45 protein-coding genes and 2 tRNA genes are annotated in these 57,671 nt (G+C 60.7%); 18 read left to right on the top strand and 29 right to left on the bottom strand.

Annotated features, from left to right (window positions below):
* Nucleotides 1–356: 356 nt before the first annotated feature.
* The 3 genes from BCS36_RS14155 to BCS36_RS05400 form a co-directional block, all read right to left on the bottom strand.
* A complete protein-coding gene (locus tag BCS36_RS14155) occupies nt 357–1,013 on the bottom strand; it encodes a GNAT family N-acetyltransferase (protein WP_367209221.1) in 657 nt (218 codons plus the stop codon).
* Nucleotides 1,014–1,422: 409 nt separating this feature from the next.
* Entirely contained in the window at nt 1,423–6,720 is a 5,298-nt protein-coding gene (locus BCS36_RS05395) for a translocation/assembly module TamB domain-containing protein (RefSeq protein ID WP_291301889.1), read from the bottom strand.
* A complete protein-coding gene (locus tag BCS36_RS05400) occupies nt 6,720–8,777 on the bottom strand; it encodes an autotransporter assembly complex family protein (RefSeq protein WP_291301890.1) in 2,058 nt (685 codons plus the stop codon). The genes BCS36_RS05395 and BCS36_RS05400 overlap by 1 nt, the downstream gene beginning before the upstream one ends.
* A 209-nt stretch (nt 8,778–8,986) precedes the next feature.
* Between BCS36_RS05400 and BCS36_RS05405 the strand changes: the two genes are divergently transcribed.
* A complete protein-coding gene (locus tag BCS36_RS05405) occupies nt 8,987–9,334 on the top strand; it encodes a DsrE family protein (RefSeq protein WP_291301891.1) in 348 nt (115 codons plus the stop codon).
* A gap of 242 nt (nt 9,335–9,576) precedes the next feature.
* Nucleotides 9,577–10,410: a hydroxyethylthiazole kinase gene (thiM, locus tag BCS36_RS05410; RefSeq protein ID WP_291301892.1), complete on the top strand. Its 834-nt coding sequence runs from the start codon at nt 9,577–9,579 to the stop codon at nt 10,408–10,410.
* A 342-nt stretch (nt 10,411–10,752) separates the two neighbouring features.
* Here thiM and glgP read toward each other — a convergent pair whose 3' ends face one another.
* The 4 genes from glgP to BCS36_RS05430 all read right to left on the bottom strand — a co-directional run bounded on the left by glgP (nt 10,753) and on the right by BCS36_RS05430 (nt 20,823).
* On the bottom strand, nt 10,753–15,009 hold the full coding sequence (gene glgP, locus BCS36_RS05415; RefSeq protein WP_291301893.1) for an alpha-glucan family phosphorylase: 4,257 nt from the start codon (nt 15,007–15,009) through the stop codon (nt 10,753–10,755).
* Between the two features lie 256 nt (nt 15,010–15,265).
* Nucleotides 15,266–16,717, bottom strand: coding sequence for an alpha-amylase (locus tag BCS36_RS05420; RefSeq protein WP_291301894.1), 1,452 nt, complete (start codon nt 16,715–16,717; stop codon nt 15,266–15,268).
* Complete coding sequence (locus BCS36_RS05425) at nt 16,714–18,072, bottom strand: glycosyltransferase (RefSeq protein ID WP_291301895.1); 1,359 nt, start codon at nt 18,070–18,072, stop codon at nt 16,714–16,716. Before BCS36_RS05425 ends, BCS36_RS05420 begins: the two co-directional genes overlap by 4 nt.
* A gap of 408 nt (nt 18,073–18,480) precedes the next feature.
* Nucleotides 18,481–20,823, bottom strand: a complete 2,343-nt coding sequence (locus BCS36_RS05430) for an amylo-alpha-1,6-glucosidase (protein ID WP_291301896.1) — start codon at nt 20,821–20,823, stop codon at nt 18,481–18,483.
* Nucleotides 20,824–21,600: 777 nt separating this feature from the next.
* Here BCS36_RS05430 and BCS36_RS05435 point away from each other — a divergent pair.
* The 5 genes from BCS36_RS05435 (at nt 21,601) to BCS36_RS05455 (ending at nt 26,362) form a co-directional block, all read left to right on the top strand.
* On the top strand, nt 21,601–22,722 hold the full coding sequence (locus BCS36_RS05435; protein WP_291301897.1) for a branched-chain amino acid ABC transporter substrate-binding protein: 1,122 nt from the start codon (nt 21,601–21,603) through the stop codon (nt 22,720–22,722).
* A gap of 207 nt (nt 22,723–22,929) precedes the next feature.
* The gene (locus BCS36_RS05440) at nt 22,930–23,835 is read left to right on the top strand and encodes a branched-chain amino acid ABC transporter permease (RefSeq protein WP_291301898.1); all 906 of its coding nucleotides are present in this window, start codon (nt 22,930–22,932) and stop codon (nt 23,833–23,835) included.
* Nucleotides 23,832–24,881 carry a branched-chain amino acid ABC transporter permease gene (locus tag BCS36_RS05445; protein ID WP_291301899.1) on the top strand — a complete coding sequence of 350 codons (1,050 nt, stop codon included), beginning with the start codon at nt 23,832–23,834 and terminating at the stop codon, nt 24,879–24,881. Before BCS36_RS05440 ends, BCS36_RS05445 begins: the two co-directional genes overlap by 4 nt.
* Nucleotides 24,878–25,648 (top strand): ABC transporter ATP-binding protein, encoded by a 771-nt coding sequence (locus BCS36_RS05450; protein ID WP_291301900.1) that lies wholly within the window; start codon nt 24,878–24,880, stop codon nt 25,646–25,648. The genes BCS36_RS05445 and BCS36_RS05450 overlap by 4 nt, the downstream gene beginning before the upstream one ends.
* 3 nt (nt 25,649–25,651) lie before the next feature.
* Nucleotides 25,652–26,362, top strand: coding sequence for an ABC transporter ATP-binding protein (locus BCS36_RS05455; RefSeq protein WP_291301901.1), 711 nt, complete (start codon nt 25,652–25,654; stop codon nt 26,360–26,362).
* A 137-nt stretch (nt 26,363–26,499) separates the two neighbouring features.
* On the opposite strand, the gene BCS36_RS05460 is transcribed toward BCS36_RS05455, so the two are convergent.
* The 14 genes from BCS36_RS05460 to BCS36_RS05525 form a co-directional block, all read right to left on the bottom strand.
* Nucleotides 26,500–27,330 (bottom strand): MipA/OmpV family protein, encoded by an 831-nt coding sequence (locus BCS36_RS05460; protein ID WP_291301902.1) that lies wholly within the window; start codon nt 27,328–27,330, stop codon nt 26,500–26,502.
* A gap of 9 nt (nt 27,331–27,339) precedes the next feature.
* A complete protein-coding gene (locus tag BCS36_RS05465; RefSeq protein ID WP_291301903.1) occupies nt 27,340–28,509 on the bottom strand; it encodes a phosphoglycerate kinase in 1,170 nt (389 codons plus the stop codon).
* Between the two features lie 113 nt (nt 28,510–28,622).
* Nucleotides 28,623–30,623, bottom strand: a complete 2,001-nt coding sequence (gene tkt / locus BCS36_RS05470) for a transketolase (RefSeq protein WP_291301904.1) — start codon at nt 30,621–30,623, stop codon at nt 28,623–28,625.
* A 10-nt stretch (nt 30,624–30,633) separates the two neighbouring features.
* A complete protein-coding gene (gene rpe / locus BCS36_RS05475) occupies nt 30,634–31,362 on the bottom strand; it encodes a ribulose-phosphate 3-epimerase (protein WP_291301905.1) in 729 nt (242 codons plus the stop codon).
* Between the two features lie 191 nt (nt 31,363–31,553).
* Nucleotides 31,554–31,697 (bottom strand): hypothetical protein, encoded by a 144-nt coding sequence (locus tag BCS36_RS05480; RefSeq protein ID WP_291301906.1) that lies wholly within the window; start codon nt 31,695–31,697, stop codon nt 31,554–31,556.
* Between the two features lie 105 nt (nt 31,698–31,802).
* Entirely contained in the window at nt 31,803–32,156 is a 354-nt protein-coding gene (locus tag BCS36_RS05485; protein ID WP_291301907.1) for a MerR family transcriptional regulator, read from the bottom strand.
* 326 nt (nt 32,157–32,482) lie between these two features.
* The gene (gene pheT, locus BCS36_RS05490) at nt 32,483–34,888 is read right to left on the bottom strand and encodes a phenylalanine--tRNA ligase subunit beta (protein ID WP_291301908.1); all 2,406 of its coding nucleotides are present in this window, start codon (nt 34,886–34,888) and stop codon (nt 32,483–32,485) included.
* A 108-nt stretch (nt 34,889–34,996) separates the two neighbouring features.
* Complete coding sequence (locus tag BCS36_RS05495; protein WP_291301909.1) at nt 34,997–35,473, bottom strand: translation initiation factor IF-2; 477 nt, start codon at nt 35,471–35,473, stop codon at nt 34,997–34,999.
* 9 nt (nt 35,474–35,482) lie between these two features.
* Nucleotides 35,483–36,520 carry a phenylalanine--tRNA ligase subunit alpha gene (pheS, locus tag BCS36_RS05500; protein ID WP_291301910.1) on the bottom strand — a complete coding sequence of 346 codons (1,038 nt, stop codon included), beginning with the start codon at nt 36,518–36,520 and terminating at the stop codon, nt 35,483–35,485.
* A gap of 203 nt (nt 36,521–36,723) precedes the next feature.
* Nucleotides 36,724–37,080, bottom strand: a complete 357-nt coding sequence (gene rplT / locus BCS36_RS05505) for a 50S ribosomal protein L20 (RefSeq protein ID WP_291301911.1) — start codon at nt 37,078–37,080, stop codon at nt 36,724–36,726.
* A 299-nt stretch (nt 37,081–37,379) separates the two neighbouring features.
* Entirely contained in the window at nt 37,380–37,577 is a 198-nt protein-coding gene (rpmI, locus tag BCS36_RS05510) for a 50S ribosomal protein L35 (RefSeq protein WP_179980804.1), read from the bottom strand.
* A gap of 120 nt (nt 37,578–37,697) precedes the next feature.
* Entirely contained in the window at nt 37,698–38,228 is a 531-nt protein-coding gene (gene infC, locus BCS36_RS05515; RefSeq protein WP_291301912.1) for a translation initiation factor IF-3, read from the bottom strand.
* A 1-nt stretch (nt 38,229) separates the two neighbouring features.
* On the bottom strand, nt 38,230–40,173 hold the full coding sequence (gene thrS, locus BCS36_RS05520) for a threonine--tRNA ligase (RefSeq protein ID WP_291301913.1): 1,944 nt from the start codon (nt 40,171–40,173) through the stop codon (nt 38,230–38,232).
* A 179-nt stretch (nt 40,174–40,352) separates the two neighbouring features.
* Nucleotides 40,353–40,429 (bottom strand) — tRNA-Val (locus BCS36_RS05525).
* 376 nt (nt 40,430–40,805) lie between these two features.
* Here BCS36_RS05525 and BCS36_RS05530 point away from each other — a divergent pair.
* The 4 genes from BCS36_RS05530 (at nt 40,806) to BCS36_RS05545 (ending at nt 44,626) form a co-directional block, all read left to right on the top strand.
* Nucleotides 40,806–41,270, top strand: a complete 465-nt coding sequence (locus tag BCS36_RS05530) for an MOSC domain-containing protein (protein ID WP_291301914.1) — start codon at nt 40,806–40,808, stop codon at nt 41,268–41,270.
* 800 nt (nt 41,271–42,070) lie between these two features.
* A complete protein-coding gene (locus BCS36_RS05535) occupies nt 42,071–43,069 on the top strand; it encodes an ABC transporter substrate-binding protein (RefSeq protein ID WP_291301915.1) in 999 nt (332 codons plus the stop codon).
* The gene (locus BCS36_RS05540) at nt 43,062–43,838 is read left to right on the top strand and encodes an ABC transporter permease (protein ID WP_291301916.1); all 777 of its coding nucleotides are present in this window, start codon (nt 43,062–43,064) and stop codon (nt 43,836–43,838) included. Before BCS36_RS05535 ends, BCS36_RS05540 begins: the two co-directional genes overlap by 8 nt.
* Nucleotides 43,835–44,626, top strand: a complete 792-nt coding sequence (locus BCS36_RS05545; protein WP_291301917.1) for an ABC transporter ATP-binding protein — start codon at nt 43,835–43,837, stop codon at nt 44,624–44,626. Before BCS36_RS05540 ends, BCS36_RS05545 begins: the two co-directional genes overlap by 4 nt.
* Before the next feature lie 146 nt (nt 44,627–44,772).
* On the opposite strand, the gene BCS36_RS05550 is transcribed toward BCS36_RS05545, so the two are convergent.
* The 3 genes from BCS36_RS05550 to BCS36_RS05560 all read right to left on the bottom strand — a co-directional run bounded on the left by BCS36_RS05550 (nt 44,773) and on the right by BCS36_RS05560 (nt 46,288).
* The gene (locus BCS36_RS05550; protein WP_291301918.1) at nt 44,773–45,627 is read right to left on the bottom strand and encodes an FRG domain-containing protein; all 855 of its coding nucleotides are present in this window, start codon (nt 45,625–45,627) and stop codon (nt 44,773–44,775) included.
* 99 nt (nt 45,628–45,726) lie between these two features.
* Nucleotides 45,727–45,812, bottom strand: a tRNA-Leu gene (locus BCS36_RS05555).
* 74 nt (nt 45,813–45,886) lie between these two features.
* Entirely contained in the window at nt 45,887–46,288 is a 402-nt protein-coding gene (locus tag BCS36_RS05560) for a hypothetical protein (RefSeq protein WP_291301919.1), read from the bottom strand.
* Nucleotides 46,289–46,631: 343 nt separating this feature from the next.
* Here BCS36_RS05560 and BCS36_RS05565 point away from each other — a divergent pair, with 343 nt between their 5' ends.
* Nucleotides 46,632–47,102 (top strand): phosphatidylglycerophosphatase A, encoded by a 471-nt coding sequence (locus tag BCS36_RS05565; protein ID WP_291301920.1) that lies wholly within the window; start codon nt 46,632–46,634, stop codon nt 47,100–47,102.
* 98 nt (nt 47,103–47,200) lie between these two features.
* Here the strand turns inward: BCS36_RS05565 and infA are convergent, their stop codons facing one another.
* The 5 genes from infA to BCS36_RS05590 all read right to left on the bottom strand — a co-directional run bounded on the left by infA (nt 47,201) and on the right by BCS36_RS05590 (nt 50,794).
* Entirely contained in the window at nt 47,201–47,419 is a 219-nt protein-coding gene (gene infA / locus BCS36_RS05570; RefSeq protein WP_006008898.1) for a translation initiation factor IF-1, read from the bottom strand.
* Nucleotides 47,420–47,645: 226 nt separating this feature from the next.
* Nucleotides 47,646–48,539 (bottom strand): prolipoprotein diacylglyceryl transferase, encoded by an 894-nt coding sequence (gene lgt, locus BCS36_RS05575; protein WP_291301921.1) that lies wholly within the window; start codon nt 48,537–48,539, stop codon nt 47,646–47,648.
* The gene (gene moaC, locus BCS36_RS05580) at nt 48,539–49,027 is read right to left on the bottom strand and encodes a cyclic pyranopterin monophosphate synthase MoaC (RefSeq protein WP_291301922.1); all 489 of its coding nucleotides are present in this window, start codon (nt 49,025–49,027) and stop codon (nt 48,539–48,541) included. The genes lgt and moaC overlap by 1 nt, the downstream gene beginning before the upstream one ends.
* 102 nt (nt 49,028–49,129) lie before the next feature.
* Nucleotides 49,130–50,356 (bottom strand): metal-dependent hydrolase, encoded by a 1,227-nt coding sequence (locus BCS36_RS05585; RefSeq protein ID WP_291301923.1) that lies wholly within the window; start codon nt 50,354–50,356, stop codon nt 49,130–49,132.
* Nucleotides 50,357–50,365: 9 nt separating this feature from the next.
* Nucleotides 50,366–50,794: a chemotaxis protein gene (locus tag BCS36_RS05590; protein WP_291301924.1), complete on the bottom strand. Its 429-nt coding sequence runs from the start codon at nt 50,792–50,794 to the stop codon at nt 50,366–50,368.
* Nucleotides 50,795–50,871: 77 nt separating this feature from the next.
* Here BCS36_RS05590 and BCS36_RS05595 point away from each other — a divergent pair, with 77 nt between their 5' ends.
* The 6 genes from BCS36_RS05595 (at nt 50,872) to leuB (ending at nt 57,471) form a co-directional block, all read left to right on the top strand.
* Nucleotides 50,872–51,519: a phosphatidylserine decarboxylase family protein gene (locus BCS36_RS05595; protein WP_291301925.1), complete on the top strand. Its 648-nt coding sequence runs from the start codon at nt 50,872–50,874 to the stop codon at nt 51,517–51,519.
* A 49-nt stretch (nt 51,520–51,568) separates the two neighbouring features.
* Nucleotides 51,569–52,330, top strand: a complete 762-nt coding sequence (pssA, locus tag BCS36_RS05600; RefSeq protein WP_291301926.1) for a CDP-diacylglycerol--serine O-phosphatidyltransferase — start codon at nt 51,569–51,571, stop codon at nt 52,328–52,330.
* A 114-nt stretch (nt 52,331–52,444) separates the two neighbouring features.
* Nucleotides 52,445–53,992, top strand: a complete 1,548-nt coding sequence (locus BCS36_RS05605) for a 2-isopropylmalate synthase (RefSeq protein WP_291301927.1) — start codon at nt 52,445–52,447, stop codon at nt 53,990–53,992.
* Between the two features lie 327 nt (nt 53,993–54,319).
* Nucleotides 54,320–55,582, top strand: coding sequence for a 3-isopropylmalate dehydratase large subunit (locus BCS36_RS05610; RefSeq protein WP_291301928.1), 1,263 nt, complete (start codon nt 54,320–54,322; stop codon nt 55,580–55,582).
* A gap of 141 nt (nt 55,583–55,723) precedes the next feature.
* The gene (locus BCS36_RS05615; RefSeq protein ID WP_291301929.1) at nt 55,724–56,215 is read left to right on the top strand and encodes a 3-isopropylmalate dehydratase small subunit; all 492 of its coding nucleotides are present in this window, start codon (nt 55,724–55,726) and stop codon (nt 56,213–56,215) included.
* Between the two features lie 182 nt (nt 56,216–56,397).
* The gene (gene leuB / locus BCS36_RS05620) at nt 56,398–57,471 is read left to right on the top strand and encodes a 3-isopropylmalate dehydrogenase (RefSeq protein ID WP_291301930.1); all 1,074 of its coding nucleotides are present in this window, start codon (nt 56,398–56,400) and stop codon (nt 57,469–57,471) included.
* Nucleotides 57,472–57,671: the final 200 nt, after the last annotated feature.

Below are 57,671 nucleotides of genomic sequence, written 5' to 3' on the forward strand. Positions count from 1 at the left end.
ATGTGCGTCATTTCAAAGATTATCTGGTCTGAGTACCGGTAACTTTGAAAAAGTTACCGGGCTCTAACGCTGTACGAGAGTGCAGCGCGCCACAGCGTGGCGTGTATTCTGCCGGAAATCGCATTTTCGGCAGAATGACACTTTGAACTGTGCATCATTTCAAAGATTATCTGGTCTGAGTACCGGTAACTTTGAAAAAGTTACCGGGCTCTAACGCTGCACGAGAGTGCAGCGCGCCACAGCGTGGCGTGTATTCTGCCGGAAATCGCATTTTCGGCCGAATGAGACTTTGAACTGTGCATCATTTCAAAGATTATCTGGTCTGAGTACCGGTATACGTAAAAAGGGTACACGCTCTATGGCCGCCGCCATCGCATATGCAGCAGCGGGTACGGGCGACCCTGCCCGTCCACGGGAGAACGCCCCGTCACCACAAAACCCATGTGTTCATAAAAAGCCAGGGCGGCGGGGTTCTGCTCATTGACGTCAAGGGTCAGTGTCGCGCCTTCCGCCATGGCTCGCTGCCGCGCATGACCAAGAAGCCTCTTGCCGATGCCGAGGCCGAAATATTCCGGCTCCACAAACAGCATTTCTATCTGCGGCCAGTTGCAGCCCATAAATCCGACCGGACGGAACGCATCCGCGCGAGGCACATCTGGTCCAAGCACATCTGGACCAAGCACATATGGGCCGGGTGTATCCGGGGGAAAGGCATTGCGCCGGGGCTGGTTCACCGCGCCTTCAGGTTTTGCGCCCGTGTTGTCAGGGATACCGGCCTCTGGCGCTTTTGGGCTGGAATGGCCGTATTCCGCCACCCACAGTTCTTCCACGCCAGGCAGATATTCCTGCAAGATGGCAGCGTACAATTCGTCCACGGCCTGCGGCGTGAGAAAGTGGTGTGTTGCGACAACGCTGCGCTTCCAAAGGTCGGCCAGGGCGGCATGGTCAGCGGTCACGGCGCGGCGCAAGTGCGGCACTGCACCGGCAGTGGGCGTATGGGGGTGCTGTTGCATGTGTGTTGTCCTGAAGTCTTGAGAAAAAACAGCCTGCCGCCGCGTTGTGACCATTTTTGTTCTGATCATTCCCATTCCGGCCATGGCCTCACGGTTACTCATGAGGGCGCAGACTCTCGCCAGGTGCAAGGCCTACCGCAGCGCCGTATGAGGCGTCAAGCCGCGCTGTGGCAACAGCGCGCCGTAGCTGCGCGCGGCGTTACGCCGCCGCGTGTCAGGACTGTCAAGTTGGGCAGATACCCATTGCGGTGGTGTGCTGTGTGGAAGGCGCTGTATCCCTTCCCGCAGATCCGAAACCTCGCCCTGGTACACTAAAAAACAGTAAAAGTTTTGGGGGGAGGGGGTGTGGGGGAGGAGACCCTTTTACAAAAGGGTCCCTCCCCCACAAAGCCTTTCAATTCTACCAGCTCTAATAATTGTACTTCCAGCGTATGCCGCCCCAGGTGCTCTGCTGTTCGGAGCGCAGTTCCAGGCTGGTGCGAGGCGTGATTTCAAGCTGTATGATAAAGGCCGTGCTGCCCTGCTTCATGCCCTGCTGTACGCCTACGTAGATGATGTCAGTGATGTATTTGCCCATTTCCACCGACGTGCCGGCGCCCATGCCCTCATCTTCGGACTGGCCGCCAGAGGCAGTGCCTGGGGTGGAGTTCAGCCGCAGCACATCTACGCCCAGCGCCTTGCGGGTCAGGTCAAAGATGCCGCCGCCACCGGAGCCAAAGCCCGCGAGCTGGGCCACCGCTCCGGCAAGCCGCAGGTTTTCCAACCGCCCAAGTTCGTTGGTGCTTTTGCCAAAAAGAATCTGGGCCAGGATTTCGTCTCTGGGCATTTCCGGTTCACTGCTCAAGGTCAGTTTCATCTTGCGCACTGTGCCAGATATGGTCACATAGGACGTAAGGTTGGGCGTTTCGTTGGAAAGCTTGATGTCCAGCAGGGGGTTGCTCAGGGCTCCCCCGGCAAAGGTGATGGTGCCGCGCGAGAGCTTGAAAACCTTGGTCAGGAAATCAAAGGTCCCTTTGACCGCCGTGATTTGCCCCGTGATCTGCGGGTCTTCAGGGGTGCCGGTTACCAGCAGGTCGGCTTTCCATTCACTGGTAAGCCCGTGCCCTTCCACAAAGAAGCGGCCCGGAATCACAATATTCAGGTTCAGGCTGCCCTGGGCGGCGGGTTTTTCAGCGGCGGCTTGCTGCGCAACCTGTGAAGGGTCGGGCGCTTCCGTGATGGGCAGGGTGGTGACGCTGCCGCCCACGGCCAGCTTGTTAAGCAGTATAAGCCCCTGGTTGACGATGATCTTGCCAGCCACCTGCGGGGCGGCGGCACTGCCGGTCACGCCCGCTTCGCCTGAAAGTTCGATGCGTATGTCGCGGCGGCTCAGGGGTCGCAGATGGTCGATTGTGGTCTTGATGTCCAGCCTGCTGCCGTCAAGGCTGGCGAATCCGGCCACGCGCAATTTGCCGCCAAGACCGCCGGAGGCGTCGAGTTCCAGTCGGGCCACGCCGGGCAAGCCACCCTGTTTTTTGCCGGAACCGCCGCCGCGCCCTTCCTCAAGGTTGAGGCGCAGGTTGATATTGGTCAGCAGCACGCCCTGGAGCAGGTTTTCATACTTGCCCTTATCCACCAGAACGGCTCCCTTGGCGGAAGGGGCAGCCAGGGTGCCGTCCAGATCAACGTTTACGGCCACGTTGCCAGCAAAGCGCTGATCCGCGATGGGCAGCAGGGACCAGAGCGGCCCGGCGGCTCCTTTCCAGCGAACCTGCCCGCGCAGGGGGCCCTGCATGTTGGGCTGGGGCAGGCCGTCCTTGCCGAAAAGCAGGGGCAGGCGCACTTCAAGCCGGGCTTCACTGCCGCCCAACGCCTGAACGCTTTCCTTGTCCATATCCAGTCGGGCCACAAGGCTGCCGCTGGAGCCGCCGCTTGCCTCAATGCGGCCAGTGAGCCCCACATTGAGGGGCTTCAACGGGCTACTGGGGATGCGCAACTGCCGGACGCCAAGGCGGAAATTGCCGCCGGGCTGCGAGGGGCTGCCCGTAAGGCGGGCCTGCGCTTCTACCGTGCCTTCGGGCAGGGCGGGCACAAATTTTTTCCACGGGGTGAGGGCGAGCCCTTCAAGGTCAAGACGCACGTCCATCTTGTTCTGCCCAAGAAATGCCTGGGCGCGCAGCCTGCCGCCGGGAACAAGGCGGATGTCCAGTCCTTTCAGGTCAAGCCCGGCATCGCCGTAGCGCAGGGCAGCTCCCGGCGCTGCGCGGAAGCCGAGGTCGCGTCCGCTCACATGGGCCTCAAGCCTTTGCACCTGCACAAGGCCCGGCTGCCAGCGCGCGTTGACGTTGGCGGCCACTGAGCCGCTCGTTTCAACACTGGCGTCCAGAGGGCCGCTGAGAGCACCATTGGCACGCACCTTGACGCCGAGGGACAGATCACCCTGACGAACATTGCCTAGGTCTATGCGCGCGGCCAGACTGCCCGGCCCGAAAACGTCCTTGAGCGCAAGCTCGCCAGCAAGATTGCGCAGGGTAAGGGGGGCGCTGGCCCCGGCGCTGTAGCTCAGGCGGGGCACGTTGAAGCGCAGTTCGGCCTTCTGGCTGTAGCGCTGCGCCGGTTCCGCCGTGGCGGACGCGGGCGCGGCAGGGCTGCCGGAAACAGCAGGCGTTGCGGGCGGGTTTTCGCTGGCAGACTGCGAGGGCTTGGCGGCCTGGACGGCGCTGTGCCCGTTCTGGTCATTGGGGGCGGCGGTGTTGCTGGCTGCAGTGGTCACGGCTACTCGGTCGGCCCGCAGTTCAAGGCTCAGGGCAGCTTCGCCGTCAAGGCGCGCGCCCGGCACAAGAGTGGAAAGCGCCGCCCAGTCGGCCACGCGCACATCTATCTTGCCGTCGCAGGCGGGCATGGAGCCTGGGGGCAGACTGGCCGTCACCTGACCGGCGGCTGCAAGCCCAAGGGCGTTGAGGCGTAGATTGCGCAGGCCAGCCTGCAACATGTCTTCCTCACCCCGGCCCGCAAAAATCTGGCTTTCCAGGCTCAGGGGCTGACCGTCCCATCGGCCGCTCACGTCCAGTTGCACCGTGAGTTCTGGTCTTTTGGCCGAGGCGGCTTTTGGGGGCGCATCTTCGGCCTGTGTGGCAGTTTTATTGGGCGCGGCGTCTGCACGCTGTGCGGTACTTTCACCCGGCGCGGCGTCGGGGGCTTTGGTGGGCGCGGCTGCCGGGGCGGTCGGAGCGGCATTTGGGGCGGCAATGTCCTGTTTGTGGTCCTGAACCACCATGAGAGCTTCCTGCCAGTTCAGCGGGGCCGCGCCAAGGTGCACAACTGCCTGTTCAAGCTTGTGCGTGCCCATGCGCAGGTCGGCGCATTCCACACGCAGGGTAAGGTCAGGGGCGGCCAAGGGCCCGGCGGCGGTGAGGCGCACTGTGGCAGGGGCGGCCAGCATGTCCAGCGGATCAGCGCTTTCTTTGGTAGTGGCGGCCTGGGCAGCGGTCTGAGCGGGAGGCTGGACGGCAGCCTGCGCAGCGGTTGCGGGCGTGCTTTTGGAGGGAGCAATGCTGATCTGCAAGTCCACATCCAGAGGGCCTGAAAGCCACGATGATCCCTGCGGGGAAGTTTTTTGCGACGGTGCGGTTTGCAATGGCGCAGCGTGTGAAGGCACGGCCTGCGTGGGTGCGGACTGTAGGGCTGCGGTCTGTGAAGGCGCATCTTGCGGTGATGCGGCCTGTTGTGCTGTTGCGGCCTGCGGGGGCGTACTCTGCTGTGTTGTTGCGGCCTGTGAAGATGGCGCTTGCGGGGTAGCGGTTTGCGCAGGGGCAGTCGACGGAGTTCCGGCCTGAGCAGGCTTCGCCAATGGTGACGCGGCCCGTGAAACTGCGCCGTGCTGTACAGCGCCCCCGGCAGGCGCGGCGGGCGTGCTTTGCCAAAAGGCATGCCCTGCCGTGGACAGCGGGCCAGCCTGAATGGAGAATTTGTTCAGGCCCACACGGGCGACGGTGGCCATGGCCTCCGGCGAACCCGGAGCGCCGGGTTTTTCGGGGGCTTCCACCTCCGCACCCAAAGCCAGCGAAATTCTGGCTCCACCGCCGAGCAACGTTGCCAGAGGGCCGGAGGCGGCATTTGCAGAGGTGTTGTCCACGCCCTGCGCGGGGGCTGCGGTGGTCACGGCAGTGGCGGGCGTGGGGGGCGTAGCGGCTGTGCCAGAAGCGGTGTTGGCCGTCGCGGGTGTGCTGCTGGCGGTTGCGCTTGTGGCGGCAGGGGTGGGTACAGTGGCTGTGGAGGCCGACGTAGCCTGACCAGCCTGTGCGTCCGCTCCGGCGGACGGGGCTGTGCGGGCGGCGTCCCCGGCATGTCCGGCAGGCAGTACCGTGGCTTCAAGCGTGCTGTCCACGGTCAGCGCCAGAGTTGAGGGCGAAACTGTTCCCGATCGGCGCGGGGTGAAATTCATTTCAAGGCGCGCTTCAAGGCCACCGCTGGGTACGCCGGTCAGGGGCAGAGGGGCGTCGTTTACGCCGTGGGCTGTCAGCAGGACTGTGAGATTGCCCCCCGTGCTTCCGGCCTTGAGGCTGGCTGCAACATTGGCCAGAAAATAACTGTCTGTGCGGAGGCTGGCATCGGGCAAACTGGCATCGGGCAAACTGGCTGCGGGCAGAGCCGCAGTGGGCGACGCTTCACCCTTGGCCACATCAGGAGTACTGGTGGCATCAGGAATTACGGCGGTTGCAGCAGTTCCGGCAGCATTAGGGGTTCCGGGGGCGGGTGCGCCCGACATGTCCTGCCGGGCGGCGCTTTTGGCCGCGCCATGTTCTGCCGCGCCCGCGTTCTGGCCCTCAGCCGCACTGTTTCCGCTCCCGGCCGCCAGAGTATTGGTCGGAGTTTTGGCCGGGGTATTGGCAGAGGCGTCTGCCGAGGCATTGGCCGAAACATCGGGTTTGGCGTCTGCCGAGGCATCGGGCTTGGCGTCTGCCTTCGCATCTGTCCTGACATTGGCTGTGGTCCCGGCTGGCGGCAGTGCGCCAAGCAGGCTTGCAGGAAGCTGCGCATCCACAACGGCCACCCTGTCCAGAAGCACATCGGGCAGCCAGCCCGGCAAGGCGCTGATGGTACGCACGGTCTCGCCAAGCATTTCACGCAGCGACGCTTCCGTGAGCGGCGGCGAAGGGGGCTCGGGGGCAGACGGAGGCAGCTCGGGCAGGCGCAAGAGGCGTGCTCCGTTGCTGGTCAGTTCGGCAATGCGCATACGCCCCGGCAGGGCGGCCCAGTCCCAGACAAAGGTGTTCTGCGGCGCTTCAAGCCACAGGCCGTAGGCGTCGGCGAGTTCCACGCCCGCCTGCACTCTGAAGGGCAGAGCGCCCGAAAGGCTCGTCAAGCGGATATGCAGGCCGCTTTTTTCCGCAGAAGCGGCCAGAACGGCATTGACCTCATCCTTGATCCAGGCCTGGACGTTTTCATTGCGCAAGGCCAGCAGCACGCCAGCCAGAAAGAACAGCAGCAAAAGCAGCAGAAAGACCAGCCCGCGCCAGACCGCAGCCCAGATGCGGGCCGCCAGGCCCCGGTGTTTATCGTTCCCGCCGGGGCCCTGAGGCGTGCCCGTGCCAGCGCCAGCCACGCCAGAGGCGGCCGCGTCGGACGCCGTTACGCTGGATGGCGTTACGTCGGAAGCCCCGGTCCCGGCCCTGGAGCCGTCCGCCGTGGCGTCAGTCTGCGCGGGATGTGTGGGTGCGCTCGTCATCAGAAGGACTGCCCTATGCTCACGTAGATTTGTATGGGGGGATCGCCGTCCCTTGGTTGCAGGGGCGTGGCCACGTCCAGCCGCAGCGGTCCGATGGGCGTGAAATAGCGCAGACCAATGCCCGCGCCCCAGTCCATATCGCCCAGGATGCGGGGCACTTCGTCCCTGTAGACCATGCCGCCGTCCAGAAAGGGAACAATGCCCACATCATCGGTAATCTTGTAGCGCGCCTCCAGGCTGATTTCCTGAAAAGACCGCCCGCCCAGGGGATCGCCGTTTTTGTCCTCCGGCCCCACAGACTGGTAGGGATAGCCGCGCACCGACCCCGCGCCGCCAGCGTAGTAGCGCAGGCTGCCGGGAATATTGCGCAGGGCCGCGCCGGACATGGCCCCTGCCTCAACCCTGCCCGCCATGATCAGCTTGTCGTCGGGCCGCCCGTCTTTGTGGAAGGGCGCGTAGTAGCCGCTGGCTTCCAGCGAACCGGCCATGACAGTAAAGCTTTCGCCGTAAAAACCTGTGTAGGGATTGGCTTTGACGGTGATTTCCGAACCGCGCGTGGGATTGAGAATATTATTGCGGCTGTCGCGCCGCACGCTGGCCTTGGGGCCAATGTAGCCGTAAAACTGTTCGGAGTTGTCGTTTTCCTTGATGGAGCCGCTCTGGCCCCCGGCCCCGAGGCTGGCCCACCAGAAGCGCGAGACGCGCCGCTCCAGCGCCGCAGAAACGCTGCCTGCCGTGCTTTTGTATGCCTCTGTATTTTCGCGCAGGGCCGAGGCGGACGCCAGCAAACGCTGTTCGCGCACAAGAAAGGCGGGTTTTTCAAATGCCGCCTTGATGCCTTGAACCTGTGTGGCGATGGGGGCGCTGACCACGAGCTTTTCCCCATTGTCGAAAAGGTTGCGGTGTTCCCAGAAGCCTTCCACGCCGAGGCCCGTATCCGTGTCATACCGGGCGCTGCCGCCAACGGAACGGAAGGGCAGTTCGGCCACGGTCACTTCCAGAGGCAGCACGGGCACGCCGTCCTTGCTTCTGGTGGGAGCGCCGTTGGCAGCGGCGTCATTCTTGGCCAGCAGCTCTTCCTGCGGGCGTATCTCCACAGAGCGGAAGAGTCCCAGCCCGCGCAGGTTGTTGGCGTAATCGTCCATCAGCTCGGCGTCCCACGGCTCCTCGCCGGGAACCCAGGGGGCGAGCCTTTGCAGGTAGGCTGCGTTGACGCCCTCGTTGCCCTTCACGTCAATGCGCCCCATGAGGGCAGGCGGGCCGGGATCAATGGTGATGTCGGCGTTGACCTCGCGTTTTTCGCGGTCAAGGGTGTAGCGCGACTGGGTCACTGAGGCCAGGGGGTAGCCCTGTGTGCGCAGTTTTTCCGGCAGATCTTCAACGGCGCTCAGCAGGGAGTCGGCCACCACGGGTTTGCCTACGGCGACCCCCGGCAGGGTTGCAGGAAAGGACGGCGGCGGCAGGGTTACTGTTTCCAGACCCCAAAACCCCACTTCACGCTCACGGGTCTTGAAATAGCCGGGCACATCGGGCGGCGGGTCGTAACTTACGTTGGCGCGGCCCAGCGTGTAGCGCGGCCCGGCCGTAAGGGTGAGGGTCACGCGCACGGGCTTGGCTTCTTCGTCCAAGCTGAAGTCCGCTGTGCCCTCATAGTAGCATTGGGAGTGCAGAAGTTTGACCGCTGTTTCCACATCGGCGCGGGCGCGGCGTTCCAGGGCCAGCATGCTGTCGGGCGGCTCCTTGGCAAGCTGCTCCAGCTGACTCACGGACTTCATCTTGCCTTCAAGGGAGGATGGCCCGTTCTTGACCTTGATGCGAAGGGCATAGGGCACAGGATCCCCACGCCATGCGGCTTCAAGGGATTCCTGCTCTTTTTGCTCGTGGGGATCCTCAGTCTTTGCCGAAAGCAGGCCGCAGCCGGAAAGCTGCAGTAAGAGCAGCAGCGCGCAAAGAGCGCGTAGCGGCGCTAGCCAGGGGTCTGCGTGTTCGCCGGAGGGGTTTGGAGCATGGTGGGGCCGTGCGGGCCGCAGGATTTTTATGCTGAATACACTGCACATGCGTAACGATACGCTGTATGGTTTTTCTTAGCAAGAAACATTCGCATATTGTGGTCTTTTTATGAGCAATATTGCTTGGCTACAGGATCCCCCCCTGAGCCTTGCTTGGCAAAATGTCAGCCCCCTGCTACTACTTGTATCGTGCCCGGCGTTGTGTGGCCGCGCCGTTGTCACTCACGTTTCGGCTGCAATTTTTATGGAGAACAAACATGAACTACGATCTTTGTCTGCACATAGACAGCAAGGAATCTGCCATCCTGAAGCTGGTTCTGATGAACGCGGCCAACTACATCAAGGCCTTGCCCAATGAACGCTATCAGCTGGTGGTGGTGGCCAATGGCCCTTCCGCAGCCCAGTTTCACAAGAGTAATGAAGAATTCCGCGCCATAGCCGCGCCGCTTCAGGAACAGGGTTTGCGCATTCGGGTTTGCGCCAATGCCCTGGCCAACAGCAACATGACGCCCGAAGACCTCTGGCCCGGCTGCGACGTCGTGCCTGCCGGACTGGTCGAAATAGTACGCCTGCAACGTGAAGGCTTTGCCTACATCAAGCCCTAGAGGGCGGATGCGGGAGCAGACGTCCGCCGAGGAGGCGTAAGCGCAATTTATTTGTGCTGTTAAGCGCCGGAGCGGGCGTCTTGAAAGCATTGAGAATGGATATTCTCAATGCGAAAATGCTCTGGACAGGGTCGCCTCCGTAGTCGGCGGCAGAGCGCGCTCAGGGCAGCCCGTGGCGTTTTTCGCCCCTGTGCGGCGTATGTCTGCGCACGGGGGGCCGGCTGTGCCGGAAGGAGAAGTGCATGAGATTCTTTGCGGATATTCTGGATACCGTGCGGCGGCGCGGCCCTGTGGTGCACTGCATTACAAACTACGTCACCGTGAACGACTGCGCCAACATAATCCTGGCCGCTGGCGGGTCGCCCATAATGGCTGACGACATTGCTGAAGTGGAAGATGTGGCGACTCTGGCGCAGGCTCTGGTCATCAATATCGGCACGCTCAACAGCCGCACCGTTGAGGCTATGATTGTTGCGGGCAGGCGCGCCAACAGTCTGGGACGGCCAGTGGTGCTTGATCCTGTGGGCGCGGGCGCTACGGCCCTGCGTAACAGCTCTTTGCAAAGCCTGTTGCGTGAAGTGCGTTTTGCGGCCATCAGGGGCAATGCTTCAGAAATTGGTTTTCTGGCTGGAGAGGACGCCAGAGCCAGAGGCGTGGACGCCGAGGACGCCTCTCTTGTCACCGAGGGCAACCTCACGGGCGCGTGCGACATGGCCCGGCGGCTGAGCGACCGTACGGGGGCCGTGGTGGTGATCAGCGGAGCCATAGATATTGTGGCCCATGCCCAGGGGGTATGGACGGTACGCAACGGACACCCGCTCATGGCGCGCATCACGGGCTCGGGCTGCATGTCGGCAGCCATCATCGGCTGCTGTCTTGGGGCTGCGCCCGACGAAGCGCCCCAGGCGTGTCTGTGCGCTGTAAGCAGCATGGGCGTGGCAGGAGAAATTGCCGCTGAAACTATGGTGGTTGGCGTCGGGGGCGGCACAGGCAGCTACCGCGCTCTGCTGATGGACGCCATGAGCATGCTTGACGGGCCAACGCTCACCTGCCGTGCCAACGTGAAAAACGTGTAGCCGCAGCGGGCGGCATTGACAATGCCGGTCTGCCCCTGTTGCTTTCTGTGCCCGTATGTCTCAGACGAACAATCTTTTGAAGCAGCATGCTTCAAGCCTTTCAACATAATGATGCTGCAGCGACGTCGTAAGAAAAGTCGTAACACGCTGCAATGAAAGCGGGCCGCCTTTGGGCGGCCCGCTTTCTGTCAGAAGGGTTTTAACGCAGCATAAGCCACTACTATTATGGCGGGTAGTTACGCAGCCGCTATACCAAGATAGAATTAAGAGTGTTAGACAGTGCCATCACCCCGCCGACATGCCGGTCGGCTGTGCCCGCCTGTGACCGCCTGTGACCGCGACCTATGCCCACAGGACGAGGCCCGTTTCAAGCGGCGAGGCCAGGTCTTTATGGAAGGGCATGACGCGAATGCCATAGCGGTACTGTCCGCTGTGCGTCGGTATGTAGGTGGCCGCATAGGTTTTGCCGCCATTGCCATTGTCTGAGTTGCGAGGCTCAAGCCGCAGTATTTCGGGTTTGTCGATGAAGTTGCCGTCAATAAGCGCGCGGCCAATAACAAGCTGGGCCAGGATTTCTTCGGGCTGCATTTCGCCAATGTGGATATGCAGACGGACGCTCACGGGGTCGCCGCAGATCATTGTATTGTTTTCCACGCCGCTGATGAGCATCTCCTCCACCTTGACGGTGCCGAACCGGGCGGGCAGGTCTTTTGCCCAGGCGGCCAGCTGGCGGCAGGCGGCCCAGTCGTTTTCAGCCAGCATGTTGCGGCGGCGCGCCGCCCGCAGGTAGTACTGGCGGATGTAGTCGTTGAGCATGCGGTTGCTGCTGTACATGGCGGTAAGGCTTTTGAGGGAGCGCTTGGCCATGGCGATCCACTGGGCGGGCAGGCCGTTCTGGTTGCGTTCAAAGTACAGGGGCAGCACGGCATTTTCCAGCAGGCCGTACAGGGATTCCGCGTCAATGTAGTCGTTCTGCTCGCTGCTGGGCAGTTCATTGGTGACTACGGGGCCGATGGTCCAGCCGTTTTGCCTGTTGTAGCCCTCGCACCACCAGCCGTCCGAGATGCTCAGGTTCACGCCGCCGTTGACGGGCAGTTTCATGCCGCTGGTGCCCGAAGCCTCGTGGGGACGGCGGGGCGTGTTGAGCCAGACGTCGCAGCCCTGCGACATGAGCCTCGACACGGCCAGACTGTAGTTTTCAAGAAAGAAGATGCGCCCCAGAAAACGTTCGTCCTGGCACATGCGCATGACTTCCTGGATGAGGTTTATGCCTGCCTCATCCGCAGGATGCGCCTTGCCGGAAAAGACCAGAACCACAGGGCGGTCGGGATTGTTGAGAATGCGCGCCAGACGGTCGGGATCGGCAAAGAGCAGGGTGGCGCGCTTGTAGGGCGCAAACCGCCGGGCAAAGCCGATAATGAGTGTTTCGGGCTTGAGCAGAGCTTCCATATTCTTGCGGGTGACGGGGTCCAGCTTGAAGCGCTGGGCAAAGACGGGAACCCGCTTGCGCAGGGCGTCAAGCAGCGCCTCCTTCTGGTTCTGGCGGGCGGCCCAAAAGGCGTCGTCGGGGATTTCGTCCACCTTGTCCCATGTGCCGGCGCCGGGCTGGGACTGCATCCAGCCGGAGCCAAGGTATTTGAGCAGCAGTTCATGCATCCAGCTGCCCACGTAGGAGGGGGTGTGCACGCCGTTGGTGACGTGTCCTATGGGCGTTTCCGCCGTGGGCAGGCCCTTCCACAACTTGTTCCACATGTGGCGCGAAACAACGCCGTGCAGGCGACTGACGCCGTTGGCCCAGCAGGAAAGGCGCAGGGCCAGCACGGTCATTTCAAAGGCCTGGCTGTCGCCGCCCTCGATCTGCCCCAGTGCGGTGAACTGCTGCCATGAAAGGTTGAGGCTTTGCGCCATGCCGGTGAAATAGCGGCCCATAAGTTCGAGAGAGAAGGATTCGTTGCCCGCCGATACGGGGGTGTGGGTGGTAAAGAGCGTGTTGGAGCGCACGCGCGTCATTGCTTCGTCATAGTCCATGCCCTGGGTCATGCAGTCGCGCACCCTTTCAAGAGCCATAAAGGCCGAATGCCCTTCATTCATGTGATACACGCTGGGGATGATGTCCAGGGTACGCAGAAGGCGCATGCCGCCCTGACCCAGCAGGATTTCCTGCAGCAGCCGTGTTTCGCGGTTGGCTTCATAGAGGCGGTCTGTGATGCGGCGGTCTTCATCGGTATTGCGGGGAGTGTCCGTATCCATAAGGTAGAGCGCCACCCGGCCTACCTGCAGCCGCCACACACGGGCAAAGAGAATGCGCCCTGGCAGTTCCAGCTGCACATAAATGTCTTCTCCGAAGGCATCGTGCACCTGCTTTATGGGCATCTGGGCAAAGTTGTTGACGGGATACTGCGCCACCTGGCGGCCATTGGAGTCGATCTCCTGCATGAAGTAGCCGCTCTTGTAGAGCAGGCCTATGCCCACCAGAGGCAGGGCCATGTCCGAAGCGGACTTGAGATGGTCGCCTGAAAGAACGCCAAGGCCGCCGGAATAGATGGGTATGGACTCGCTGAGCCCGTATTCCGTAGAAAAGTAGACAATGGGGTGTTCTGGCGTCACGTCCTGGCTGAGGGAGCGGATGGGTTCGGCCATATAGGCGTCAAAGCTCTCCATTACCTTGTGGTACATGTCCATGTATTCTTCGTTGGCCATGAGCTCCTTGAAGCGGGCGGGCCATGCCTCTTCAAGCATCCTCAGCGGATTGCGGCAGGCTTCCCACAACTGGGGGTTCAGGGCCATGAAAAGGGCCTTGGCGTAGTCGTGCCAGCACCACCAGATGTTCTGGGCAAGTTCGCGCAGGCGGGCAAGCTCGCGGGGCACTTCGGCCACAGCCATGATGGGCCGCAGAAAGGGCGTGGCCGAGCAGGAGGCCGTGAGCACCCGCGTGAGCGCGCCGTGGCCTGCGTCGTGATCGGCGCGGGTTTCAGATTTGGTAAGAGCGATATGAAAAGCCTTCAGGTAGTTATCGAAAAAATAACTCCAGGATGTTTTTTCGGCCAGGGCGCGGGCGTAGCCGCGCCAGGTGTGCAGGTCTTCGGCAGGGCAGGCGGCGGCAACAAGTACTTTTTCGTGCAGCACATTGGCGCTCTGCTCAAAGTTCATGCCGCGCCGGGGCATGACGTACACGCCCCTGTGATCCATGCCCGCTTGCTTCATCTGTTCCCTGGCCCACATGCCGAAGCCCGAAAGGTCGGTAGTGAGAGTGGGCACGGCCCAGGCAGCGCTTTCCTGCGGCGTATAGCCCCAGGGCTCGTACCAGGAGGGGAAGAAACCCACGTCGCAGGCAGCAAGGATTTCTTCGTAGGGCATATTCAAAAAGCCGTCGTGCCCGTCGAGCATGGCGGGCACAAAGATTACCTTGATGCGCCGTTCCGGCCTGTTGTTGAGCCCGAGACGGCGGCAGGCGTTGATAATGGGATCCTGCGGGGCATTCCACACATAGTGGGTGCAGATGAAGGGCTGGCCGTTGTCCGTGTCTGCCGGGTCGCCGGACACAGCCGCTGGGTTGACGCCCGTGTGGCCGCCCATAACCATGCAGAGAACAAGAATGGAAGTGTCCGTGCCGGACAGGTTGCGGTCGGCCTGGGCCAGGGCGTCCAGAAAAATGTCCACGCCCTTGTTGTGCATCTCGTAGCGGCCTGAAATGATGAAAATGCGGGTGTGCTCCGGCAGGGGGCCGCGCAAGAAGCGCCCTGCGGCTTCCATTATCTTTGCCCTCGTGGCCGAAGGCACGCTGCGGTCTTCGGAATAATCGGGTATGACGCGCAGATCCAGACCGTTGGTGGTGATGACGTCGGGCTGGCGGCCCAGAAATACCGTGGATTCCTCGCCGGTGATGGGGCTCACGGTGGTAAAGGCGTCGGCCTCGCGCGCGGCTGTGCTCTCCATGGACCATTTGGCCGTGATGTTCAGCGCCGCCGCCTCGTTGGCCGGGTTGATGTTGCGCATGTTGGTGTAGATGTCGCGGCCAGTGGCGGCCAGGGCGCGGCCAAGCATGGTGGCGTGGGTGGTAAAGACCGTGCCCACCCCCGGCGCGAGCTTTTTGACAGTGAGCAGGCCTGCCGCGCACATCCATTCGTGAAAAAGGGCCACGCTGTGCCCCTGCATGGGCTCCACCCGTCTTTCGTGCACGGCGGCGATGACTTCACCGCAGGTGGCGGCGAACATGACGGGCTCAATATAGTCCCACCCGCCGGAAAGGGAGTCCACGCCGTAGTTTTTCCACATTTCAAAAAGCAGCTGGTTGCTGGCATAGCGCTTGTCAAACTCCACCAGTATGACCTTGGGGCGTCCGGGGATGTTCCAGCGGCCCAGACGGCATTTGAGGTCGCGGGTGGCAAGGCCTATGCGCAGTGAATCCCAGGCGTGCTCGTCGGTTTCTTCAAAGCCGGGGTTCTCTTTCAGGGCCGGGCCCAGAAGAAAGTAGTCTTCACCGAAATGTTCCACGGCCTGAAGCGCCTTGCTGGTGACGACAGAGTGAATGCCGCCCACCTTGTTGCATACTTCCCAGCTCACTTCAAACAGGGTTACCAGGGAGGAATTGAAGTCCATGTCATCTCCTTGCTCAAGATATCAGTAAGGGCCGTAACTGTGGGGAGTGGCCCCATCGTGTTGGAGTATCCGCTTCAGGGCAGTTTCGCAGATCATGCTGCGGCCAGCCGTAAGGCTTATCCGTCGCCCGACGGCTGCCGCGTGAAAGCGCCCTGGCGGGGGGCGTGCAGACGCTCGCCGTGAAGGCGCAACTGCGGGGCAGATGCGCGGCTACGCGCCCTTGCAGGCGCGCCGTCGCCCTGGCGAGAGCGTGTTATCAAGGCTGATCCGCTCCTGCGGGCGAAGCGGCGGGCTTTTTTTCTTTTGTGGCGGCCCCGGCCTTTGCGCTGGCTTTATTGCCCGGCGTTTGTTTTTTGTCAGCCACTGTTTTCTCGCCTGGCGCAGCTTTTTTGCCTGGCGCAGTTTTCTTGACGGGGGCTTTTTCCGCAGTTTTGGGCTGCGCCTTGCGGCTTTGGCCTGTACGGCGTTTTGCAGGAGCGTCTTTCGCCGGGGCTGCCTTCGCCGGGGCAGGAATCTTTTGCGGTTCTTCAACGACCTTGAGGCGCATTTCAAAGTCCGCCAGCACGTTCATGAACGTGATGTAGGCGTCATAGGGGCTGCCGAACGGGCTTGGCCTGTCCGGGGCTTCGCTGGAGAACCACTTGGTGGACATGTGGCGGAAGTGGTCGGCGGTCTGCAACCTGTCGAAATCATGGCGCAGTTCTGCCGATCCGCTGCGATCCACCCGAGAGGCCAGGGCGTAGAGGGCGTGTATGGCGTCTTTTTGCATGTCGTTGCCAAGCCACGCGGTGAGATCGCCGCTCTCGTCTTCCCAGGATATGAACTGGGGAATATCCATATTTCCGACAGGATTGAACTTTTTTACCGCCATGGCGGGCGTGGCGAAGTGAAAATCCTTGCGGGCCAGCAGGGCCTCCGGCAGGGCTTCCATAAAGTCAAAGATGCCCGAGTCCTTGCTGTGTCGCAGACCAAAGACGTGATAGTCATTGATAATATTGATGATGTCGGCTGCATCGGCCAAGCCGTGGCACCAGGAAGCGAAGGTGTCGGCCGTGAGGGGCCATGCGGGCCATGCCGTGTCGGAAAAGCGCAGGCCTATATCGTTGGAAAGGCTGGTGTTGCGCAGCAGCAGGCCAAGCCCCGGCGCGCTGGCAGGCTGGTACAGGTAGTTGGCGCTGCGCCAGCCCAGCACCTGATCCGTGCCCTCGGCCAGCACGGCCTTGAAGCCGAGTTCTGCCACCGCGACGGCGAGATCGTTGTTGTACACGCATTCCGTATGCTTGAAGGTCACGGGCTTGACGCCGAAGAGCTTTTTCAGGCGGGCCGTCTGTGCCTGCACCTGACGGTCAAACTCCTGGCGGGAATAGAGAAAGGCCAGGGAATGCGGCGCGGTCTCGGCCACAAATTCCACGCAGCCTGTTTGCGCCAGGGCCGTAAAGCTTTCAAGCACTTCAGGAACGTACTGTTCAAAGAGGTCAAGAGCCGTGCCCGAAATGGCGTAGGACACGCGAAAGTCCTTGCCGTAGCGGCGGATGAGCTTGAGCATGAGCTCATTGGCGGGCAGGTAGCACAGACGGGCCGCGCGCAGCATGGCGTCGCAGTTGTGGTCGTCGTCTTCATAGATGGAATTCTGGCCCATATCAAAAACCGTATAGCGGCGTAGCTGATAAGGTTCGTGAACCTCATAGCACAGGCATATGGCTGTCATTGGCGACCTCCGTGTACGTTGTGGTAAATGGCCAGCAACTGGTCGGCGGCATTTTCCCAACGGATGGACTTCATTTCTTCGCGGCAGTTTTTAACAAGTTCCGCCGCGAGGCAGGGATAGCGCAGGACGGCGCAGATTTTGTCCGCCATGTCGCGGGTATCCCAGAAATCGGCTTTAAGGGCGTGATCCAGCACTTCGGATACGCCCGATTGGCGTGAGAGCAGCACGGGAACGTCGTAGAGCATGGCCTCAAGAGGCGTTATGCCGAACGGCTCGGAAACGGACGGCATGACGTACAGATCGCTGAGGGCAAACATGCGGTCCACTTCTTCGCCCTGCAGAAAACCGGCAAAGTGAAAGCGGCTGCCCATGCGCAACTGGCCAGCCCGGCGGATGAGACGTGGCAGCATGTCGCCGCTGCCAGCCATGAAAAACCGCACGTTGGGGATTTTTTGCAGCACCAGCCGTGCGGCTTCCATGAAATATTCCGGCCCTTTCTGAAAGGTGACGCGGCCCAGAAAAAGCACGCGCTTTTCGTGCCGGATGCGCGGCGGGATGGGATAATGGCGCTGGGCCTCGTGACGGGCCACGGCGTTGTGCACGACCATGACCTTTTCAGGGGGTATGCCGTAACGTTCGACGACGGTTCTGCGGGTCAGGCGGCTCACGGCCACCACAACATCGGCGGCCAGCATCCCCGCCCGTTCGATGCCCGCCACCTGCTCGTTGATGTCGCTTCCACTGCGGTCGTATTCGGTGGCGTGAATGTGGACGACAAGGGGTTTGCCCGTGAGGGTTTTGGCCAGCATGCCCGCGGGATAGGTCATCCAGTCATGGGCGTGGATGACGTCGAAGTCTTCCTGAACAGCCAGAGCTGCGGAGAGGCGGCTGTAGCGCAGCACCTCGTCCATAAGGCTGGGGCCGTATCCGCCTTGCAGCGAATAGGTGAATGTTTGGGATTGACGGAATTCTTCCTCTCCCGCCTGACGTTGCGCCAGGCAATACGGCGCTTCCGCGCAGGCGCGGCCGCTGAGACGGCCCAGCGCGCCAACGTAATCCTGCGGGGTAAGATAGGGCATGAGCGGACTGTCCACTGGCAGGCAGCGTATGCCGTTGCGCCAGACTTCCTGTTGCGCCCAGTCCATGCGCTGTATCAGGTCTTCAGTGATGGGAGTTCCGGATGCCGAACGCAGGCGCAGAAATTCTCCCCGTCCCTTGCTGTCGTCGATACGGGGCAGTACAAAGATTATTTCCGCTCCCCTGCGGGCCAGGGCCTGGGTCATGCCAAAGCAGGCTGTGCCCAGACCTCCGCTGATGTGAGGCGGGAACTCCCAGCCGAACATAAGCACTCGCATGTATTCTCCCTCATGCGGCGGGGTCCTCCCGCCGGATTCAGCGACCGTTCACACCGGCCGCACAACTTTTTCCTCCGCTCCTGTTTGGACTTTTCACTTTGATATTCGTGCCTGACGGCGAAGCAGGGGGCGGCCGCGCAGGCATGGTTTTGCTGGCTGTTTATTCGGGCCGCGTGGCAACCTGCGGTACTGCCCGGCTTGCCGGGCACGCCTTGGGCAGTTTTGCGGCGCGAACCATTATAAAAATCTGCTATAACAATCCGGCATAACAGCTCAGGCTGGCAGAAACACAGTTTCAACGGCTCTCTGCCACGGCGAAAACCTGTTCCCGTAGCCAGGCACGTTCAGGCGGCAGCCCTTAGGCCATGTGGCCTGACGGTTTGCCGCAGCATTGCCAGTGAAGCTGCCCTAGCCGGACGATCCTTCCTCCGGTGTGGCGACCGGCGCGCACGAGTGATGTTTTTTGCAGCCTTCCAAATTCATGCTCACGCGGCAGACCCCCGCCGTATCGCCAATGACGGGGTGGGCCATGCGGTGGGCCGCCAGTTTCTGCCAGCGCTCGTAGACTGCGGGCGCGGCTTTTTGCAGCCGCAGCAAAAGACGCAGGCACTCGGCCACACTCCAGGCCTGGGCGATGCAGCCATTGGGTTTGTACGGGGGCGATCCGTCAAAAACTTCAGAAATGCTGCCCAGACCCGCCTGGGAAATATGGTCGCAGTAGAGCGGCGTGAGCGTGTCCAGAAGCGCCATGGCAGCGCCGTCCACATCCCAGGCCGTGCGCAGCAGGGCGTCCGCGTAGTGCCCGAGAAGCCAGGGCCAGACCGTACCCTGGTGGTAGGCCGCGTCCCGGCTGGCCGGGCCGCCGTCGTACCGTCCCTTGTAGTGCAGGTCGTCCGGGGCCAGAGTGCGCAGCCCATAAGGCGTGAGCAGTTTGTTGCGCACGCACTCCACCACCTGGGGCTGATAGTCTTCAGACAGCACGGGATGGGGCAGGGAGACCGCGAAAATCTGGTTGGGCCGCACGCTGGCGTCGAGTTTGCCGTTCTGCCAGACGTCGCCAAGGTAGCCCCCGCCGCCGTAAACCCAGAAGCGCTGGAAAAATGCCGTGCGCATGCGGCGCAAAAGCATGTCGCCCGCAAGGGGCTCTTCGCCAAAGCGCGCGGCGAGCTGGTCCGCAAAGGCCAGGGTGTTGTACCAGAGGGCATTGATTTCAACAGGGCAGCCCTGCCGGGGCGTCACAGGGGCATTGTCGGCCTGCGCGTCCATCCATGTGAGCTGGCTGTGGGCGTTGCCTGCGTGCAGCAGGCCCTCTGCGTCCACGTGTATGTCCAGCTGTCTGGCCCTGCCCGCGCCCGCGCGGTAGCCCGAAATGACCGCCTTCAGCGCGGGCCAGGCATTTTCACGCACCCAGGCGAGATGCCCGGCGTCAACCTCAAGGCAGCTTTGCAGCGCAAAGGCGTACCACAGGGCGGCGTCCACGGAATTGTATGCATGGTTGCCCTGCGGCGAAAACATATTGGGGATAAGCCCGTCTTCGACATGTCTGCCCATTTCGGCCAGAACGCGCAGGCCAAAATCCGTACGGCCAGCATGAAAGGTCAGGCCCGGCAGGCTGATGAGCGTGTCGCGGCCCCAGGCGTCAAACCAGTGGTAGCCCGCCAGCACCTCGGGCCTCCCCGACGGGGATTCGATGCAGAACTGACGCCCGACCTGGCCGAGGTGCCCCGTGAGTCCGATGCTGGCCTTGTGGGCCTTGGCGCGTTCGCGGCTGGCGGCATCCCACATCTGGTGCAGGTCCTGCCTGCAGGGATGCGTCCCCGCTGCCAGATAGACGCAGCTTTCCGCGCCGTCGGCAAGGGGGGGCATGCCCACGTCCAGCACGCCCGGCATAAAGAGGTCTTCGCTGTAGGGAAAGCCGCGCTCGCGTTCTTCAAGGTATTCCACATTGCGGCACCAGTCTGGGCGGGGCGTGAAAGAATGACGCTGGCTTGTCTGGCACTGTATGTAGAGCGTGGGCAGGCCTTCATAGGGGGTGATGCTGAAGCCGTCTGACAATGGGGTGGTTTCTGAGCGCAGGTCGGGATTGGCGTGGGTAAGCTTATGAAAATTGCGGTAGGCCAGCAGGGGGCGCAGGCGTAGCGTCAGCGGCGGCACGGGAGTTGGCCCGCGCACGCTGAAGCGCATCAGGAGCAGGCTTTCACCCCGGACAAGCTGGACTTCACGGCACAGGCGCACGTCGCCGACGCGGTAAACGCACTGGGGCCACTGGTCCAGGCGGAAGGCCTCAAGGTAGTCGTGCCCGTGGGGATAGAGCGTGCCGGGATGCTGGCGTGTGGAAAGCGTAAATTCCTTGCCGCCGCCCATGATGGACTCTTCAAGGGCGGAGAGCAGCACGTGGCGGCCATAGGGCGTATTGACCGTAAGCAGGCCATGGTATTTCCGCGTATTGCAGCAAAGGATGGTGCTGCTGGCGTAGTCGCCAAGGCCATTGGTGAGCAGCCATTCCTTGCGCAACGCTCTGCGGGTGTTCTGGCAGGCGGCTTTGTCAAAGCTGAACCGCATACAGCCTCCCTGGCGGTACGGGTGCTTATGGGAAGAGCGCTGCGTGAGGCGAGGAGGGGTGGTGAGGTCGCAGCGGGCCTGTGTGAGACTGCTGAAGGTGTGGAACCGGGAGGCAAAGAGAACCGCGCGGGCCGGGCGGAAAGAATGCTTGCGGCAGCGCTCCGTCATGCGGCGCCTTTGAATCGCCATAAGCAAGTTTCTGCCCGAAGCACGGTTGCGGCGCACGCCGCGTACAGGGCGACTGCACCTTTCCTGCCTCTTTGGCATTTATCGTACCGCATGTTTTTATATCTGTCGAGTTTTACAGCTTTGCTTCAGAATTGTGGCAGAGTGCATACAGGCGGGATCGCCAGTGCGTGGCCGTTTATTTGCGCTATTTTTCGTCCGGAGCGGACAGGGTTTGCGCATATACATTTGCAACGCTTAAGCCGCGTCTTTGTGGCGCGCAGCAGCCCAAATTGATTGGGTTTATGTCGTATTCAGGGGGCGATTGCCCGAGGGTCGGCCTGCGTGCTGCAAAATGAAAGGCCCGTCAGGGCGGATTGCCGGAAGAACAGGCATCTCCCAAGAGTTGCGCCGTCGGGATTGTTACGGCTGGGTGTGCCATGGCTGTTGCGGCGCACAGTTTCGTGGCAAGGGGCCGCGCATTGCGGCCTGCGCGTTTTTACCACGCAACAAAGGCTACGATGCCCGTTTCGCCTGCCTCGCCTGCCGTGTCCCTCTCCTCCGTGCTGATCAGGGCTCCGCGCCCGTCACGCTGTCACGTCCGTTACTCCCGTCATGTTGGCGCGCGCAGCAGGGGACGCCCCCAAAAGCGCCGTCCGTGTTCTCTGAGACATCCCGGAAGGGCATTCCCGATTGTATCAGCAGGGATTACGGGCAAAAAATCTGGGCTTTTTCTTTTTGGCGTTTTAGGGTATGCTATTTCGTTACTATCATCATCGCACAACGGACGGGGGATTTTTTATGAAAGCACTTGGTCGTTTGCTTGGGGCTCTGACCCTCACCTTGCTGGTGCCTGTGGCGGCTCTTGCCGGGGACGTCAAAATCGGCCTCATGTGCCCGCTTACGGGTAAATGGGCCTCTGAAGGGCAGGACATGAAGAACATCGTCAGTCTGCTGGCTGACGAGGTGAATGCCAAGGGCGGCATTAATGGCCGCCAGGTCAAGATTGTGGTGGAAGACGACGCGGGCGACCCGCGTACCGCCGCGCTGGCCGCGCAAAAACTGGCTTCGGCCGGAGTGGTGGCCGTTATCGGCACCTATGGCTCCGCTGTTACCGAAGCAAGCCAGAACATTCTGGATGAAGCCCAGCTGGTGCAGATAGGCACGGGCTCCACCAGCGTGCGCCTGACGGAAAAGGGCCTGCCCCTTTTCTTCCGCACCTGTCCTCGTGACGACGCGCAGGGCCGCGCTGCCGCTGCCGCCATTGTGAAGGGCGGCTACAAGGCTGTGGCGCTGCTGCACGACAACTCCTCCTATGCCAAGGGTCTGGCCGAAGAAACCAAGGCCGCTCTGGACAAGGACGGCGTCAAGGTGGTCTTTTATGACGCTCTTACCCCCGGAGAGCGCGATTACACGGCCATTCTGACCAAGCTCAAGTCTGCCAAGCCCGACCTCGTGTTCTTTACCGGCTACTATCCTGAAACGGGCATGCTGCTGCGCCAGAAAAAGGAAATGGGCTGGCCCGTGCCCATGATGGGTGGCGATGCCGCCAACCATCAGGATCTCGTAAAGATTGCGGGCAATGAGGCGGCGGAAGGTTATTTCTTCATCAGCCCGCCCCTGCCGCAGGATATGGACACCGCCGAGGCCAAGGCTTTTCTTGACGCCTTCAAGGCCAAGTACAACACCGTGCCCGTTTCTGTGTGGGCCGTGCTGGCTGGCGACGCCTTCAAGGTTATCGAAGCGGCCCTTGCCGCCGGCAATGACAAGCCTGAAGCCATCGCCGCATGGCTGAAAAACCTCAAGGGCATGCCCGGCCTTTCCGGCAGCCTTGGGTTTGACGCCAAGGGCGACCGCGTGGGCGAGTTCTACCGCACCTATGTGGTTGACGGTAAGGGCGTATTTATCTTGCAGCCCAAGTAAACTGGCCGTACAGTGTGCCCCGCGCCTGCGTTTCAGCGGCGCGAAAGCAGTTAATACGTAATCAACGCCCGTGGCGGCGGCCCGGTTTTTCCGGCCCGCCGCCCGGATGCGCAAATGGGAGCCGACCTGTGCGGCTCCAGCGGCGGAATCGCGCTCTTACCGGCGAGCCTCCCCGGCTGCCGGAGCGTGGCAAGGGTACAACGCTTTATGGAACAGTTTTTACAACAGCTTTTGAACGGTCTTGCCGTGGGCGGTATCTATGCCCTGGTGGCCCTGGGATACACGATGGTGTACGGCGTGCTGAAGCTTATCAACTTCGCGCACGGCGACCTGTTCACCATTGGGGCCTACCTTGGTCTGACCCTGCTTGTGAGCTGCAATTTTTCAGGCATGCTCAGCCCCATGCTGGCTGTGCTGGCCGTCTTTGTCATGGTCGCCCTGCTGGTCGCCATTATCGGCTTTCTTCTGGAGCGTACGGCTTACCGTCCCTTGCGGAAGGCAAACCGCCTTTCCGCCGTGGTTTCGGCCCTTGGGGCCTCCATATTTTTTCAGAACGCCATCATGCTCATCTATGGCGCGCGCTTTTACGTCTACCCCGACTACCTCAGGCCCGACTTTACGGTGCACCTGTTCGGCCTGGCCGTTCCCGGGGTGCGCCTGCTGGTCATTGCGGCCAGCGTCATCCTCATGCTTGGCCTCTGGGCCTTTATCCAGCGTTCGCGCACCGGCGCGGCCATTCGCGCTGTGGCCATTGACCCCGGCGCGGCGCAGCTTATGGGCATCAACGTGGACCGCATCATCAGCCTGGTCTTTCTTATTGGGCCGGGGCTTGGCGGCGCGGCCGGGCTTATGGTGGGCATCTACTACGGGCAGATCGACTTTACCATGGGCTGGACTTACGGCCTCAAGGCCTTTACCGCCGCCATCCTGGGCGGCATAGGCAATATTCCCGGAGCCATGATAGGCGGGCTTTTGCTGGGCGTTATCGAAGCCCTGGCAGCAGGCTATATAGCCATTGCATGGAAGGACGCCATTGCCTTTTTTGTGCTTATTCTCATTCTTATCATCCGCCCCACGGGCATTCTGGGCGAGCGCACGGCGGACAAGCTATGAGAACAGAGCCCATCCGCATTGCCGTCAGGGTCGCTCTGGCGGCTGTCATCTGCGCGCTGCCCCTCTTCAGCAACGCCTACTGGACAGACGTGTGCGTGAGCATCGGCCTTTACGCGCTGCTTTCGCTGTCGCTCAACGTCATTCTTGGGCAGGCGGGCATCTTTCATATGGGGCACGCGGCCTTTTTTGCCGTGGGCGCGTACGTTACCGCCATACTGAACACCCTCTGCCACTGGCCCATATTCTGGACCATGCCCATTGCCGGGGCAGCGGCGGCCCTCTTTGCCCTGCTGGTGGCGCGGCCCATCATCCACCTGCGCGGCGACTATCTGCTGATCGTCACCATAGGCATTGTGGAAATTGTGCGCATAGCCCTTATCAACGACGTTTTCGGCCTCACGGGCGGGGCCAACGGCATTTTCGGCATCAGCCGCCCCAGCTTTTTCGGCTTCAAGATAGTCAAGGGCATACAGTTTTACTATCTGGTGTGGGGCATGGTGGCCGTAAGCCTACTGCTTTTCTACGGCCTGTGGCATTCACGCTTTGGCCGCGCGCTGAACTACATCAAGGAAGACGACGTGGCCGCCGAAGGCTGCGGGGTGAACGTCACCCACTACAAGCTCATGGCCTTTGTGCTGGGCGCGTTCTGGGCGGGCATGGCTGGTACGCTCTATGCCGCGAAAATGACGACCATTTCGCCGGAATCTTTCAGCTTTATGGAATCCGTCATTATTTTTGCGGTGGTCATCCTTTCGGGCGGGAGCCAGATTGGCGTGCTCATCAGCGCCTTTCTCTTCATCGGCCTGCCGGAGCTGCTGCGTGAGTTTTCCAATGCGCGCATGCTTATTTTCGGCCTGGCCATGATGATCATGATGGTGTGGCGTCCCCAGGGGCTGCTGCCCCCGCGCCGCCGCCGCTACCCTGTGAAATCACTGGCGGAAAACGGAACCGACGACGGTTCCGGGTCTGGCCCCGGCAGCCCGGAGGCTGGATCTGCCGTTGCTGCTGAAGGCGGCGTACAGGCCGCTGGCGGGAGGCCCGCATGAGTCTTTTGCGCTTGCAGGAACTTACCAAAATTTTCGGCGGTCTGGTGGCTGTCAACGACCTGACCTTCAGCGTGGAGGCGGGCAGCGTGGTGGGGCTCATCGGCCCCAACGGCGCGGGCAAGACCACGGTATTCAACTGCATCACGGGCAACTACACGCCCGAGAAAGGCCGCATCTTTTTTGACGGCGAGCCCGTGGCCGGGCTGCGCCCCCACAAGGTTGTGGAGTTGGGCATAGCCCGCACATTTCAGAGCATCCGCCTGTTCGGCAAGCTGTCAGTGCTGGAAAACGTCCTGGCCGGGCGGCATTGCCGCATGAAGTCGGGCATGCTGTCCTGCATGCTGCATTTGCCCTGGCAGCGCCGCGAAGAGCGCGAGGCCGTGGCCCGCTGTATGGAAGAACTGCGTTTTGTGGGCCTGGCTGACCGCCATACCGAGGCCGCCGGGGGGCTTTCTTACGGCAACCAGCGGCTGCTCGAAATCGCCCGCGCCCTGGCCTCAGACCCGCGCCTGCTCATTCTTGACGAGCCCGCTGGCGGCATGAACGACCAGGAGACCGCCGCGCTTGTGAATACCATTGCGGCCATCCGCGATAGGGGCATTACCGTGCTGCTCATCGAGCATGACATGCGCCTGGTCATGAAAATTTGTGAAAAACTGGTGGTGCTGGAACACGGCACCATGATCGCCCAGGGCGAGCCGGAGGCCGTGCGCCGCAATCCGGCTGTGGTTGAAGCCTACCTGGGCGTAGAAGACGAGAAGTGGTAAGCCATGTCCCTGCTGCAACTGTCGAACATACGGGTTAGCTACGGCAGCGTCGAAGTGCTGCACGGCATCGACCTGCGGGTGGAAGAGGGCGAGATCGTCACCATTCTCGGAGCCAACGGCGCTGGCAAAAGCACCACGCTGCTTTCCATCAGCGGCCTTGTGCGACCCTCGTCTGGCGAGATTCTTTTTGACGGGCAGGATCTGCTGCGTCTGCCAAGCCACAAGGTCGTGGGTCTGGGCATTGCCCAGTCGCCCGAAGGACGGCGCGTTTTCGGCATTATGAGCGTGCTTGAAAACCTGCGGCTCGGGGCCTTCTGCATTGAGGACAAGGCCCGCAAGGAACGCACCCTTGAATGGATATTCGACCTTTTTCCGCGCCTGCTTGAACGCAAGGACCAGCTTGCCGGCACGCTTTCGGGCGGCGAGCAGCAGATGCTGGCCATAGGCCGGGCGCTCATGGCCGAACCGCGCCTCCTGCTGCTTGACGAACCTTCCCTGGGGCTGGCGCCCCTGCTGGTGCGCTCCATCTTCGAGACCGTGCGGGCCATCAACAAGCGCGGCGTCACGGTGCTGCTGGTGGAGCAGAACGCCCGCGCCGCCCTCAAGCTGGCATCGCGCGGCTATGTGCTGGAAGTGGGCAAGGTTGTTATGGAAGACAAGGCTCAGAGCCTGCTTAACAATGCCAGCGTGCGCGAGGCATACCTCGGCGGATAGGGCTGCGCGCGCATGGTTGCTCGTTGCCGCGTGCTGTGCGTGGCGCTTCTTTTTGAAATGTTTTGTGGGGGAGGGACCCTTTTGCAAAAGGGTCTCCTCCCCCACGCAGCACTTCAAAGTAACACTACAACGCTACATCAAAAGGCGTACAGCAAGCCAGCGCTGAAGGAGTATGTTGTGGTGCGTTCCACCATGGGGCTGTCGGTAATCTCGTTGCCGAGAAAAAGCGCCTTGGCATTGGCAACGGCGCTCCAGTCCTCGGTGAGGATGACCCGCATGGTCAGCCCGGCATAGGGCGAAAACGCGCTTTCGGGGCTGTATTCCTTGAAGCCGCTGGCGCGGGATTCACTGGAACTGATGCTGTAGTAATAGTCGTTATAGTTGGTGTCCGTCCACTGCACGCCCACGGCGGGCGCGATCATGACGTTTTCAAACCGCACGGGGTAGGCGTAGGCGACGTCGGCCTTGATGCCGTTGTTGACGCCCAGGATGTCTGTGGACACCGTGGCGGACGCCTGGCCGTAGAGCGTGCGCAGCGTATAGTTCAGCCCGGCCATAAGCGTGGAATACCTGTCGTCCAGACGCTTCATCCTGCTGTTGTCGCTCCAGGATGCGTAGAAGTTCTGGGGCAGGTAGGACAGCTGGATGTTGAACTCCTGATAGTGATCCCTGTACACGTGCACGCCGCCGTCAAGGCCGCGCAGGTACAGCCACTTGCCCTCATAGCCAATAAGGGGAAGCGGAGAACCGAGGGAGTCGATGCCCTTGTATTCCGACGTGCGCAGGCTTGCGCCGAGGCCGGTGTTGAAGCCCCATTTGTCGCCCTGGGCGGCCGCGTCAGCGGGGTTTTCCTCCCAGGCTTCCTGAGCCGGAGCGGCAAAGGACGCGCCGGGGGTATAGATCAGCAGAGTCAGCAGGGCCAGCAACGTCAATGAGGCCAGCCCGCCGAGGTTAACACGTTTTTTCATCAAACCACCTTAGCCCCGGTCCTCCAGGGCAGCCACCGAAGGCAGTTTTTTGCCTTCAAGCAGCTCAAGAGACGCGCCGCCGCCTGTGGAAATATAACCCATGCGGTCGGCAAGTCCGTATTTTTCCACGGCAGCCACACTGTCGCCGCCGCCAACGACCACAAAGGCCTTGGAATTGCCAAGATATTCGGCCAGGGCCTTGGTGCCGTCCCCAAAGGGCTCGGTTTCGAACGCGCCCACGGGGCCGTTCCACACCACAGTGGCGGCCTTGGCCAGATACTTTTCATAGAGTGTCAGGGTTTCGGGGCCCACGTCCAGAATCATCTGGTCGCCGGGCACGTCGCCCACGGCGTGCAGCGAGGCCCGCTGGCCAGGGGCCAGTTCCTCGGCGGTAATCACGTCCACGGGCAGGGGAAGTTCCTTGTTGAGGTTCTTGGCCTGTTCCATAACCTTTTTGGCTTCAGGCACCAGCTCTTCTTCGCACAGAGACTTGCCCACCATGTAGCCAGCCGCCGCAAGGAACGTATTGGCAATGCCGCCGCCCACGATAAGCACATCCACCGTGTTCAGCAGATTCTCGAGCAGGCCGATCTTGGTGGAAACCTTGGCTCCGCCGATAATGGCGACCAGAGGGCGGGCGGGATTGTCGAGCACTTTTTCAAAGGCTTTCAGTTCTGCCTGAAGCAGGGGCCCGGCGCACGCCACCTTGGCGGCGCGTACCGCGCCTTCGGTGGAGGCATGGGCGCGGTGTGCGGCGCCAAAGGCGTCCATCACATACACGTCGCCAAGGCCTGCCAGTTTTTCCGCAAGCTGGGGATCATTCTTTTTTTCGCCAGCCAGAAAACGCACGTTTTCCAGCAGAACCACCTGACCGGGCTGCACCTTGGCTTCGTCCAGAGTTTTGGCCAGCGTCACGGGCTGACCAAGCTGCTTTTCAAGGCAGGCGGCCACAGGGGCCAGTGAAAACTGCTCGTCATACTGCCCTTCGGTGGGGCGGCCCAGGTGCGAAAGCAGAATGACGCCCGCGCCTTTTTCCAGCGCCAGTTTGATGGTGGGCAGGGCAGCGCGGATGCGCTTGTCATTGGTGACCTCGCCGTTCTTCATAGGCACATTGAGGTCTTCGCGGATAACAACGGTTTTGCCTGTGAGGTCCAGGTCCTGCATGTTCTTTATAGGCATAGCGCGCTCCCTTTGTTGCTTGCAGATATTTCGTTGAGGCAACCGGCCCAGAGGGCCATGCGTGCGGAAGGCGCGGGGAACAGGCTAAAGCCCGGCCCCCGCGCGAAACAGCGTTAAATGCGGCCCATGAGGGTGCGGGCCTTTTCCAGAGCGTTGGCGACGGTAAAGCCGAGGCGCTCGAAAACCACTTTGCCGGGGGCGGATGCGCCAAAGCCTTCCATACCGATGACTGCGCCGTCCAGCCCCACGTATTTGCCCCACCAGTCGCTGGCGGCGGCCTCAATGGCCAGACGGGCGCGTACCGCGCGCGGCAGCACGCTTTCTTTGTATTCGGCGCTCTGGGCGTCAAACACTTCAGCGCAGGGCATGGACACGACGCGCGCCTTGCGGCCGTCGGCGGCGAGCTGTTCGGCGGTTTCAAGGGCCAGGCCCACTTCGGAGCCGGTGGCCATGATGATGATTTCGGGCGTGCCTTCGCAGTCGCGCAGCACGTACCCGCCACGGGCAATGGCCGCCACCTGCGCCTCGCTGCGCTGGCAGAAGGGCAGGTTCTGGCGTGAAAGGGACAGGCCGGAAGGCGTGTGGACGCTTTCCAGCGCGCAGACCCAGGCCGCGGCGGTTTCCACAGCGTCGCAGGGCCGCCAGAGGTTGAAATTGGGCATAAGCCGCAGCATGCCAAGCTGTTCCACGGGCTGGTGCGTGGGGCCGTCTTCGCCCACGCCGATGGAGTCGTGGGTCAGCACCCAGATTACACGGATGCCCATGATGGACGCAAGGCGCAGGGCGTTCTTGGCCTGATCGGCAAAGGCCAGGAATGTTCCGGCGTAGGGAATGAAGCCGCCGTGCAGGGCAAGGCCGTTCATGATGGCGCTCATGCCGAATTCGCGCACGCCGTAGGAAATGTAGTTGCCCGTATGTTCCTTCACGTCCATATGCACGGAGGAAGACGTAAGCGTGCCCACAGAGCCGGTGAGGTCGGCGGAGCCGCCCGCCAGTTCCGGCAGGCGCGGCACAAGGTATTCAAGCGTTTTTTTGGAGGCAACGCGGGTGGCGATGCTTTCGCCCTTGCTGATGGCATCCTGCAAGGCTCCGGCGGCTATGGCGGCCCAGTCGGCGGGCAGCTGGCCCTGCATGCGACGGGTCAGCTCGGCGGCCAGTTCGGGATGCGCTTTCGCATAGGCGTCAAAACGCGCGTTCCACGCGGCTTCGGCGGCTTTGCCCGCGTCGTGGGCATTCCAGGCCGTGTAGATATCCTGGGGGACGGTAAAGGGCGCTTCGTGCCAGCCAAGGGCATCGCGCGTGGCGGCAATGCCGTCTTCACCCAGAGGGGAGCCGTGGCAGGAGGCCGAATCCGCCTTGGGGGAGCCAAAGCCGATATGGGTATGGCAGATGATAAGGCTGGGGCGTGAAGTGTCGGATTTGGCCTCGGCCAGGGCCTTGTCCAGTGCAGCGGCGTCGTGCCCGTCCACAGGGCCGATGACCTGCCAGTTGTAGGCGCGGTAGCGGGCGGCCACATCCTCGTTGAACCATCCGTCGATCTTGCCGTCAATGGAGATGCCGTTGGCGTCGTACATGACAATGAGCTTGCCGAGGCCCCAGGTGCCTGCCAGGGAGCAGGCCTCGTGCGACACGCCTTCCATAAGGCAGCCGTCGCCCAAAAAGGCGTAGGTGTGGTGATCCACCACCGTATGCTCGGGCGTATTGAACTGGGCGGCCAGCATGCTTTCGGCCAGGGCGAAGCCCACGGCGGACGCAATGCCCTGCCCCAGGGGGCCCGTGGTCATTTCAATGCCAAGGTGCGGTTCGTATTCGGGATGCCCGGCGGTTTTGGCCCCCCACTGGCGGAAATTGCGCAGCTCGTCCATGGGCAGATCGTAGCCCGTGAGGTGCAGCAGAGCGTAAAGCAGCATGGAGGCATGCCCGTTGGACAGGATAAAGCGGTCGCGGTTGAACCACAGGGGATTGGCGGGATTGTGCCTGAATCCGTGCCGCCAGAGGGCCTCGGCCATATCGGCCATGCCGAGGGGTGCGCCGGGGTGGCCGGAGCGGGCTTTTTCAATGGCGTCCATGGCAAGGGCGCGGATGGCGTTGGCGCACTGTCTACGGGTAGGCATGATCATTCCTCTATTTTTGCTTGGGATGGGTATCGGCTGAAGGCTGGCGCAGGGCGGCAGCCCGAACGGCGGGGCGTGGTTCGTATCCGGCCAGGGGAGCCATAAAGGCGGCCAGGCGCGCATCGTAGGGTTTGTGCCCGAAAAAGGCTGAGCCCGACACAAGAACGTCGGCCCCGGCTTCCACCAGGCGGGCCGTGTTTTCGGGGCATACGCCGCCGTCCACCTGAATGAGCACGTCCTCGCCGCCACAGGCGTCCAGCAGACGGCGGGCAGAGCGGATTTTGTCAAAGGTGGCCGGAATGAACGCCTGGCCGGAAAAACCGGGGTTGACGCTCATGATAAGCAGCATGTCCATATCATTGACGAGCCAGCGTATGGCGCCCAGGTCCGTGCCTGGGTTCAGGGCCACGCCCGCCTTGCAGCCCATGTCGCGTATGGCCGAAAGGGTGCGCTGCGGGTGGCGGTCGGCCTCGGCATGGATGACCAGCATGTCGGCACCAGCGTCTCTGAAGTCGCGGATGTAGCGGGAAGGGTCTTCCACCATGAGGTGCACGTCAAAAAAAAGCCCGCTGCCAGGCCTGAGAGCCTTGATCAGCGGGGGACCAAAGGTAATGTTGGGCACATAGGCGCCGTCCATCACGTCTAGGTGCAGCCAGGTGACTCCGGCGGCTTCAAGAGCGTGCAGCTCTTCGGCCAGACGCGAAAAATCGGCGGAAAGCAGCGAAGGTGATAGAATCATGGGGGTATTCTGTTTGTTTTTACGAAGGCGGAGTCTTGGCGATTCCTGCCGTCCGTGGTTGCCGCCTGTTCTTTGGCCGCAAGCGGTTGAAAGACATCCTGCGGGGCAAGCGCGTCCTGCGGGGCAGCCCTGGTTTCAGGATATCTGCCGGGCAGGTCGGATGCACGCTCCCGTGCCCATTTTTTGAAACCTCAGTCCCACTGCGAGCCGCACAGACCGGAAAAGTACGGTCTTCCGCGCCACAGGTTCTGCAGCCTTTGCCCGGTGGCCTGCGAGGTTGTGAACACGCGGCCAGGGGCCGCGCTGGCGGAAGCGCGCATACTTTGCGCTCTCATGCCCGCGCTGTTGTTAATCTTGCAGCTTTGGCCGCCGTTGAGCTTGCAGTTCCAGGGGAGCACCGATTAAAGAGCCTCCTGAAAACGCGCAGTTGTTTCGTTTCCCTAGCCGCCGTTGAGCAGGCGGCGCACCGCCGTCAGCTCCCGTTTGAGCATGCGCATGAAGTCCGGGTCAGGCACGGCGGCCACCCGTTCCGGCAGACTTTCGTCCACCACGGCGCTGCCCTGCAGCACGCGGCGCGCGCCTTCAATGGTCATGCCCTGTTCGTGCAGCAATTGCTGTATGCGTCGCAAAAGCCCCACATGCTCCTCGGTGTACAGGCGCTGCCCCTTACCCGTGCGCAAAGGCGCCAACTGGGGAAATTCCGTTTCCCAGAAGCGCAGCACATGGGTTTTGAGGTTGAGCAGTTCCGCAACTTCACCGATGCGGTAGGTTTTTTCGTCGTTGTGGTCCGACATGGGGCCCCCTGACGTCCTCCAGAGCATTTTTCTGCATACGGTGCAGCGACGTTACGCGTCATTGGCGCGCAAGCGCCAAACGCCGGAAACATGGCCTCCATGCTCCGGCAGGCGAAAAAACAGTGGCGCGTACGGCGGGGCCACGCCCTCGCAACGGCACGACGCCGTTAAACGACGGTGCAGAGCATTTTCATTTTGAAATTGCTCTGGCGGCCGCGTGAGCAGTCGCCCGCAACGAAGGCGTAAGCGCCTTTATTTGCACTTTTATGCGCCGAAGCGAGCGAGCCGTAATCTTTGAAAATGCCAGTTCTCAAAGGTAATCTGCTCTATATTCTGACGCCCAGCGTCGCTGCCAGAGACTGTGCCACTTTTTCCCTTTCCTTGTCCACTTCCGCGTCCTTGAGGGTGCGGTCTGCGTGGCGGAACGTCAGGCGGAAAGTGAGGTTGCGCACGGCCTCCTGACCTTCGGCGGCCTTGGGCTCAAAGCAGTCCACAAGCACGATGTCTTCCAGGAGGGGCAGGCCAAGGCCGCGCACATGGGCCGCAATGGCGCTGACCGTGAGGCCCTGCGCGGCCATGACCGTGATGTCGCGGCGAACCGGGGGGTACACGGGCAGGGGGCGGAAGCGAACCGTGGCGGCGTCGTGCAGTTCGCGCAGAATTTCCAGGTTCAGCTCGGCCAGCCAGACGTCTTTGCGGGCGTGGAACTCTTCGGCCATGGCGGGCCTGATCCGGCCCATGACGCCAACAGCGCGGCCGTCAACCGTGACCTCAACGCAGGGCAGCAGGAAGGGGTGGCCTTCCGCCAGGGCGCATTCCGGCGCGGGCAGGTGCAGGAAGCGCAGCAGGTTCTCAACAATGCCCTTGATGTCCGCGTAGTCCAGATCGCCTTCGGCCTGGGGCCAGGCAGCGTCAAAGCGCGCGCCGTAGAGCAGCACGCCCAGCATGCCCGTTTCACGAGCCGTGGTTTCGGAGGTGGCGTCCGACTCAAAGATATTGGCCAGTTCAAAGAGGCGCAGCCCCTGAACCCCCTGGGCCAGGTTGTTGCGCAGATCGTAGAGCAGGCCGGGAGCCAGGGCGGTGCGCAGGGCGTCCTGCTCCGCAGAAAGGGGATTCATGATGGATATGCGACCCTCGCGCGGCAGGCTCAGGTGGTCCATATCCTTGTGGCCCACAAAGCTGTAGTTGACGGCTTCGTTGAGGCCAAGGCCAGCGCCCCAGTGCTTGAGGCGCGACCAGAAGCTGAAGCGCGATTCCGGCTCGCCGGCGCGATCAAGATTGCCGGCCACGGCGGGCAGTTCGGGGGCAATGGTGTCCAGACCGTGCACACGGCCCACTTCTTCCACAAGATCGGCCTCGCGGGTGAGGTCGGGCCGCCAGGACGGCTGGCTCACGCGCCACACGTCCGAAGAGGCGTCCACGGTGCAGCCCATGCCGGTAAGCACTTTTTCATCAAATTCCGGGGTCAGGTGGACGCCCAGCAGGGCGTCGGCGCGGGCCGGGCGAAAGTCGATGTTTACGGCCTTGAAGGATCGCGGCTCGGAAATGGAAAGCCCGGGCTGCACTGCGCCGCCGCTGATGGCAGCCATCATGGCGCAGGCGCGGTCCAGCGCCCAGACGCTGCGCTGCTGGTCAATGCCGCGCTCGAAGCGGTAGGAAGCCTCGGACGAAAGGCCAAGGCGGCGCGACGTTTTGCGGATGGCGCCGGGACGGAACACGGCGCTTTCTAGAAAAACATTGCTGCTGGCGTCGCCGATTTCGGTATTGAGGCCGCCCATAACGCCAGCCAGAGCCACGGCGCGCGAAGCGTCGCGAATGCAGAGGTCCTGCGCGGTGAGGGTGCGTTCCTGACCGTCCAGCGTGGTGAACTTTTCGCCTTCTTGCGCGCGGCTGACCTCGATGCGGCCGCCTTCAAGCTTGTCCAGATCAAAAGAGTGCAGGGGCTGACCGCATTCAAAAAGAATGTAGTTGGTCACATCCACAATATTGGATATGGGGCGAACGCCCACGGAGTGCAGGCGGTGACGCATCTGCATGGGCGAGGGGCCGATTTTCGCGCCGGTGATGACCCGGCCGGAATAGAGCCAGCAGAGGTCGGGATCTTTAATGTCAATGGGCACGAGGCGCTGGGGCGCGCTTTCGTCGATCTGCAGGGGCATGGCCGGTATCTGCAAAGGCAGGTCAAAGGCCAGGGCCGTTTCGCGGGCCAGGCCCAGCACAGAAAGGCAGTCCGCCCTGTTGGGCGTGATGGAAATGTCCAGAACCTCACGGTCCAGCGCCAGCTGGTCCACCAGGGGTTTGCCCACCACAAAACTGTCAGGCAGCACCATAATGCCCGAATGGTCTTCGGTCAGCCCCAGTTCGCGCTCCGAGCAGATCATGCCGCAGGAGGGCGCGCCGCGCAGCTTGGCCTTCTTGATGACCATGCCGTCGGGCATGACAGTGCCCACAAGGGCCACAGGAACCTTCTGGCCTTCGGCCACGTTGGGCGCGCCGCACACGATGTCCAGCAGCTCGCCCTGGCCCGCGTCCACCTTGCAGATATGCAGATGGTCGGACTCCGGGTGATCCTCACAGGCCGCCACAAGCCCCACCACAATGGAGCTGATGGAATCGTAGGGCCGCCGGATGTCTTCCAGCTCAAGCCCGAGCATGGTCAGGCGGTCACCCAGAGCTTCAGCCGTGCCTTCGTAAGGCGTAAATTCACGCAGCCAGGAAAGTGAGAGCAGCATAGCATGTCCTGTTAGTGCGGGGCCACGGGCCGCCGCGTTGGGCGTCATTGATGGTGTTCTGTACAAATCTGCGGCCCTGGGGCGCAAGCGCCGTCTGGCCTGTCAGCCTTAGTTGAAACTCCAGGCTGGCGTCGTATCTTTTGGCGTCGGATCCGGCAGGGGGCGGTTATGCTCCTGCACGCCCCTGTTGCCGTAGGCTCCGGGGCCGGGCCTGCGCTTTGAGGCCTTTTCTTCCGGCTGGGACTCGGTGATGGTGTTGCCGTAGGCATCAGTGTAGCCCATGCCGCCTTCGGCGGTGCGCCCCACATTTTTGCTCGGCAGGCCTTCCATCGGTTTGGGGCCGCCCGGCGGTTCAATGCCGGATTCGCGCGCACTGAAAGCCGATTTGGCCCAGGCCGCCCCCGAAGCGCCGTGCATGTCTTGAGCGGGCCAGAGGCCGGGCGCAAGCACAAGAAGCGCCGCCGCCACGAAAGCCAGCACCGGGCCGCGCCGCCACATGCCGCGCCGCAACAGGCCAGGCAGGCCGCGCGTGGGCGCGGTTTGCCGTCTGGCGGTAGTGCGTGTGGTGTCCGGGCGCGGGAACATAATTGAGTCCTAACGGGCGAACTGGCCCAGAAAGCGGGTGTCGTTCTCAAAAAACATGCGCAAATCGCCGATGCCGTATTTGAGCATGGTCACGCGCTCCACGCCCATGCCAAAGGCAAAGCCGCTGACTTCGGGATCATAGCCCACAGCCTCGAACACGGCGGGGTCCACCATGCCGCAGCCGAGAATTTCGACCCAGCCAGTGGTTTTGCACACCCGGCAGGGGGCGTCGCCAATGTGGCCCTTGCCGCCGCATATGCAGCAGCTTATGTCCACCTCGGCCGAGGGTTCGGTAAAGGGAAAAAAGCTGGGGCGGAAGCGCACCTGGGTGTCGCCGCCGAAAATGGCGCGCACAAAGGCTGTGAGCGTGCCGCGCAGATGGGCCATGCTGATGCCTTCGCCCACCATGAGGCCTTCAATCTGATGGAACATGGGGGTATGGGTGAGGTCGCTGTCGCGCCGGTAGACCTTGCCGGGGGCCACCACGGCCAGCGGGGGCTTGCGGTGCAGCATGGTGCGCGCCTGCACCGGGGACGTGTGGGTGCGCATGAGCACCTTGTCCGTGATATACAGGGTGTCCTGCATGTCGCGGGCCGGATGCTCCGGCGGCATGTTCAGGGCCTCGAAGTTGTAATAGTCGATTTCGACTTCCGGGCCGGACACGATTTCAAAGCCAAGGCCTTTAAAGATTTCGCAGATTTCTTCCATCACCAGGGTGGTGGGATGCAAGGTGCCGCTCCAGGGCGCACGGCCGGGAATGGAGGGGTCAAAGCGCTTGAGAGCTTCGGCCTCGCGTCCGGCTTCCAGGGCCTGTTTGCGGGCATCAAACAGCTCGTTGCAGCGCTCTTTGACGCTGTTGGCCGTCTGGCCCACGGCGGGGCGCTGCTCAGGCTCCAGCTTGGGAAGCTGGCTCATGATTTGGGCGATTCTGCCCTTGCGGCCCAGAAAGTCCACCCGCAGGGCTTCCAGCCCTTCCAATGAAGAAGCCTGATCCAGACCTTTTTCAAGCTCAGGGACCAGGCCTTCCAGTGCAGAAATCAGATCCATACGGATTCCCAAGGCCGCCTGCGCGGCGCTGACGTTGATAGTGTAAATGTAAAAACAAAGGGCGTGGGCAGCGCATCGCACCGTCCACGCCCCGTATAGCATGCATGACCCTGCTCCCGCAAGCCAACCGGCGTACGGAGTTATCCGTACTGGCCAGCGCGGCCTGGAGCCTTGCTCCGGCGCGGGGAGCGCCAGCTCTGCGCTTATTTGCCCAGAGCGGCCTTGGCCAGTTCCACGATCTTGGCGAAGTCGTCTTTCTTGTAGACGGCCAGGTCGGCGAGAACCTTGCGGTTCAGGTCGATGCCGGCGGTCTTGAGACCGTGCATGAAACGGCTGTAGGAAAGACCGCTCAGGCGGGCGCCAGCGTTGATGCGCAGAATCCACAGGGTGCGGAAGTCGCGCTTGCGCAGTTTGCGGCCCACGTAGGCGTACTGGAGCGAACGCTCCACAGCCTCACGGGCGGTACGGTACAAACGGCTGCGGCCGCCACGGAAACCCTTGGCAGCGGTCAAATATTTTTTGTGACGGCGATGGCCGGCAAGACCTCTCTTGACACGCATGGTGTAACCTCCTTCTCCCAACCAGGCGGAGGAATGCCCGTTGGGGGGTGTAAAGATCATATGCCCTCTGGGAGGGGAGCGGATTGAACGTCAGTTGCGGCTCCGCACGCGCCGCGACGCTTGCGCGTCATAGGATTTTATCAATGCTCCGCAGACTTGAACCCTTGCCGCGCCTTACAAAGAAGGACTTGCGGCATTTCGCCGACGGCGGTGGGGCTTGCCAGCGCGCGCCCGTCACGGCAGTGCCGTGCGTGGAGCGAGCCGTGGCCGCCTGTGCCGACGGGCGAAAGAACAGGTCTTTAGCCGTTGGGCAGCATGCGGCGCACAGCTTTTTCATTGGTCTGATCCACGGTGGTGGACTGACCAAGACGCATTTTGCGGCTGGCGGCCTTCTTGGTGAGAATGTGGCGCAGGTTCTGGCGACGACGCTTGAACTTGCCGCTGCCGGTCTGCGAAAAACGCTTGGCGGCGGAACGCCTGGTTTTAATCTTGGGCATGGCGTACTCCTTAACGAAAGCATATACCCGGCATGTCACAGGACGCACCAGGGGAAGGGCATAATGCCCCAAAGCGCCTCGGGGCGCAAGCGGTAATGTCGGTCACCCTGGCAGCAAATGCTACTTTTTGGGCACCAGCATCATTTGCAGGGTACGGCCTTCGGCGCGGGGTTCCTGATCAACCTTGGCGATGTCAGCCAGGTCCTGCACCACACGCTCCAGAATGGCCATGCCGCGATCCTTGTGGACAATTTCGCGGCCCCTGAAGAATACCGTGATTTTACAGCGGTCGCCGTCTTCAAGAAAGCGACGGATGTGGCGGACCTTGGTTTCGTAATCGTGGTCGTCCGTTTTGGGGCGAACCTTGATTTCCTTGATCTGCACCACGGTCTGGTTCTTTTTGGCTTCCTGCTTTTTCTTCTGCTGCTCGTACTTGAATTTGCCGTAGTCCATGACGCGGCAAACAGGCGGCTCCGAGTTGGAAGAAACTTCAACAAGGTCCATGCCCGCTTCTTTAGCCAGGGCAATGGCCTCATTACGCTGCAAGATGCCAAGCTGCTCGCCATCGGCAGCGATCACGCGCACTTCACGGGCGCGGATCATTTCGTTGCGACGCACGCTGTCCTGCGGCATGTCGCGGCGGAATCTCATGTTAGGCGAAGCTATAGCGCATCCCTCCTTTTTTGAAAGGCTCTTCGGCGTCTGCGCGAATAAGCGCGGCGATTTCAGCCACAGACTTGAGCCCCAGGTTATCACCATTGCGCAGGCGCACATTTGCGCCGCCCGCCTGCACTTCCTTTTCTCCTACAACAAGAATGTACGGCACTTTTGCCAACTGTGCCTCACGCACCTTGAAACCCAGTTTTTCATTGCGCGTGTCTGCCTGGGCACGGATGCCCAGAGCTTTGAGTTCGTCACGCATGCTGGCGGCGGCTTCGTCGCCAGCGTCGGTCACTGTAAGCAGGCGGGCCTGCTCGGGGGCGAGCCATGTGGGCAGGGCTCCGGCAAAATTCTCCACCAGGATGCCGATAAAGCGTTCAAGCGAACCCATGATGGCCCGGTGCACCATGACCGGGCGGTGGCGCTCGCCGTCCTGACCCACATAGGTGAGGTCGAAACGCTCGGGCAGGGTGAAGTCCACCTGGATGGTAGAACATTGCCATTCGCGGCCAATGCAGTCCAGCAGGCGCACGTCGATTTTGGGGCCGTAAAACGCGCCGTCACCCTCATTGATGGTGTAGGGCAGACCGGCTTTTTCCACAGCCTGCACAAGGGCGCTGGTGGCCATCTCCCACGCTTCGTCCGTGCCTATGCTGCTCTCGGGGCGGGTGGACACGGCCACCTTGTACTCAAAGCCGAAGAGGTGCATCAGGTCGCGGATAAGATGGATGACTTCAAGAATTTCGCCTTCAAGCTGCTCCGGCGCGCAGATGATGTGCGCGTCGTCCTGCGTGAACTGGCGCACGCGCAAAAGCCCGTGCAGCACGCCGCTTTTTTCGTGGCGGTGCACCACGCCAAGCTCGAAATAGCGCTGCGGCAGGTCGCGGTAGCTGTGCAGCTCGTTGCCGTAAATGAGCATGTGCGAGATGCAGTTCATCGGCTTGACGCCGTAGGCGTCTTCCTCAATCTGGGTGAAGTACATGTTCTCGCGATAGTGGTCGTAGTGGCCGGATTTCTGCCACGTTTCCACACGCAGAAGCTGCGGGCCCTGCACGATGTCGTACCCGCGCTTGAGGTGCTCCTTGCGCCAGAAGTCCTCAAGAATGGTGCGTATAAGCATGCCCTTGGGCAGCCAGAACACCATGCCGGGGGCCACGTCTTCCTTGAAGGTGAAAAGCGAAAGTTCGCGTCCCAGCTTGCGGTGGTCGCGGCGTTTGGCTTCTTCCATCATCTTAAGGTAGGCGGCAAGGGCTTTTTCGTCCGCAAAGGCCGTGCCGTATATGCGGGACAGCATGCGGTTTTTTTCGTCGCCGCGCCAGTAAGCGCCAGCCACGCTCATAAGCTTGGAGGCCTTGGCAAAGCCCGTGTGCGGCACATGCGGGCCACGGCACAGGTCTGCAAAATCACCGCAGGTATAGACCGACACCGTGTCGGCGTCGATGCCTTCAATGATTTCAACCTTATAGTCTTCGCCCATTGACTTGAAGCGCGCCACGGCATCGGCCTTGGACAGCACTTCGTGGGTGAAAGGCTCGCGCGCGTTGGCAATGCGCTGCATTTCAGCTTCAATGGCGGGAAAATCTTCAGTGGAGAAGGGCTTTTCAACGTCAAAGTCGTAGTAAAAGCCGGTGTCGATGGAAGGCCCGATAGTGACCCTGGCGTTGGGGAAGAGTTTTTTTACCGCCGCAGCCATGACATGCGCGGTGGAGTGGCGGATCATCTGCAGGCCTTCGGCCGAATCGGCGTACACAGGCTCAAGGCCTTCGCACCCGGCGGGAACCGGAGAAGAGAGATCAAGCAGGCCCTCAGCGCCGCCAAGCGCGCGGGCAGCCACAACAGCCTTGAACTTTTTGCCGCTCAAGGCTTTCTGGAGCACGGAGGCCACGCTGTCGCCAGCCTGCCCCTCAACCATTTGCCCTTCCACACGGACTTCCATGAAAAACTCCTTAGCGTCGCCGGGGGCGCTGTCCGGCCAGACGAAAAGCCAAAACAAAATGGGGAGGTAAACCTCCCCACTGCGCCGATACCGGTCATTCGGCCATCTTTCGATAACCTGTGCTATGGGCGGGGCCAAGGCCGTCCGCCGTTAAGGGGAATCAACCCCAAAGTTTCTTTTGGTAGGAACGAACAGACTTGAACTGTTGACCCCTTCCGTGTCAAGGAAGTGCTCTAGCCACCTGAGCTACGCTCCTACATGAGGCAGAGGGTTATATAGCCACTCCTTACCCGTCCGTCAACAATTTTTTTGTGGTTTTTCGCATTTTATTCGGTCAATCCGCAGTGTTTGGCCTGAGTTACGCTGATGACGTGCACTTGACCATAAGGTGCTCGCTCCGGAAATTCAGATGAAGGCAAATCCTGATGTGGGCCAATCCCCTGAACACGTGCACGCGCCGAAAATTCCTCCGCGCGGAGCATGACCGTTGCGGATACGCCAGGATAGAGGTAACTATTCTGTCAAAGAATGGTGTTCCGGGCGCAAAGCCAGCGCTGCCGCGCATGTGGTCAGTATGCGGCTTGACGTATGGATAGTGACAGGCAATCAGCCTGAAAACATAGGAAAATAGTATGGAAATTGGCATGGGAATTGACATGGGAATTATTCGGGCCATCTGCACCAGCGCAAAAAAAGGCACTGCCAAAAAGACCGTTCCGTCAGCCGCCCTTGTGGTGGATCACGGCATTGAGGGCGACGCGCATGCCGGCAAGTGGCACCGCCAGGTCAGTCTGCTGTCCTGGCAGGCCATTGAGGATTTCAAGGCCAGGGGAGCCATTGTTTCGCACGGGTGTTTTGGCGAGAACCTTATTGTGGACGGCATCGACTTTGCTTCCCTGCCCGTGGGCACGCGCCTGTCCTGTAACGAGGTTCTTATGGAAGTGTCGCAGATAGGCAAGGAATGCCACAGCCACTGCCAGATATATCACACCATGGGGGACTGCATCATGCCCCGGCAGGGCGTGTTCGCCAAGGTTCTGCACGGCGGGCTAGTGCGGCCCGGTGATGCAATGCAGGTCTTGCCCGCCGGGGCGTAAACTGGCGCGGTGCGAAGATGGGATGCTGCGTTGCCCGCCGGGGCGTAAACTGGCGGGGGCGAAGATGGGATGCTGCGTTGCCCGCTGAGGCGTAAACTGGCGCGGTGCGAAGATGGGATGCTGCGTTGCCCGCCGGGGCGTAAACTGGCGGGGGGCGAAGATGGGATACAAGCGTCGCGTTTGGCGTGTAGGCAGGCGCAAGGTGGTGATGAAGGGCGGTGCTTCCGGGGCTTAAGCTGGCGCGCGAAGCGGTGTAGAGATTTTTAGCAGCTACGTTTATTAAGCGGCTGTGCAAAGCAGCCCTTTTTCCTGCGGCGGAGTGTAGTACACTCTCCATATGAAAAAGGGCTGTTTTTTTGTACTTGGTGCAAAGCTCTTCAGAGCCTTTGACATGTTACAAGGTTGAAATGCTCTGCAGTATTGTTTGCCGAAAGGGCCTGAAACAACCGCTATCTGCTTGCTTTGCCAAGCACCAACAGTAATTTTCGAAGCCCCGCATGACCTGTTGAGACAGGACGATGTGCCAGCAGCAAAGGGGCTGGCGTCATTTCATTTTTCCACTCAATGGTCATAGCTGCGGTCTCATCATGCAAGGGGAAGTTGACATGCCCCTTGAAGTGGCGTTTCTTAATTCCCATAGTAGACTAGGTCAACTAGTGAGAACATCGTGCGCACTCTCTTGAGGCTGGTTGCTGCCAGAAGCTTGCGGTTGGATTGGTGTCCGCGTGAGCGCTTCAAGAGGTGTAGGCTTTTGGAGGGGTTTTAAAACAGGAGGGGGCAACGTGGCAGCAAGGAGAAAAATGGCGACAGGCGCGAGCCTTCACGGCATCTTTTTTGTTCTGACGCTTATGTGCGCCAGCGGACTCTTGATTCTGCTGACGGCAGGCTTGTCCGTGGCAGGCGAAGTCTGGCATGTGGGCACCTGGAAGACCGCGCAGACCATACAGCCCTTTTTGTATGAAAAATATGCGGCGTCGACGAATCCTGGCCTCAAGGTTGAAGTGCGCCCCTTCACCAATCCTGCCGATCAAAAATCCGCACTGCTGGCGGGCAGCCTGGACATGACAGGCACCACGCTGGCGCTGGCCATTCAGGCCGCTTCGCGGGGCGAACCTGTAAAGCTTGTGGCAACGCTGGGCAACAAGTGTTCGGCGCTTGTGGTTGCCAAGGATGGGCCCATACAAAGCGCCAGCGACCTCAAGGGCAAGCGCATTGCCTACGTTCCCGGCACGATGCACGAAATCTTGTTGCGTGAAGTGTTGCGCCGTGAAGGCATTGACCCTGATCGCGACGTCACGCTCATGCGCATTGATTTTTTTGATATGGGCACTGCTCTTGCCAAGGGGAATGTGGACGCCTTTTTATCTGGCGAGCCCTTTCCCACTCAGGCCGTTATGAAGGGATACGGGCGCATTCTGGCCTATCCCTACTATGGCGACAGCATAGGAACCATCAATAGCGGCATGCTCATGCGCGAAGACTTTATAAAGGCGCATCCGGATAAGGCCCTGCGGATGGTAGCCGCGCACAAGACCGCCACACAGGCTTTGACTGCGGACAAAAAACTGTGGCTGGATACGGCGGCCAGCCTGTTCGGCGTCGATAGAGCCCTGCTTGAAGCTTCTGCAGGAAATATCGAACTGGTTTGGGACATGGACGATGCGTTCATGCGCCAGTTGGCGGCGTTGGGCGCGCGCATGAAAAGCCTCGGCATCATTGCCCGGGAACCGGATTACGCCAAACTTGTTGACCGCAGTTTTGTAGATGCCCTGCGGGCCGATTCTGTCAATCATGAGTGATGGCAGGGGAGCACGAATCCTGCCCTGGTGCCTTCCGCTTCTGTTGCTGGCGCTATGGTGGGGAGCCACGGCATTTCGCTTGATACCGGAATGGCTGCTGCCTTCGCCCGTGACGGTGGCGCGCACCCTGCTCGCATATGTGGCGGGAAGCCCGGCAGTTCCCTATGGCGGACGCTTTTGGGGCGATGCCGCCGCAAGTTTGTGGCGCGTTGCCTGCGGATTCACACTGGCTGCCGTGCCCGGTCTGATTTTAGGGCTATGGTCGGGCAGAAGCGCCACAGTATCGCGCCTGCTGTCTTTTTCCATCAACGGCATCAAATCCGTTCCCGGCATAAGCTGGCTGCCGTTGGCGCTCATCTGGCTGGGAGTGGGCTTTATGACAACCGTCAGCCTTATAGCCCTGGCGGGATTTTTCCCAATATATTTCAGTGCCGCAGCCGCAGCCGCGTCTGTACCGCAAAATCTGATCAACGCGGGCCGCATGCTCGGTCTTTCCCGCGTGAAGTTGTTTGCCAAGGTGATCTTGCCGTGGGCCATGCCGCAGGTATGCGCCGGTTTGCGGGTGGCGCTCGGCATGAGTTTTGCCTATCTGGTGCTGGGGGAACTTACAGGTGTGCCGGACGGCCTGGGCGCGCTTATTATGGATGCCCGTATGAATGGCCGTGTTGACGTGCTTTTGAGCGGCATTGTGCTCATAGCCGTGCTGGGGGGCATTTGTGACGCCCTGCTTGTCCGGTTTTTATCCAGGCTGCCGGGTGTTGTGCGATGAAAGAATATTTCCGTTGCCGGGGCCTGTGGAAAAGTTATGGCGCGCATACTGTTTTGCCCGGCATTGATATAGTGCTCGAGCAAGGCTCCATAACTGCGCTCATCGGGGCCAGCGGTTGCGGAAAAAGCACATTTCTGCATGTGGTGGCGGGGTTTGTGCCAATGGACGCCGGGGCCATGCTGCTTGAGGGAACCCCCTGTGGTGAACCCGGCCCAGACAGGGTTATGGTGTTTCAGGACGACGCGCTTTTGCCGTGGCTGAACGTCAGGGAAAATGTGGAGTTGGGCCTGAAAACTGCCGGGATGGCTCATGCGTTGCGGCAGGAGCGGGTGCGGCACATCCTGATGCAGGTGGGGCTGGAGCCATGGTCCAATGCCTTGCCTTCGGAACTTTCGGGAGGGATGCGGCAGCGTGTCGCATTGGCGCGCACGTTGGTGCTTCGCCCAAAGCTTTTGCTCCTTGACGAACCCTTTGCCGCCCTGGACGCTATCACACGCTCGCGGATGCAGCGCCTGCTGGCGGATCTGCAAATCCAGACTGGCGTTACGGTGCTGCTGGTCACGCATGATGTTTCGGAAGCCTGCCTGCTGGCGGATACCATACACCTTATGGGAGCTGAACGCGGTATTGTGGAAACGTGGACGGTTGCAGCGCCGCGCCCCCGAGACCCCGATGATCCGGCCTTTGCGCAACTGAGGGTGCAAATCCGCGCAAAGCTGGAAGCCCTGGCCGACACCGGAAGAGTTTCGGGCAAAAAGTATAACCAGCAACCCATAGGGAACGACTAACTTACAAATGGTATATGCAGAGGGGTAAGGTCACACCTCGGCATCAGCCCTGGTATCGAAAGTTTTGCAGGTAGTTGGATAGCCTTTTTACGGATGCGTGCTTCACATTGATAGGGATCGCGCTTACGGCAGGTTGCCCTAGAACTTTACCATATTGTATCAATTGCACCAATGCCAGGCGATATTGAAATTTTATTACGAAGCGTTCTATATCCGATGTCGAAAAATGGCGAGGGAAACATAAAAGATACGTCTGCAAGAATACTATTCCCAAGCCATGCAACTGCATCTGACGTTTTAATCCGCAGCGCAACTTCTACATTTTCAAACATATCAATATTTTCTTTAGCAGGATCTCCAATTCTCCTAGCAACTATTCCATGCTGAGCGTGAGGCCGAAGAAACCCGCTATCAACAGCTATTCGCAAATCAATTACTTCGAATAGGTCTTTTGTTCTATAAATACCCCTATCTATTTCCTTTTCGATTTCCTCGAATCGCATAATGTAAACGTAAGAATATTCATCTTTACTCAATCGATATTGCTCAAGGTTGATCCCATCAGCTTGGTGTCTTTTATGAGTAGCAAACCATAGTGCAACCCAAATATTATCAACCAAATCAAGAAAGCGCGTAGGAACACCATAGTGCTGCAGAACTCCCTCAACAGCATGCTTATTTACACCTCGCATAAATTTATCGTCAACAATAAGACTGTTGACGAATGTTTTTGTATTCATAACTTTTCTGCGAAGCCACAGATCCTTTTTTGACTCTTTTACGCCACTGGCTCCTCGAAAAAGATTTGGAATCATTTTACAATAATATGAGGTTTGTCCTCGAAAATAAACAAGGTACTTTGCAGCCAGAGCTCTTTTAGCATAGCCAATGGCTTGAACTAAAGCTTGGGGGGTTTTAATGTCCACAACCACCTTTTCACCAATTTTGCACCCACTTTCCCAATCAATAGCCACCCAGTTTTCCCAATCCAAAATGGACATGCCAGTCTCCTTGTTGTTTTCGAGAGGAGCAAGTTTGGGGCAAGAAGTCAAATTCCCGGATTCTTTATTCGAAGAATCCGGGAATTTCGCTGCTATTGTTGGTACCCAGAGCGGGACTCGAACCCGCACAGCCTTTCGGCCCAGGGATTTTAAGTCCCTTGTGTCTACCATTCCACCATCCGGGCAGATGTGATTTTGCAAGCGGCTGCCTGAGGCAGTTATTCTTTTTCGCAGGGCGAGATGTTGGCCGGGGCTTCCGTCATATGGCGGCTCCGCCTGTTTTCCAGGTTTTAAGCCCCTGCGGCGGATCAAAGGGAACAGAGCGCTCCTCTTCCTGCCATTGTCCCGTGCGCAGCCAGTATATATGCAGGGAATTGAAGTCCTTGTCCAGACACAACAGGCGTCCCCGCACCCCTTCCGGCAGAAGGGTCGCTGTTTCGAAGGCGATTTTGCGGTATACGTAAAGCTTGTGCGCCTCAAAAACACACTGAAACATGAGCGCGTCGCCCTGCGGCGTGAAGTCCAGGTGGCTGGCTCCCGCACGCAGCAGCAGACTCGTCATTTCGGCAGTAAGAGCTTCTTCCACTTCCAGCAGAGCCTCATAGGTGAGGTCATCGTCATAGCTGAAGTGGCCAAAAAGTTCGCTGCGGTTTTTGTCCATTTGTTGCCTATACGGCAAAGCGCTTTCTTAGGCAATGCGCGGACGTACTACCGCGTCCGGCAAGGAAAATGCCGATCTCATTGTGCGGTATTTCGCAGGGTTCCGTTCTAGTCTTGCGCAAAAAAAATGGATAGACTGCGAAGGCGTGCCCGATGCGGCACGCGACCACTGCCTGCCGCCCGCAACTGCCTGCCGTCCGCGCGGCAGGCACGGGGCTTGCCTCCGCTGCCGGGTGAGATTCTCGTCCGGGCCTGCCTGCGGGGATTCCTGCGCCCGTCTGCCGATGTCTGCGGGGATTTTTGCCGGGGGATTGTAACCTGTCGTATGCCAGTCTGGAGGATATATGCGCCTGATGGATCAAATAACCCTGTACTTCTGCCGCCTTGGCGTGGCCGGGCTGGACCCGAAAGCCCCCGGTACCTGGGGCACGGCCATGGCCTGTCTGCTGGCCCCGTATGTTTTTTTGCCGCTGAATTTCTGGTTGCGGCTGGTCGTGCTGCTCGTGCTGTTCTTTCTTGGGGCCGTGGCGGCAACCAGGGCGGAAACGCTGCTGGGGCGCAAAGACCCCGGCGAGGTGGTCATTGACGAACTGGTGGGCGTATGGCTGGTGCTGCTGCCATTCCCCCACCCCAGTTTTTTTATGGTGCTGGCGGCCTTTGTGCTCTTTCGCATCTTTGACATCGCCAAACCCTGGCCGGTCAAGGCTTCGGAGAACTGGCTGCCCGCAGGCTACGGCGTCATGATAGACGACGTTGTCGCCGGATTATGGGCCTTGCTGTGCCTGGGCGTGCTGGCCTGGATGGGGCTTTCGTAAAGCGGAGGCAGCCGACTGGCTGCGAAAGAGAAGAGGGGGCGCGGCCACGGGCGGTTCAGCCACGTCAGGTGGCGGTAGAAAAGCCGCCGCGCCCGCTGCTACTTCATGCGGTAGGTGATGCGTCCACGCGTGAGGTCGTAGGGCGAAAGCTCAACCTTTACACGGTCGCCGGGAAGGATGCGGATGTAGAATTTGCGCATTTTGCCGGAAATATGGGCCAGCACTTCGTGGCCGTTTTCCAGCTCCACGCGGAACATGGCGTTGGGCAGGGCTTCCTGCACCACGCCGTCAACTTCAATGGAACCTTCTTTAGCCATGTGATCTCCGTAAAAAATGTTTGGGATAAACGGCGGTCAGCTTCACAAAAAAGCGGGCAAGTGTCAACCTGCGCGGTTGCTCACAAACCCGACCATGCGCTTCTTTGCCCGTTGATGCCCATGCAGCCGTGGATATTCACCGGCCACATGGGCATCCGTAATTTTTTCTGGCCTGCACAAATCTTTTCAGGATTTTCAGGCTGTTGTTCCGCCAATGCGGGGCGGGCTACTTTTTAGGCTTGTTTTTTCCGCTTTTGGGCGTCTTGCCGTTGCCTGAGCCCGGCCCGGAGCCTCGCCCGGAGTTTGGCCCATCCGGGCGGTTCAGCACCACACGTATGTCGGGTTGCGTAATGGGGGCCTGGCGGCAAAACAGCCACAAGCCTACAACTATGAGCGGCAGGCAGAGCAACTGCCCCATGGTCAGCCAGCCAAAAGCCAGATAGCCCAGCTGGGCGTCAGGCACGCGCACAAATTCCACCGTAAAGCGGAACACGCCGTAGCCCATGGCGAACAGGCCGGATACGGTCCCGCGCTTGCGGGGTTTCAGCGAGTAAATCCAGACGATGGTGAAGAGCGTCAGGCCTTCCAGCAGGGCTTCGTACAACTGGCTGGGATGCCGGGGATAGGGGCCGCCGCTGGGAAAAACGACGCCCCACGGGCTGTCCGTGACCTTGCCCCAGAGTTCGCCGTTGATATAGTTGCCCAGGCGGCCAAAGAACAGGCCCGGAGGCACCAGCGGGGCCACCAGATCCGAGATGTCCAGAAATGAGCGGTGGCGGGTATGCGCAAAGTACCAGAAAGCGCCAAGAACGCCGAGCAGGCCGCCGTGAAAGGACATGCCCCCGTTCCAGATGCGCAGTATCTCCATCGGGTCGGACAGGTAGACGGGCAGGTCGTAAAAGAGCACGTAGCCCAGGCGGCCGCCCAGAATGATGCCGATCATGACGCAGGTCAGCAGGTCGTCCACATCGGAAGCGCGCCAGCCAGAATTGGGGCGGGAAGCGCGCCAGCGCCCCAGCCACCAGCCCAGGCCGAAGCCCGCGAGATACATGAGGCCGTACCAGCGCAACTGAAGGTTGCCGAAACTGAGGGCAACGGGGTCGATATGAGGCAGGGTCATTAGTCCATGTCCAGTGCGTTGAATTCGCCGCTTTTGCCGCCGCGCTTGTGCAGCAGGCGCACCCGGCTGATGACTATATCGCGCTGCACGGCTTTGCACATGTCATAAATGACGGCGGCTGCTGTCTGTGCGGCCACAATGGCCTCCATCTCCACGCCGGTGTTGCTCACGGTGCGGGTTTCAGCCTCAATGCGGATGCGCGGCGGCATCTGGCTCACCTCAAAGCGTATGTCGGCAAAACTGAGGTTGAGCGGATGACACAGGGGGATAAGCTCCCCGACCCGCTTGGCGGCCATGATGCCGCCGATCTTGGCGCAGGTCAGCACATCGCCCTTGGGCAAGGCCACCTTGATCAGCAGTTCGAGGGTGGCCGGGCTCAGCTCCACAACAGCCTCGGCAATGGCGACGCGCTCGGTGGCGGCCTTGTGTCCTACATCCACCATGGTCACGTTGCCCTGTCCGTCCAGGTGCGAAAAGTTGGTATCCATAGCAATCCTCGGCAGTTCTGGCGTTATTCCGGCATGGGCCGTCCGGCAGCATGCGCGCCGGGGCGTTATGGCGCGGCAGCAGGCCGCCCGCCGGATAAAATTTTAGCGCAACCCCATCAGCCAGTCTCGAAACGGGGGCGGAGAAGGCAGCCTGGGCGCTTGCCAGTGCGAGTCCTTGCCGCTGTCAGAAAAGCGCAGGCGTTCGCGCACAAGGCGCACGCCGCCGGGATTCTGACCGTCACTCACAAGGGCCGCAGACTGGCCCGGATCGCCGGGTTCCAGCTCCACCATATATTTGAAAGGAACGTCGGCATGGGGACGGTGGGCAATGATGGCGCGCACGAAGGCGAGATCGCTGCCAAAGCGCAGGTCGTTAAACAGCGCGTAGGTGAGGCGCGGTCTGGCGGTCGGGCTGTCGCTGCCTGCCACGTTTGCCGCAGCCGGTACGGATAGGGCGCCCCCATCCGTGGGTGCAAGAGCTTCCGCAGGTTTAAACTCATCTGCGAGCGGGCTTATGACCGGCAGCAGGGTAAAGTCGAAAAAGGCATCAGCCGCGACGGACTGCCGGGCCAATTCCGCCAGAAGCTCCGGAGGCGCGGCCCTGTGGGATGATGGGGCGGTATGGGGCTGGCCCAGAGCGTTGAGTCCCTGACTGTGGACGACTTTGCCATCGGGCCCGTCGGTTTCGTACAAGGCGCGCCAGAACAGGGGGCCAAAGGCGTCGGGCAGCAGCACAACCCGCCGCACCGTCTGCTGTGTGCCTTGGGCTTCGGCGGCCAGACGGCTTTGGGTCTGGGCCGTGTGCCAGGCATTGAGGCCTATGCACAGCGCCGGATACACAAAAACCCAGGCCAGGGCCAGGCGCATGAGGCCGCGTTTGGCCCGCCAGCGCAAAACAGCCCAAAGCAGGGGCAGGGTCAGCAAAAGATCAATAATATAGACGGCGTTAAGCCGCACCCTTTCGTGGGAAAAGGGCAGATATATCATGGTGCCGTAGGTGGTGATGATATCCAGCCAGATGTGCAGAAGCACCATGCCGGTCATGAACAGCCAGACCTTGGGGAAGCTCCAGCGCCCGGGCGTGGCGGATTTCCACAGGGCGCGCGCCAGCAGCGTCAGCAACAGGCCCAGTAGAGGGGCCGCCGCCAGGGAGTGGGTGATGCCCCTGTGCAGGAGCAAAAAATCAAGGGGGGTGTGGCAAAAGGCCACGTCAATATCGGGGGCAGCTGCGGCAATGGCGGCCAGCGGCACGGCCCACCGTGTGGCAGGTCGGCTCGGCATGGACAGCATGGCTACAGCGCCGCTCGCGGCATGTGTAATGGGATCCATAAGTGGCTGCTACTGCTTGAAAGGACTGCGTTGTTTGGGCACGGCTCTGTATGCCGGATCTTCAGGGCTGACGTCCTTGTCCAGGCCATGAATCGCGTTGAACTGCCGCAAACGCCATTGTTGCGTGTTGGCCATGATATCTGGCCGGTTTTGCAGGTAGAGCAACTGTTGTGTCTTATTGGTGCCCGTGATGGGGTAGCGCATCTGGTCTTCAGCGCGTGCGCTCAAGGGTGGCGCGTCATTCTCAACGGATGTGCCCTCGCCGACGTCCTTGGGGCCGCACGCCGCCAGCAGGCCTGCAAAGGCAAGACTGCACAGCAGTATACATAGCTTCAGGAGGTGAGCGAACGAGTTGTTCATACCGCCAGTATAATCCCGCGCCGTGCATACGGCAAGGGGAGGTTTTTCCGGGCCGGACAGCATGCTTGTGCTTGCCATGCGGCGGATGTGGGACTATGCTACCGCTTTGTTTGCGCAACTGCGCGGCCAGCCGCGCACTACGAACTGGAGCAGCCATGCGTACCGCCCATTGCGGCATTACCCCTGAAGGATGGCCCTGCATAGGGCTTACGGGCTTTTCGGCTCTTGTGTTCGCTGTCGTGGGCTGGTGGCCTTTGGCCCTGGTTTTTCTGGCTCTGTGCTGGTTCAGCATGCATTTTTTCCGCGATCCCGAGCGTGTGACCCCACAGGGACCGGGTCTGGCCATAAGCCCCGCTGACGGCAAGATTATCCGCATCGAGGAAAAACCCGACCCCTTCAGCGGCGAAAAGCGCCTGTGCATCAGCATCTTTATGAATGTGTTCAGCGTGCATGTGAACCGCTCCCCGGTGGCGTGCACGGTGGAAGATATACGCTATTTCCCCGGCGCGTTCGTCAACGCCGCCTTTGACAAGGCCGCCACTGACAACGAGCGCTGCGCCTACAGCCTGCGCGACGACAACGGAAAGCAGTGGACCATGGTCCAGATTGCGGGGCTGGTGGCCCGTCGCATAGTCTGCCGCATGGATATCGGCGACGTTCTTGAACGCGGGCAGCGCTATGGCATGATACGTTTTGGTTCTCGAGTTGACCTTTACATGCCTGAAGGGTATGTTGCTGCTGCGCAGTTGGGGCAGCAGGTCTTTGCCGGGCAGTGTGTTGTTGCCCGCGCGGAACAGGAATAGGTTTTACGCTCCGCTGCAGAGTACGGTTGAACGGCTGTAATGGTGAAGAATGACCACAGAAAGTAAAAAGCCACGCAAGGGAGTATACCTCCTGCCGAACATGATCACGACGTTGAGCATGTTTCTTGGCTTTTTGTCTATGGTATGGGCAGGGCAGGGGCGTTTTGAGTCCGCCTGCATGGCCATATTGCTCTCTGCGGTTATGGACGGCCTGGACGGAAAGGTGGCCCGTCTCACCAACACGGCCAGCGAGTTTGGCGTTCAGTACGACTCTCTCGCGGACCTTGTGGCCTTTGGGCTCGCCCCGGCCATGTTGCTCTGGCAGTGGGAACTGCACGACTTCAACCGCATGGGCATTGCGGCGGCTTTTATCTACGCCGCCTGCGGGGCCTTGCGGTTGGCGCGTTTCAATGTCAGCACCGCCGCGACCGGCAAGCGTTTCTTTATCGGTCTGCCCATTCCGGCGGGCGGCTGCACCATTGTGACCTTTGTGTTTTTTGCCAGCATGTTTCCCGATGGGTTTCAGCCCATCAAACCCTACCTGGCCCTTTTGCTGGCCGTGGGCGTGGGCGTGTTGATGGTGAGCCGCGTGCGGTATTTCTCCTTCAAGGAGTATGACTTCCTTCGCGCGCATCCCATACGCACCATGTTGGTGTTCTTGCTTATTTTGTCCTCCGTCGTGTCCTTTCCGCGCGTCATGGGCTTCGTGCTCTGTGCCGTGTACATTGCCGGTGGCCTCATTTACACCTTTGTCATCCTTCCCCGCCGCGACCGTCAGCTACTACGTGCCCTATCGCCTCAGAGCGATTAAGGTTGCGTAACGGTTCGCCGCCCATTGGGCGGAATGACGCTCTCTGGACCGCCGCCCTGAACGGTGGCCGTTATGCAAGAATATACCCACTTGCCATATCCAGAGGAGATTGTCATGAACAACCGCGTCTATTTTTTCGATACCACCTTGCGTGACGGCGAACAGTCGCCCGGCGCAACCATGAACTTGCAGGAAAAACTGCGTCTGGCCCATCAGCTTGAGGTGCTTGGCGTGGACATTATGGAAGCGGGCTTTCCCGCCTCCAGCCCCGGCGATTTTGAATCCGTACAGCGCATCGCGGCCCAGGCCGGCGACATCCAGGTGGCCGGGCTTGCCCGTTGCGTGGCTGGCGATATCGACCGTTGCTGGGACGCCATCAAGGTCGCCAAAAATCCGCGCATCCACATCTTCCTTTCCACGTCTCCCTTGCATATGCAGCACAAGCTGCGCAAAGACCCCGCCGATGTGCTGAAAATGGCCGTGGACGGCGTCAAGCGTTGCGCGCAACATACCAGCAATGTGGAATTTTCCTGCGAGGATTTTTCGCGCTCCGAGCCGGAATTTCTCTGCCGCGTCGTGGAGGCCGTCATCAATGCCGGAGCCACCACGGTCAACCTGCCTGATACCGTGGGCTATGCGCAGCCAGCCGAATACGCGGCCCTTCTTGATCATGTGATCCGCAACACGCCCAACAGCGACAAGGCCGTCTTCAGCGTGCATTGCCACAATGACCTGGGCCTTGCCGTGGCCAACACCCTGGCCGCCTTCAAGGTTGGCGTGCGCCAGGCCGAGGTGACCCTCAACGGCATAGGCGAGCGCGCCGGCAACGCCTCTCTTGAAGAGATTGTCATGAACCTGCGCGTGCGCCACGACTTCTTTGGTCTGGACCACAATATCGTCACCGAGCAGCTCTATCCTTCGTGCCGTCTGCTTTCGATGACCATCGGCCAGCCCATCCCCAACAACAAGGCTATCGTTGGGGCCAATGCCTTTGCGCACGAATCGGGCATTCATCAGGACGGCATGCTCAAGAACCGCGAAACCTATGAAATCATGACGCCGCAGTCCGTGGGCCGTACCGAGAGCAATCTTGTCATCGGCAAGCATTCGGGCCGCAATGCCGTGCGCAACAAGTTTGAAAATATGGGCTATACGCTGGACGACGAGCAGCTCAGCCTCGTGTTTGAGGCCGTGAAGCAGCTGGCCGACCGCAAGAAAACCTTGCATGATGACGACCTCATGGCCCTTGTGCAGGAAGAAGTGTACCGCATGCCCGACCGCTTCCGTCTGCGTCATGTGAGCGTGCAGAGTTCCGATGCGGGCGGCGTGCCGCCCACGGCTGCCGTTATTATGGATGTTGACGGCATCGAGAGCAGCAGCGCGGGTTTTGGCGTGGGGCCGGTGGATGCGCTTTTCAACGTCATTGCCGATATGGTGGGCCGCGAACCGCAGCTTGAGCAGTATGCCATCAACGCCGTTACCGGCGGTACGGACGCCCTGGGCGAAGTGACCGTGCGCCTGCGCGAAGGCGAATTCAGCGCTGTGGGGCGCGGTACGCACCCTGATATTTTTGTGGCCAGCGCCAGAGCCTATGTCAATGCGTTGAACCATCTTTTCAAAAAGGAAAAAGAAGGGCCGCGGCTGCATTGTCAGCATGGCTAGAGCAGTTTGCGAATGAAATGAGTTGGCTGCTCTGCAAGGATTTTTCTGAAAATCCTTGCCACGAAATGCGGGCAGGCAGGCTTTTGCCTGTCGTACGCGAGCATTTCACGTGTCAAATGCTCCAGCAGTGGCGACTCCCTGGCCTTTTGCCGGGCCGGCGGCCTTTGCGCGCCGCCGTCGCAATGACGCAGCAACGCAGGCCGCCGCCCGGCAAAGGACGCAACCCGTACTACCGGAGGGCTGGAAGGGCAGGCACTACCGCCTTTTCCATGCCGCCTTCATAAACATTTATCGGTAGAACCGCCTCAGGATAGAAAGGAGTTCAACATGGCTCAAACGCTTGCGCAGAAAATTTTGCAAGCTCATACGGACGAAGCTGTGGAGCAGGACGGGCAGATTGTACAATGCCGCGTATCCATGGTGCTTGCCAATGACATTACCGGCCCGCTCGCCATCAAGTCCTTTCGCGGCATGGGGGCAAAAAAGGTTTTTGACCGCAGCAAGATTGCTCTTGTCATGGACCACTTTACCCCGCAAAAGGACATAGATTCCGCCAATCAGGTGCTGATCAGCCGCAAGTTTGCCGAAGAACAGGGTATTGTGCACTACTACGAGGGCGGCGACTGCGGCGTGGAACACACCCTGCTGCCCGAACAGGGGCTCGTGGGCCCCGGCGATCTGGTCATCGGGGCCGACAGCCATACCTGCACCTACGGCGGCATCGGGGCCTTTGCCACCGGCATGGGCTCCACCGACATTGCGGCGGGCATGGCTCTTGGCGAAACCTGGCTCAAGGTTCCGCCCACCATCCGTGTGAATATCAGGGGCCAGATGCCCAAGTGGCTGCGCGGCAAAGACCTTATGCTCATGCTCATCGGCGCCATCGGCGTTGATGGCGCGCTGTACAAGGCTCTTGAATTCGGCGGCCCCGTGGTGGACGATCTTTCTGTTGAAGGACGCCTCAGCATGGCCAACATGGCCATCGAGGCTGGCGGCAAGGTGGGCCTTTTTGCCGTGGACGCCAAAACCCGCGCCTACTGCGCCGAGCACAAGCGTCCGGGCGTGCTGGACAACATGGCCGCCGACCACGGCGCGCACTACGACCGCGTAGTGGATCTGGACGTCACGAACAAGGAGCCTGTGGTGGCCTGTCCGCACCTGCCCTCCAACGTGAAGCCTGTTTCTGAAGTACGCAACACGGCGGTACAGCAGGTAATCATCGGTTCCTGCACCAATGGCCGCATCAGCGACATGCGCGACGCCGCCGAGATTCTGCGTGGCCGCAAGGTGGACAAGAGCGTGCGCTGCATAGTGCTGCCCTCCACGCCCACAGTGTGGAAGCAGTGCCTCAAGGAAGGGCTCATCGAAACCTTTATGGAAGCGGGCTGCATTGTGGGCCCCTGCACCTGCGGCCCCTGCCTTGGCGGTCACATGGGCATCCTCGGCGACGGCGAACGCGCGGTGGCCACTACCAACCGCAACTTCAAGGGCCGCATGGGCAGCCTGAGTTCAGAAGTTTACCTGGCCAGTCCTCTGGTGGCCGCTGCCACGGCCGTGACCGGCTTTGTGGCCGGGCCGGATCAGCTGTAGGCAACCTTTATGGCTGCATGCCTTGCGGGGCGGCTTCACCGTCAGGCCAAGCCTGCGCCGCACCCGGCTGAGCCAGGGCAGGCCCGTAAGAAACAGAAAAACTCTTCTACGTCACGTTTTTTGACAGGAAGGATCAGGAATATGAATTACAAAGGCAAGGCCCACAAAGTGGGCGAGCATATTGATACGGATGCCATCATCCCCGCGCGCTTTCTTGTGACCACGGATTCCAAGAAACTTGGCGAAAACTGCATGTCCGGTCTTGAGCCAGACTGGGCCAAGCGCGTAAACCCCGGCGACATCATGGTGGCCGGACGCAACTTTGGCTGCGGTTCCTCGCGCGAGCATGCGCCCATCGCCATTCTGGGCGCGGGCATGCCCGTGGTTATCGGGCACAGCTTTGCCCGCATCTTCTACCGCAATGCCTTCAACATGGGCCTGCTGCTTATGGAAGTGGGCAATGAAGTAGACAAGATCAACGACGGTGATGAACTGGAAATCGACGCTGCAACGGGAATTATCCGCGATCTCACCAATGGCGCGGAAATCACGTGCCCGCCGCTGCCTGCTTCCATGTCCAGAATTCTGGACAAGGGCGGGCTTGTGAACTACGTGAAGGAAAGAATCGCCTGATCCCCTCCCTCTTTTTCCGTGCCTTATACAGCTCTGGCGGCGGGCATAAGGTCGACGCACTGAAAGATGACGCCTGCGGGAGCCCTGCCCCGAAAAAGTTCGGGCAGGGCCCCCACCACGAAAAAGCCGCCGCAGAAAAGGCTGAAGTGATACGGCCTGCAACATTGCCACAAGGATATTGCATGAAAAAGACCATCTGCCTGTTGCCGGGTGACGGCATCGGCCCGGAGATTATCGCTCAGGGCGTTAAGGTTCTGGAAGCCACCGCCGAAAAATTCGGCCACGAGTTTGTCTTTGAAACCGCCCTCATCGGCGGCGCGGCTATTGACGGCGCGGGCGATCCCCTGCCCGAAGCCACGGTGCAAAAGTGCCGTACCGCTGACGCCGTGTACCTTGGCGCGGTGGGCGGCCCCAAGTGGGACAACATGACGCCGGAACTGCGGCCGGAAAAAGGCCTTCTGCGCATTCGCAAGGAACTGGGGCTGTTCGCCAACCTGCGCCCGGCCATGCTGCTGCCTGAATTGGCCGGAGCCTGCCTGCTGCGGCCCGATATCGCAGCCAAGGGGCTTGATCTCATGGTGGTGCGCGAGCTCACGGGCGACGTCTACTTTGGCGAACCGCGCGGCATTGAGAGCCGCGACGGCCTGCGCACCGGCTATAACACTATGATTTACAACGAAGAAGAGATTCGCCGTATCGCCTGGGTGGCTTTTGAAACGGCCCGCAAACGCCGCAACAAGGTGTGCTCGGTGGAAAAGAGCAATGTGCTGGAGTGCTCCCGTTTGTGGAAGGAAGTGGTCATCGAGATGCACCGCGAATACGCTGATGTGGAATTGAGCCATATGTATGTGGACAATGCAGCCATGCAGCTGGTGCGCGACCCCTCGCAGTTCGACGTGATCCTGACCGGCAATATTTTTGGCGACATCCTTTCGGACGAGGCGTCGGTCATCACCGGTTCTCTGGGCATGCTGCCCTCGGCCTCCACGGGTGCCGAAGGCCCGGGCCTGTTCGAACCCATCCACGGCTCCGCGCCCGACATCGCGGGACAGGATGTGGCCAATCCGCTGGCCACCATTCTTTCTGCCGCCATGATGCTGCGTCTGGGCCTTGATATGCCCGAAGAAGCCGATCACATTGAAAAGGCCGTGCGCAAGGCTCTGGCCGACGGTTTCCGCACTGCAGACATTATGGAGCCGGGCAAGGAACTGCTGGGCTGCAAGAGCATGGGCGACAAGGTAGTGGAAAGGCTGTAGCCGTTGGGTCGGCCCTGTGGCGACTATGCGGGGCGAGTTTATTTGGGTGAGCACAAGTTCATTTTGGAATGTTTTGTGGGGGAGGGACCCTTTTGCAAAAGGGTCTCCTCCCCCACGCCCCCACCCCCTAAAACTCTTATTATATTTTAGTGCATTACAAGAGTTATTTGCTCTAGCGCAGCAATGGCGCGGCAGATATT

The sequence above is a fragment of the Desulfovibrio sp. MES5 genome, assembly GCF_002237645.1.
Classification (GTDB): Bacteria; Desulfobacterota; Desulfovibrionia; order Desulfovibrionales; family Desulfovibrionaceae; genus Desulfovibrio.

Excerpts from the sequence above, each read along its gene's own strand:
- BCS36_RS05560 (WP_291301919.1), bottom strand. The coding sequence starts at position 46,288 with ATGGACAAAAACCGCAGCGAACTTTTTGGCCACTTCAGCTATGACGAT.
- BCS36_RS05550 (WP_291301918.1), bottom strand. The coding sequence starts at position 45,627 with ATGTCCATTTTGGATTGGGAAAACTGGGTGGCTATTGATTGGGAAAGT.
- BCS36_RS14155 (WP_367209221.1), bottom strand. The coding sequence starts at position 1,013 with ATGCAACAGCACCCCCATACGCCCACTGCCGGTGCAGTGCCGCACTTG.
- BCS36_RS05590 (WP_291301924.1), bottom strand. The coding sequence starts at position 50,794 with ATGGCAAGCACAAGCATGCTGTCCGGCCCGGAAAAACCTCCCCTTGCC.
- infC (WP_291301912.1), bottom strand. The coding sequence starts at position 38,228 with ATGAGATTCCGCCGCGACATGCCGCAGGACAGCGTGCGTCGCAACGAA.
- thrS (WP_291301913.1), bottom strand. The coding sequence starts at position 40,173 with ATGGAAGTCCGTGTGGAAGGGCAAATGGTTGAGGGGCAGGCTGGCGAC.
- BCS36_RS05605 (WP_291301927.1), top strand. The coding sequence starts at position 52,445 with ATGAACAACCGCGTCTATTTTTTCGATACCACCTTGCGTGACGGCGAA.
- pheT (WP_291301908.1), bottom strand. The coding sequence starts at position 34,888 with ATGCTGCTCTCACTTTCCTGGCTGCGTGAATTTACGCCTTACGAAGGC.
- BCS36_RS05430 (WP_291301896.1), bottom strand. The coding sequence starts at position 20,823 with ATGGCGATTCAAAGGCGCCGCATGACGGAGCGCTGCCGCAAGCATTCT.
- BCS36_RS05485 (WP_291301907.1), bottom strand. The coding sequence starts at position 32,156 with ATGTCGGACCACAACGACGAAAAAACCTACCGCATCGGTGAAGTTGCG.
- BCS36_RS05460 (WP_291301902.1), bottom strand. The coding sequence starts at position 27,330 with ATGAAAAAACGTGTTAACCTCGGCGGGCTGGCCTCATTGACGTTGCTG.
- BCS36_RS05425 (WP_291301895.1), bottom strand. The coding sequence starts at position 18,072 with ATGCGAGTGCTTATGTTCGGCTGGGAGTTCCCGCCTCACATCAGCGGA.
- BCS36_RS05480 (WP_291301906.1), bottom strand. The coding sequence starts at position 31,697 with ATGAGAGCGCAAAGTATGCGCGCTTCCGCCAGCGCGGCCCCTGGCCGC.
- BCS36_RS05395 (WP_291301889.1), bottom strand. The coding sequence starts at position 6,720 with ATGACGAGCGCACCCACACATCCCGCGCAGACTGACGCCACGGCGGAC.
- BCS36_RS05405 (WP_291301891.1), top strand. The coding sequence starts at position 8,987 with ATGAACTACGATCTTTGTCTGCACATAGACAGCAAGGAATCTGCCATC.
- BCS36_RS05455 (WP_291301901.1), top strand. The coding sequence starts at position 25,652 with ATGTCCCTGCTGCAACTGTCGAACATACGGGTTAGCTACGGCAGCGTC.
- BCS36_RS05450 (WP_291301900.1), top strand. The coding sequence starts at position 24,878 with ATGAGTCTTTTGCGCTTGCAGGAACTTACCAAAATTTTCGGCGGTCTG.
- rpmI (WP_179980804.1), bottom strand. The coding sequence starts at position 37,577 with ATGCCCAAGATTAAAACCAGGCGTTCCGCCGCCAAGCGTTTTTCGCAG.
- BCS36_RS05595 (WP_291301925.1), top strand. The coding sequence starts at position 50,872 with ATGCGTACCGCCCATTGCGGCATTACCCCTGAAGGATGGCCCTGCATA.
- BCS36_RS05445 (WP_291301899.1), top strand. The coding sequence starts at position 23,832 with ATGAGAACAGAGCCCATCCGCATTGCCGTCAGGGTCGCTCTGGCGGCT.
- BCS36_RS05440 (WP_291301898.1), top strand. The coding sequence starts at position 22,930 with ATGGAACAGTTTTTACAACAGCTTTTGAACGGTCTTGCCGTGGGCGGT.
- pheS (WP_291301910.1), bottom strand. The coding sequence starts at position 36,520 with ATGGATCTGATTTCTGCACTGGAAGGCCTGGTCCCTGAGCTTGAAAAA.
- BCS36_RS05610 (WP_291301928.1), top strand. The coding sequence starts at position 54,320 with ATGGCTCAAACGCTTGCGCAGAAAATTTTGCAAGCTCATACGGACGAA.
- glgP (WP_291301893.1), bottom strand. The coding sequence starts at position 15,009 with ATGGACTTCAATTCCTCCCTGGTAACCCTGTTTGAAGTGAGCTGGGAA.
- leuB (WP_291301930.1), top strand. The coding sequence starts at position 56,398 with ATGAAAAAGACCATCTGCCTGTTGCCGGGTGACGGCATCGGCCCGGAG.
- BCS36_RS05465 (WP_291301903.1), bottom strand. The coding sequence starts at position 28,509 with ATGCCTATAAAGAACATGCAGGACCTGGACCTCACAGGCAAAACCGTT.
- BCS36_RS05545 (WP_291301917.1), top strand. The coding sequence starts at position 43,835 with ATGAAAGAATATTTCCGTTGCCGGGGCCTGTGGAAAAGTTATGGCGCG.
- infA (WP_006008898.1), bottom strand. The coding sequence starts at position 47,419 with ATGGCTAAAGAAGGTTCCATTGAAGTTGACGGCGTGGTGCAGGAAGCC.
- BCS36_RS05615 (WP_291301929.1), top strand. The coding sequence starts at position 55,724 with ATGAATTACAAAGGCAAGGCCCACAAAGTGGGCGAGCATATTGATACG.
- BCS36_RS05530 (WP_291301914.1), top strand. The coding sequence starts at position 40,806 with ATGGAAATTGGCATGGGAATTGACATGGGAATTATTCGGGCCATCTGC.
- lgt (WP_291301921.1), bottom strand. The coding sequence starts at position 48,539 with ATGACCCTGCCTCATATCGACCCCGTTGCCCTCAGTTTCGGCAACCTT.
- BCS36_RS05495 (WP_291301909.1), bottom strand. The coding sequence starts at position 35,473 with ATGTTCCCGCGCCCGGACACCACACGCACTACCGCCAGACGGCAAACC.
- pssA (WP_291301926.1), top strand. The coding sequence starts at position 51,569 with ATGACCACAGAAAGTAAAAAGCCACGCAAGGGAGTATACCTCCTGCCG.
- BCS36_RS05400 (WP_291301890.1), bottom strand. The coding sequence starts at position 8,777 with ATGTGCAGTGTATTCAGCATAAAAATCCTGCGGCCCGCACGGCCCCAC.
- rplT (WP_291301911.1), bottom strand. The coding sequence starts at position 37,080 with ATGCGTGTCAAGAGAGGTCTTGCCGGCCATCGCCGTCACAAAAAATAT.
- thiM (WP_291301892.1), top strand. The coding sequence starts at position 9,577 with ATGAGATTCTTTGCGGATATTCTGGATACCGTGCGGCGGCGCGGCCCT.
- BCS36_RS05540 (WP_291301916.1), top strand. The coding sequence starts at position 43,062 with ATGAGTGATGGCAGGGGAGCACGAATCCTGCCCTGGTGCCTTCCGCTT.
- BCS36_RS05435 (WP_291301897.1), top strand. The coding sequence starts at position 21,601 with ATGAAAGCACTTGGTCGTTTGCTTGGGGCTCTGACCCTCACCTTGCTG.
- rpe (WP_291301905.1), bottom strand. The coding sequence starts at position 31,362 with ATGATTCTATCACCTTCGCTGCTTTCCGCCGATTTTTCGCGTCTGGCC.
- BCS36_RS05565 (WP_291301920.1), top strand. The coding sequence starts at position 46,632 with ATGCGCCTGATGGATCAAATAACCCTGTACTTCTGCCGCCTTGGCGTG.
- BCS36_RS05585 (WP_291301923.1), bottom strand. The coding sequence starts at position 50,356 with ATGGATCCCATTACACATGCCGCGAGCGGCGCTGTAGCCATGCTGTCC.
- BCS36_RS05535 (WP_291301915.1), top strand. The coding sequence starts at position 42,071 with ATGGCGACAGGCGCGAGCCTTCACGGCATCTTTTTTGTTCTGACGCTT.
- BCS36_RS05420 (WP_291301894.1), bottom strand. The coding sequence starts at position 16,717 with ATGACAGCCATATGCCTGTGCTATGAGGTTCACGAACCTTATCAGCTA.
- tkt (WP_291301904.1), bottom strand. The coding sequence starts at position 30,623 with ATGCCTACCCGTAGACAGTGCGCCAACGCCATCCGCGCCCTTGCCATG.
- moaC (WP_291301922.1), bottom strand. The coding sequence starts at position 49,027 with ATGGATACCAACTTTTCGCACCTGGACGGACAGGGCAACGTGACCATG.